This window comes from Hymenobacter coalescens, from assembly GCF_054783195.1.
This window is the reverse complement of the sequence record NZ_BAAGRA010000011.1, coordinates 57,150-114,820: the sequence shown is the minus strand read 5'-3', so window position 1 is coordinate 114,820 and position 57,671 is coordinate 57,150. Positions and strand designations below refer to the sequence as shown.

Sequence of the window (57,671 nt, the reverse complement as noted above, 5' to 3'; positions counted from 1 at the left end):
CTGTAGGCGTTGTGCGCGTCGTACCAGCCGGCGAAGCCCAGCATCCACTGCGCCAGCCGGGCCGTGTTCAGCAACAGCAGCAGCGCCAGCCACCCGTCGGCGGGGGAGCTTTGCTGGCGGCGGCGCAGCAGCAGCACCGCGCTGACGACCACGCCCTGCACGAAGAAGGGCAACAACAGCCCGCTATAGGCGCTGAACGTGAAAGGCATGGTGCGAAGGACGGTGCTGCGCAGCCGCGGTGCAACTACGAACGGCCCCAAATACCGACGCACCGCCTGCCGGGGCCGGCAGGCGGTGCGTCGGGTTGCCTCTGGTTAGGGCCGGGCCTTACACCAGTTCCAGTTCGGCCAGTTCCTGGCGCAGGGCGTAGGTGCGGCGCAGCGCCTCCACCAGCCGGGCCGATTCGGCGAAGTCCAAAGTCTGCTGGCCATCGGAGGCGGCGCGTTCGGGCACGGGGGCCGTTTCGTAGAGGATGCCGTCGGCGCCGGCCATTACGCCGGCCAGTGCCAGCGGGGCCACATGGTCGCGGATGCCGATGCCGTGCGAGGGGTCGACGAACACCGGCAGGTGGGTCTTCTCCTTCAGAATGGGCACCGCGTTCAGATCCAGGGTATTGCGCGAGGCTGTTTCGAAGGTGCGGATGCCCCGCTCGCAGAGGATGATGTGCTCGTTGCCGCCCGAAAAAATGTACTCGGCCGAGTGCAGCAGCTCCTCGATGGTGCCCGACACGCCGCGCTTGAGCAGCACCGGCTTGTCGACCTGACCCAGCGCGTCGAGCAGGTTGAAGTTCTGGGTGTTGCGCGCGCCCACCTGGAACACGTCCACGAAGTCGTACATCTCCTCCACCTGCGACACCTGCATCACCTCCGTCACGATGCGCAGGCCGTGGGCCCGCGCCAGCCGGTAAAAGTCGCGCAGCCCGTTCAGGCCCAGGCCGCGGAAGGAGTACGGCGACGAGCGGGGCTTGAACACGCCGCCGCGCATCAGGCGCACCCCATTCTGCACCAGGTGCTGCATCACAGCTTCCATCTGCGCCTCGTTTTCGATGCTGCAGGGCCCGGCCACGATGCTCATCGTGCCCTCGCCCAGCCGGATTCCGTCGCCGAGGTCGAGCACGGTGGGGTGCACGCGCCACTTGCGCGACACCAGCTTGTAGTCGTCGGACACGCGGTGCACGTCGCGCACGCCGGGCAGCGCGCCGATGCGGCGGATGTCCACGTCTTGGGGGCCGAGGGCCACGAGGTAGGCGGCACGCTGGGTGCGCACGGGCGTGACTTTAAAGCGCAGCTCGCGCAGCTGGGCCACGAGGGCGTCTTGCCCGGCGGGCGACAAATGAGGTTCGAGGTGAATAATCATGGCGGAAGTCGGAATTGGGAAGAAAAAAGGCGCCGGGCACTACGGGCGGATGCCGCGCACAAATTGCCGGGCGGCTTCGTGCGGGTCGGCAGCGCCATCGAGGGCGCGCAGCAGCGCCGAGCCGATGATGGCCCCGTTGGCGTGCTGGCAGGCCTGCTCAAACGAAGCCCGGTCGGCAATACCGAAGCCGACGAGACGCGGGTTGCGCAGGTTCAACGCTTCGATGCGCTGTAGGTACGCCTGTTGCGCACCTTGGTCGGCCGTCTGGTTGCCGCCGGTCAGGCCCGGGCCGGACACCAGGTACAGGAAAGCATCGGTGAGCTCATCGAGGCGGCGAATGCGCGCTTCCGAGGTGTAGGGCGTGATGAGAAACACCGGGCGCAGGTTGTAGCGGCGGAAGGTTTCCTGGTAGAACTCGGCGTACTCCTCGGCCGGCAGGTCGGGCAGAATCACGCCGTCGATGCCGGCCGCGGCGGCCTGCTGGCAGAACTCCTCCATGCCCAGCTGCAGCACCGGGTTGAGGTAGCCCATGAGCAGCAGCGGCGTATCGGGCAGCACGGCGCGCACGCCCTGCAACTCCTGCAGCAAGTGGCGCAGCGTCATGCCGTTGCGCAGGGCCACGGTGCTCGTTTGCTGAATCACCGGGCCGTCGGCCAGCGGGTCGGAGAAAGGCACCCCGATTTCGAGGATGTCGGCGCCGGCGGCGGCCAGCGTCTGCAGCAGCGGCACGGTGTCGTGGCGGCCAGGGTAACCGGCGGTGATGTAGAGATTGAGCAGGCCCTGGGGCTTGCGCGCCAGCAGGTCGGCGAAGCGGTTGGGCTGCCCGGCCGGAGCCGTCAGCGGCTGCCCAGCGGCAGAAAAAGTAGCCATATCGTATGTATCAGCCCGCATCAAGCCAGGTGCAGCTCGCGCAGGTAGGTTTCCAGGTCTTTGTCGCCGCGGCCGGAGAGGTTCAGCACCACCACGTCCTCGGGCTTGAGGTCGAGCTGATCGAGGGCAGCAAAGGCATGGGCCGTTTCCAGGGCCGGAATGATGCCTTCCAGGCGGCTGCACTCCTGAGCAGCCTGCAGGGCTTCGGCATCGGTGATGCTGATAAACCGGGCCCGGCCCGAATCGGCCAGGAAGGCGTGTAGCGGGCCGATGCCGGGGTAATCGAGGCCGGCTGAAATGGAGTGGGGCTCCGTAATCTGGCCGTGCTCGTCCTGCATCAGCAGGGTGCGGCTGCCGTGGATGATGCCCGGCCGGCCCAGCACCGAAGTGGCGGCCGATTTGTCGGTTTCTACCCCGTGGCCGGCGGCTTCCACGGCCACCAGCTGCACGGCGGGCTCGTCGAGGAAGTGGTAGAAAGCCCCGGCGGCGTTGGAGCCGCCGCCCACGCAGGCCACCACGTAGTCGGGCAGCTCGCGGCCGGTGTGCTCACGCAGCTGCCGGCGGATTTCCTCGCTGATGACGGCCTGCAGCCGCGCTACCAGGTCGGGGTACGGGTGCGGGCCCACTACCGAGCCGATGATGTAGTGCGTGTCGGTGGGGTTCGAAATCCAGTCGCGGATGGCTTCGTTGGTGGCGTCCTTCAGGGTCTGCGAGCCGCTGACGGCCGGCCGCACCTCGGCCCCGAGCATGCGCATGCGGGCCACGTTGGGCTTCTGGCGCTCCATGTCCACGGCGCCCATGTACACCACGCATTCCAGCCCGCGCAGGGCGCACACGGTGGCCGTGGCCACGCCGTGCTGCCCGGCCCCGGTTTCGGCGATGATGCGCTTCTTGCCCAGCCGCTCAGCCAGCAAGATCTGCCCCACGGTGTTGTTCACCTTGTGGGCGCCGGTGTGGCAGAGGTCCTCGCGCTTCAGGTAGATGGTGGCCCCGTAGCGCTGCGAGAGGCGGTCGGCCCGGAACAGGGGCGTGGGCCGGCCCACGTAGTCGCGCAGCAGGCGCTGGTACTCCTGCTGAAACGCCGGGTCGGCGAGAATGGTCAGGTATTGCTCCCGCAGCTCCTCCACGTTGGGGTAGAGCATTTCGGGGATGAAGGCGCCGCCGAATTGGCCGTAGTAGCCGCGGGCGGAAGGTTGGTATTGGCTCATGGGATGGTGCTGGTGGTGGGGCTCATGCGCGAGGCGCCGGACGAAGCAGCTACGCGCGCAATTCGGTGATAAATGACTGGATCCGGCCTGCGTCCTTCAGGCCCGGCGCCTGCTCCACGCGGCTGTTCACGTCGAAGCCGGCCAACCCGGGCAGGTGCAGCCCGCGCAGGACCGCGGCGTTGTCGGGCCCCAGGCCACCGGCCAGCAGGTAAGGCGTCGGCAGGTCGTAGCCGCGCAGCAGCTCCCAGTCGAACGCGGTGCCGTTGCCGCCCGCCGCCGGCCCGGCCGTGTCGAACACGAAGTAGGCGCAGTGCGGGGCGTAGGCGTCGAGGCGGCGCACATCGAGCTGCTCTCCCACCCCGATGGCCTTGAGCACGGGCAGGCCCGCGGCGGCCAGCTCGGCGCACTCGGCGGGTGTTTCGCGGCCGTGCAGCTGCACGGCCGTCAGCCCGAAATGCAGCGCCGTACGCCGAATCACGGCCGGCTTTTCGTCCACGAACACGCCCACCTTGGCCACCGGCAAGGCCCGCAGCTGTTCCGCGTCCAGCGCGTGGAGGGCGTAGCGCGGCGACTTCGGGGCGAAGATGAACCCGAGCATATCCACAGGCAAAGCGGCCACGGCGGCCACGTTATCGGAGTATTTCAAACCGCACACCTTCAGCAGCGGCCGGTCGGCACGAGGCGTAGGCAGGGGCGGCACGCGCAACGAAGCGGGTAAGAGCATGAGAAGAAAAGCCTATCGTGCGCCGGATAGTTCGCGCAGCTGCTGCACCAGGGTGGCGCAGGCGCGCTCCGGGCGGCTGTGGCGCATGAACGTTTCGCCGATCAGAAAGCCGTCGTAGCCGGCGCGCCGCAGCACCTGCAGGTCCTGGGCGGTGCGCAGGCCGCTTTCGGCTACCCGGCCCAGCGCGGCGGGCAGCTGCTCCACCAGGCGCAGGCTGCGGTCGAGGCTCACGCTGAAGTCGCGCAGGTCGCGGTTGTTCACGCCCACCAGATCCACCGCGTCCAGGGCCACGTCGAGGGTGCGGTTCAGCTCGTCCTCGTCGTGCACTTCCAGCAGCACTTCCAGGCCCAGGGCCCGGGCTTGCTGGCCCAGGTGACGCACTTCCGTCGGTTCCAGCACGCTGGCAATCAGCAGCACGGCGTCGGCCCCGATGCTGCGGGCTTCGAGCAGCTGGTATTCATCTACTACGAAGTCCTTGCGCAGTATCGGGCAGAGGTTGAAGCGCCGAGCCGTGGTCAGGTCCTCGTTGCGCCCCCCGAAAAACTCGGTATCGGTGAGCACCGACAGGGCCGAGGCCCCGGCCTGCATGTAGCCGAGCGTGGTGCGCTCCACCGGCGCAAACTCGTTGATCCAGCCCTTGGAGGGCGAGCGGCGCTTGAACTCGGCAATGATGCCGCTCAGCTCGGGCCGGCGCAGGTAGCCGCGTAGCGAAAGCGTGGGCGCGTTGAGGTACTGGCTACGCTCGAGCAGCTTTTCCGGCACCAGGGCACGGCGCTCGGCCACTTCTTGGCGCTTGTGGGCCACGATGCGGGCCAGTACGTCGGGGGTGTTCAGGGTCGTATTCATATGCCTTACCTCCCGTCCTTTTTCAATCTGGCGACTACGGAGGTGTTGGGGTTGGTGTGCGTGGGAAATAGCGGGCGGCCAGCTGGGCCGTCGGCAGGCTTACGTGTTCAGCAGCGTGGTAAAGGCGCGCCGGGCGCGGCCCGAGTCGAGCGAGTCGTAGGCGGCTTCCAGGGCGTCGGACAGGGTGCTGGCGGGGTTGACGCAGCAGATGCCCAGGGCAGCGTTGGCGGCCACCACGTCGCACTGGGCGCGGGTGCCCTTGCCGTCGAGCACGTCGCGAAAGATGCGCGCCGAGCCCTCCACCGAGCGGCCCCCGGCCAGCTCCGCCGCGTGGCACACGGGCAGGCCCAGGGCCGAGGCCGTGAGCAGCCGCTCCCCGCCTTCGGAGGTGGCAATCTTAGCCTCGCCGGTCAGGCTCAGCTCGTCGTAGCCGTCGAGGGCGTGCACCACCGCGTAGCGCGTGCCCGTTTCCTGCAGCAAATACTGGTACAGGCGCAGCAGCTCCAGGCTGTACACGCCCAGCAGCTGGGCCGTGGGCCGGGCCGGGTTGATCAGCGGCCCGAGCATGTTGAAGAAGGTGCGCACGCCCAGCGCCCGGCGCACCGGGGCTACGTGGCGCATGGCCGGGTGAAAGGCGGGCGCGTGCAGAAAGCAGATGCTGGCCGCGTCGAGCTGGCGGCGCAGCCGGTCGATGGGCGCGTCGAAATCGTAGCCGAAGTAAGCCAGAATGTTGGACGCCCCCACCGACGAGGAAACGCCGAAGTTGCCGTGCTTGGCCACTTTGTAGCCCGCGCCGGCCACCACGAAGCTGGCCAGCGTGCTGATGTTGAGCGTTTCCTTGCCGTCGCCGCCGGTGCCCACGATGTCGAGCACCTCGTGGGTCCCCAGCTCCGGGTCGCGGCACAGCTCGAGCAGCGCGTCGCGGAAGCCGGCCAGCTCGGGCACGGTGATGGGGCGCATGCGGTAGACCGTCAGCAAAGCGGCGGCTTCCGCGTCGGTCACTTCGCCCTGGCCCCAGCGCAACATCAGCGCGTGGGCCTCGCCCCGACTGAGGGTGTGGTGTTCGAACAGGGCAGTGAGCAGGTCTTTCATTACAACGGTGTGTTTGTGAGGAAGCGAACGAGGGCGTGTTGCGGGAGGCGAATACCGGTAGGTGCAGGTACCGTATTTTCTAGGCTTTACTCGGCACCGATTCAGCCCTCCAGCCAGTTTTTGATCAGCTGGTGCCCGTGTTCCGTCAGCACCGACTCGGGGTGAAACTGCACGCCCCGCACGTCGTAGGTGCGGTGGCGCAGCGCCATGATTTCGCCTTCGTTGTCGTAGGCCGTGGCTTCCAGGCAGGCGGGCAAGGAATCGGGGCGCACGGCCCAGGAGTGGTAGCGGCCCACCTGAAAGCGCGCGGGCAGGCCGCGGAACAACCGGTCGTCAGCACTAGTCACCTGCGCTTCACTGGCCACGCCGTGGTGCACGTCGGTGAGGTTTACAAGCGCCGCACCGAAGCTTTCGGCAATGCCCTGGTGGCCCAGGCACACGCCCAGCATGCGCTTGGTGGGGGCGTAGCGCCGGATCAGCTCGGGCATGTGCCCCGCCTCGGACGGTACGCCGGGGCCGGGCGAGAGGAGCACCGCATCGAAGGCGTCGACCTCCTCCAGGCTGATCTGATCGTTGCGGCGCACGGTCAGCTGCTCGCCGTGGCCCAGCTCGCGCAGCACCTGCACGAGGTTGTAGGTGAAGGAATCGTAGTTGTCGAAGACGAGAATGTTCATCGAAATGCCGGGTTAGAACGAGTGGGTACTCCGCTGAAAGTCAGGCGGAAAGCTGCGACGGACGCCTCAGAAAGCCGCTGTGGAAAGCGGGGCGCGGGCCCCGATTTCGGTGGCCACTACCTCTTCCCCGGCATGGGCGGCCTGGCGCATGGCCTGCCGCAGGGCGCCGAGCTTGTGGTGCACCTCGTTCAGCTCCGACTCGATGTCGGACTTGGCCACCACGCCCGCGCCGGCCTGGTAGTAGAGCGTGTTGCCGGTGCTCACGAAGGAGCGAATGAAAATGGCGTGGTTGAAGTCGCCGTTCAGGCCGAGGTGGCCCAGGCAGCCGCCGTACGCACCGCGGGCCGAGGGCTCCAGCTCGTCGATGAGCTGCATGGCCCGCACCTTGGGTGCGCCCGAGAGCGTACCAGCCGGGAACGTATCGGCGGCCACCTGCAAAGAGTCGGTGCCTTCGGCCAGAGTGGCAGCCACGTGGCTGACGAGGTGAATCACGTGCGAGTAGTATTGTACCTCGCGGAAGCGGCGTACCTCCACTTTGCGGCCGTGGCGCGCCAGGTCGTTGCGGGCCAGGTCCACCAGCATCACGTGCTCGGCGTTTTCCTTGGGGTCCTGCACCAGCTTCTCGGCCAGGGCGGCGTCCTCGGCATCGTGGCCGGTGCGGCGGAAGGTGCCGGCAATGGGGAAGATGCTGGCTTCGCCCTTCTCCACGCGCAGCTGCGGCTCGGGCGAGGAGCCCAGCAGGCGGTAGCTGCCGTAGTCGAAGTAAAAGAGGTAGGGCGAGGGGTTGATGGCCCGCAGGGCGCGGTACACCTGAAACTCGTCGCCGCGGAAGCGCTGCTGAAAGCGCCGCGACACTACCAGCTGAAACACGTCGCCGCGCAGGCAGTGCTGCTGCCCCCGGCTGAGGATGGAGCGAAACTCGTCGTCGGTTTGGTTGGTCTGCTCCGCCCCTTCCAGCGAAAAGCTGAAGGTGGGCCGCACGGGGCTGCGCACCACGCTCAGCAGGCGCTGCAGGGCAGCTTCGTCGGGCTCCTGCCCGGCGGGCGTGTGCTCGAAGATGTGCAGCTCCTGCCGGTAATGATTCAGGGCCAGCACGTAGCGGTACAGCCCGTAGCGCGCATCGGGCAGCTGATAGGGCGCGGGCTTGTCGGTGCGGAAGGTCACGTCTTCGCAGTACGGCGCGGCCCCGTAACCCATGAAGCCAAACAACCCGCCGGTGATAAACGGCTGCTCGCAGTCGGGTGCCTCGAAACGGCCGGCAAACGCGCGCAGCCGCGGCAGGGCCTCGTGGCGCGGGTCGGCCAGCGTGGTGCGTTGCTCGGGGGCGCCGGGCAGGCGCTCCAGCAGCTCGGCGCCGCGCAACTCAAATCGGGCCAGCTCGTCGAGGGCCAGGTAGGAAAAGGCGTTTTGCTGGGCGTGGTAGTCGGAGCTTTCCAGCAGCAGGCAGCCAGGGTACTGGTCGCGCAGGCGCAGGTACAGCCCCACGGGCGTAACGGTGTCGGCGGGCAGGCGCAGGTGGCGGGTACGGAGCGGAATGGCGGCGGGCATGGCAACAGGGGATAAAAAAGGATCGGATACCTGGGCCGGTAAAAGCAACAAGCCCGGCTGGCGGGCCGGGCTTGCACTGCTAGGTATCTGAGGGTAGCAGGGTCAACTGCTCGAACAACTCAACAAACGCAGGCTATCGGTCCCGACCGTGAACACGGCTGGGCCACCACCAAAGCTGCTGAGAAGTCGTCGCGTAAGTCATGGTGAGTGAATGGTTGACGCTGCAAAAGTACAGCTGCTGTGCCGCAAGCGCCAAGCACAAATCAAATCATTTCAAACAATGAGCGAATATTTTAACAATTATTAAAAATACAGGCCAAAACGCGACGAAACTCTAAAACAGCTTCGATGTAGAGGTCCGGTATTGCGGAATTGCTAATCCTAGTAACCCTATTCTTTCACGAATTGTTGGGTGACGGTCTGCTTTTCGCCCTTCAGCCGCACGAAATAGCTTCCCCGGGGCAGCTCGGCCACGCGCACAGCCGCGTCGCCCGTGCGCAGCGTGCGCCGCCGCAGCACCCGCCCCGCCGAATCCACAATTTCGAGGCGGGCCGAGCGCCAGCCGGCGGGCAGCGGCACGTGCAGCACCTCGCTGGCCGGGTTCGGGTACAGCGCCAAGACCGGTAGCTGCCCCGGGCCGCGCGTGTCGGTCACGCCGGCGGGGCGAAACAGCCACTGGTAAGCGGCCGGGAACTCGCGGCGCCAGAACCACTCGGCGTGCTGCCCGTCGGCGCGGGTCTGGTAGCTCAGGTCGGTGGCGGCGTACCCGGCGCGCTGCAGCGAATCGCGCACGGCGCTCATCAGCGGCACCATGGTTTGGCTTTCCTGGGTGCCCGCCACGAAGTAGAAGCGCGTGGGCTGACCGGCCGCGGCGCGGTGCTGGTGGAGGTAATTCTTCAGCTCGGTTTCGGCAAACCAGAACGCGGGCGAGAAGATGGCGGCGCGGCCGAACACGGCGGGGTACTCCAACGCCGCGTACAACGATATAAGCCCGCCCATGGACGAGCCGCCGATACCGGTGTTGAGCCGGTCTGGCAGGGTGCGGTAGTTTTGGTCGATGTAGGGCTTGAGCGTCTGCACCAGGAAATCCACGTACTGGTTGCCCTGCCCGCCGCCGTACTGCGCGTTGGTCCACGGCGAGTACTCGTTGAGGCGTTGCGCCCCGTCGTTGTCGATGGCCACCACCACGCAGCCGGCCGGGTCCAGGCCCTGCTGCTGCAGCTGCGCCAGCGCCTCGTCGACGCCCCACTCGCCCGAGAAGCTGGTGCATTGGTCGAATACGTTCTGGCCGTCGTGCAGGTAAAGCACGGGGTAGCGGCGGGTGCTGGTGGCGTAGTCGGCGGGCAGGTATACCCACACCCGGCGGGTGCGCCCGAGTTGGGGCATTTGAAACGCGGTGCTCATCACCCGCACCTGCGGCTGGAGCGCAGTAGACTGGCACGGCGCAGGCCCGCCGCCGAGGTCTTTCCAGTTCAACACCTGCAAATCCACCGTAACGGGGCTGCCCGTGGCGGTGTAGCGCCGGTTGCTGATGTCCTGGTTTTGCGCGTCGGACTCCACCGAGCTCCACGCGCCGCGGGTAAACTTAAACTCCAAGGCCCCCGTGACCGTGGCGGGCAGCGTCACGGTATAGGTGCCGTCGGGCTGCCGGGTGAGGGCGTGCGCGGCGCTGCCGGGGTTCCAGTTGTTGAAGGAGCCAGCCATGTACAGGGTGGCGCCGGCCGGCGTAGCGGCGGGCACGCTGGTCAGACGGAAGGTGGTCTGAGCACGGGCACTGGCTCCGGCGAGCAGGAGCAAGACAAAAAAAAGACGCATATAATCCAGTTGGGTACAGCGCAAAAGTGCTAGAAACAAGCGAAATTTGCCTACTGGTTGCCCACCGGTGATTGAATGCTCACTCACGTTTCCTGCGCAATTGCCCTTATTACAAGCAATACGGCCCTTCTTGGCCCGGTGTAAAACACGGCACCCGCGTACAGGTGCGCGCCTAGCAGGCTCAGCAACGACTTCGTTCGGAACAAAAATCATGTTCCTGTACTGCCGTGCATCGTTGCGTTTGCGCCTACCAAAACTTTATCTTGCGCAGTTTATTAATGGGTCACTCACTCCAGGCTTTTCCCCAAAAGCTGGAACAATGCCTCTAAACGGCTTTTTTAGGGCCATCCTGCCGCAACTCACCAATCCCTGCAATTTTCCCACAACCCATTTCATGTCATCATGAAGCACACGTACCTGCCGAAACTCTGGTTTCTGCTATTTTTTCTTGTCTGTTGCAGCCTGAGCGCCGCCGCCCAAACCGGGGCAGTGAGCGGGCGCATTCTGGACGAAAAGCAACAAGCCCTGCCGGGCGTGACGGTCATCATCGAAGGCACCCAGCTGGGCAGTTCTACCAACGCTGAAGGGCAATACCTGATTCAGAACGTGCCGGCGGGTCCGCGCACGGTGGTGGCCTCGTTCGTGGGCTACTCCACGCAGCGCATCCCCGTGACGGTAACGGCCGGCCAGACGGCCACGGTCAACGCCCTCACGCTCGGCGAAAACACCACCCTGCTGAACGAAGCCGTGGTGGTGGGCTACGGCACCACGCGCCGCCAAGACCTGACCGGCGCCGTGGAGCAAATCTCGGAAAAGCAGTTTGTGAAGGGCCAGGTAACGAACCCTGAGCAGCTGATCCAGGGCAAAGTAGCCGGCGTACAAATCAACACCAACAGCGGCCAGCCGGGTGCTGCGTCGCAGATCCGCATCCGCGGGGGCTCGTCGCTGTCGGCTTCGAACGACCCGCTCATCGTCATCGACGGGGTGCCGATTGACAACGGCACGCTGCGCGGCGCCGCCAACCCCCTCTCCCTCATCAACCCGAACGACATCGAGAGCGTGACGGTGCTGAAGGACGCTTCGGCCACGGCCATTTACGGCTCGCGCGCTTCGAACGGCGTACTACTGGTCACCACCAAGCGTGGCATTGCCGGCGAGAAGACCCGCGTCAACGTCTCGACGCAGCACTCCATTGCCACCCCCAACAAGTATGTGGACGTACTCAGCGGCGACGAGTTCCGCGCGCTGGTCAACGCCCGCGGCACCGAGCGGCAGAAATCCCTGCTGGGCTCGGCCAACACCGACTGGCAGAAGGAAATCTTCCGCTCGGCCTACACCACCGACAACGCGGCCAGCGTCACTGGCTCGCTGGGCAGCAAAGTGCCGTACCGCGTATCGGCCGGCTACCTGGGCCAACAAGGCCTGCTGCGCAACAACGACCTGAAGCGCTACACCGGCTCCATCGGCCTGACGCCGGTGCTGCTCGACGGCACGCTACGCATCGACCTGAACGTGAAAGGCTCGTGGATCGACAACAACTTCTCCGATCAGGGCGCGGTAGGCGGTGCCGTATTCTTCGACCCCACGCAACCGGTGCGCTCCACCGAAGCCCAGTTTGCCCCCTACGGCGGCTACTTCCAGTTCCTGCAGCCCAACGGTAACCTCTCGGCCCTGGCCGCACGCAACCCCGTGGCCCTGATCGAACAGCGCCGCGACCGAAGCACCGTAAAGCGGAGCATCGGCAACGCCCAGATCGACTACCAACTGCCCTTCCTGCGCGGCCTGAGCGCCAACGTCAACGCGGGCTATGACATCCAGCGGGGCCGCGGCACCGTGTTTACGCCCACCAACGCCGCCGCCGACTTCAACCGCCGCGGCCGCAACAACAACTCCGGCCAGGACCGCGACAACCTGCTGCTGGAAACCTTCGCCAAGTACAACCGCGAGTTCGGCGCCAATCGCCTCGAACTGCTGGCTGGTTACTCCTGGCAGCAGTTTAAGAACACGGAGTACAACTTTCCGGAGCTGCGCGCCGACCGCACCCTGTTCCAGCGCGCTACCGCGGCTTACAACGGCGACTCCACCATCGTGCAGCAGCTGAACCTGCTCTCGTTCTACGGCCGCGCCAACTTTAACCTGAACGGCAAGTACCTCTTCACCGCTACGATGCGCGCCGACGGTTCGTCGCGTTTCCCCGAGGACAACCGCTTCGGCTACTTCCCCTCGGCAGCCGTGGCCTGGCGCATCAAGGACGAAGGATTCCTGAAAGACAACACGGTGGTATCGGACCTGAAGCTGCGTGTGGGCGTGGGCCAGACCGGCCAGCAGGACATCGGCGGCTTCTACGATTACCTTGCCCGCTACCAGCTGAGCACCTCCACGGCCCAGTACCAGCTCGGCGACCAGTTCATCCGCACGCTGCGCTCTTCGGGCTACAACCCCCGCCTGAAGTGGGAAACCACCACGACGTACAACGCGGGTCTGGACTTCGGCTTCTTCGGCGGCCGCCTCTACGGCTCCGTGGACGTGTACCAGCGCGACACCAAAGACCTGCTGAACTTCACGCAGGTATCGGCCCTGGCCAACCTGACCAACGAACTGAACCTGAACGTGGGTGAGCTGCAGAACCGCGGCCTCGAAATTCAGGCCAACGTGGACGCTGTGCAAAGCGAGCGGTTCAACATCTCGGTGAATGCCAACGCGGCCTTCAACCGTAACGAAATCAAGCGACTCACGACCAACGAAGCGCCCGGCGCCGTTGGCAACCTGACGGGTGGCATTGCGGGCGGTACCGGCAACACCATACAGGTGAACACGGTGGGCTTCCCGGCGCAGTCGTTCTACGTGTACCAGCAGGTATACGGCCAGGATGGTCGCCCGCTGCAAGGGGTGGCAGTCGACCGTAACGGCGACGGCGTCATCAACGGCTCCGACCGCTACCGCTACAAGTCGCCGCGTCCGCAAGCCACGCTGGGCTTCGGCTCGAACATGAGCTACGGCAAGGCTTCGCTGGCCTTCACCTTCCGCTCGCAGATCGGCAATTACGTGTACAACAACGTGCGCTCGGGCTCGAACTTCGTGCCCAGCTCGCTGGACTTCCTCTACAACGTAACCCCGGAGGCCAACTACTCGCAGTTCAACAACACGCCCAACACGGTGCTGCAGTCGGACTACTACATCGAGAACGGCTCGTTCCTGCGCCTGGAGAACCTGACGCTGGGTTACAATTTTGGGGCGCTGGCCGGTGAAAACACGAACTTCGGGGTGTCCTTCGCTGTTCAGAATGCGTTCCTGCTCACCAACTATGACGGCCTCGATCCGGAAGCTACCCGCGACGGAAACATCGGCATCGACAACGTCATTTACCCGCGCGCCCGCACCTTCACCCTCGGCCTGAACCTCGGCTTCTAATTCCCACACTGATGAAAAATAAATTCACGCGGACTTTGGGAGCCCTTGCCCTGGCCGCCTTGCTGCTTCCCGGTGCTACATCCTGTATCGGTGACTTGGAGCAGACGCCCGAGTTCGACGCGGTGCCCGACGTGGTGTACCGCGACCCGGCGCAAATCAAACAAGTACTGGCCCGTCTGTATGCCACCCTGGCCATCAGCGGCCAGAATGGTCCCTCCGGCCAACCCGACATCACCGGCATCGACGAAGGTTTTTCGAACTACCTGCGGCAGTACTGGATGGCCCAGGAACTGACCACCGACGAGGCCATCATCGCCTGGAACGACGGCAACCTGCCCGACTACAACCGCCTGACCTGGAACGCCAACAACGAGTTTGTGCGGGCCATGTACGACCGCATTTTCTACCAGGTAGCCCTCTGCAACGAATTCCTGCGCCAGACGACCGAGCAACGTATGTCGGAGCGCGGCATCGCCGATGGGGATAAGGCCACCATCCGCACCTACCGTGCTGAGGCCCGCTTCCTGCGTGCCCTGAGCTACTACCACGCCATCGATATGTTCGGCAACGTGCCCTTCGCCGACGAAACGTCGGAAGTGGGGGCTGCTCAGCCGCAGCAGCGCAGCCGCGCCGATGTGTTTGCCTTCGTGGAAAGCGAGCTGAGAGCCATCGAAAACGAGCTGATTGCCCCGCGCACTGAGTACGCCCGGGCCGACAAGGCCGCGGCCTGGACGCTGCTGACCAAACTGTACCTGAACGCGCAGGTGTACACCGGCACGCCCCGCTACACCGATGCCCTCACCTACGCTAACAAGGTGCTGACCTCGGGCGGCTACTCCCTCGCCCCGCGCTACCGCGACTTGTTCCGCACCGACAACAGCCGGTCGACGGCGCGCAACGAGATTATCTTCCCTATTACCTCCGACGGGCGCTTCACCAAGACCTACGGCGGCATGACTTTCCTGGTGCACGCGCCAGTGGGTGGGGCTCTCGATGCCTTCGCGGCCGACTCCTTCGGCATCAACGGAGGCTGGGGTGGCATTCGCACCAAGCGTAACCTGGTGGATCTGTTCGATGGCGGTGCAACCAGCACTGACAAGCGCGCCATGTTCTTCACCACCGGCCAGTCGCGCGACATCAGTGACATTTTCACCTTTAGCCAGGGCTACCTGCTCACGAAGTTCCGCAACATCTCCTCGACGGGGGCCCCGGGCTCGGATGCTCAAGCCAACGGCGGCGAAGGCAACTTCATTGACACCGACTTCCCGATGTTCCGCCTCGCCGACGTGCAGCTGATGTACGCGGAAGCGGTGCTGCGCGGGGGCCAGGGCGGCTCGCCTAGCCAAGCCTTGACGTATGTCAACGGTCTGCGTGTCCGTTCGGGTGCTTCGCCGCTTTCCGCTGCGCAGCTCACCTTGCAGGAAGTGCTCAACGAGCGGGGCCGCGAGTTGTACTGGGAAGGACACCGCCGCACGGACCTGATCCGCTACGGCCTCTTCACCAGCGGTTCGTACGTATGGCCTTTTAAAGGTGGTACGGCGGCTGGCCAGGGTGTACCCGCGCGCTTCAACCTGTTCCCGATTCCGACGACTGACTTGGTGGCTAACCCCAACCTGAAGCAGAACGACCCGGGCTACTAATGCCATTTGGTGCCAAAGCCGACCGGACGAGTACCGGTACTTTCCGGTCGGCTTTGACCAGTTCCCTCCCACCTCAAACGAGTCCGCACTCATGAAAAAATGGTTTCTCAATGCAGCTGTGATCTGTGCCTTGGCGCTCGGGTTTACGGCTTGCGAAAAAGACGAGGACCGCGTAGTCCTCAATCCCGGCGCTACGCCGGTGCTTACGGCCTCGACCACCTCTCCCGGGACGTTGACGCGCGCCAATGCGGGCGACCCCGGCTTGGCCCTGACCTGGACTCCCGCCACGTTTGGCTACCAGGCAGCCGTCTCGTACACGCTGGAAATTGCCAAGGCTGGCACCAACTTCGCCAACGCCAAAACCTTTCCGTTGAGCGGTGCCCTGGCCAAGTCCTTCACCAAAGGGGAGCTGAACCAGGTGTACAATGATCTGGACTGCAACCTGCCCGCTGCCCCCCCGGCCACGCCGATCGAGATGCGCGTACGTGCTTCGGTGGACGACAATGTTGCGCCGCTGATGTCGCAGGTAATCACCCTTACCGCTACGCCCTTCCAGGCGCAGCAGGCCCCGGCTGACCGGTGGGGTATCATCGGTGACGCCACGCCCACGGGGTGGAACTCGGATTCGGATATGACCTACGACTTCTGCTCGGGCACGTACAAAATCAGCAACATCGCTCTGAACGGCACGGGCAAATTCAAATTCCGCGCGAACGATGACTGGGCTGTAAACTTCGGCGGTACCGCTGCGGCAACGCCCAACACGGCTTCGCCGGCGCTGGTCGCTGGTGGCCCGGACATTGCCGTGCCGAACGGTGCCGGCAACTACGACATTTCCCTGAACGTTTCGGCCAAAACGTTTACTTGGGTGAAGCGTCCCTAGTTCATAGGCACCCCTTCCCAAAAAGCCCCGACCTCACGGCCGGGGCTTTTTTTGTGCACGGCGCTGGATTTCAGCACGCGTACGTTGGGTAGTTTCCCGCGCCAGCTATTTCGCCTTTGGCCTGCGCGGTGTAGCAGGCGTTTGTTTACACCACCCGCCGCGACCTGTTTCACTCAGGCGCGGCCCGCTTCCACAAGCGGGTAGCAGTACCGTTTGCACAGCCAGACGGCAGGCTAGCGGCACCGGCCTGCTTTCGCTCAGGGCTGCCGCAGCCCGGGCACAGCACGTGGCCAGCCCTGCTCCGCCTCGGTGCCCCGGCGGCATCTACTTAATCCACTCGCCGATTAGCCCGGCGTAATCCACACGCGGCTTGGTGCTGCCCACGAGGCCACTGCGGATAACGAAAAAAGCGCCGGCCCCTGGGCCGGCGCTTTTCATTTTGCGGAGCCCTGTCGCTCCGTCTGATTGCAATCAGGCTTACAGCAGGCTCACCTTGTGGGTGGCTACTTGCTCACCCACCTGTACTTTCACCAAGTAGGTACCGGCGGCCACGCCATCAGCCTGCAGCTTCCGCGTCTGCACGCCCACGCCCTGCTGGCCCTCAAACAGGGTGCGTACGCGGCGACCCATCAGGTCGGTCAGCTCGATGTTGACGTGCTGCTGCGCGCTCTGCACACGGTAGGCCACGGTCGACTCGCCCAGTACCGGGTTGGGGTACACGTTCAGCGCCATTTCGTTGGCGGTACGGCGGTTGCTGAGCACGGTCACGCCGGAAGCGGTAATGTTGAGCGTAGCGGCCTGCCGGCCGGGGAAAGCAGCACTCGTGAAGTCGGGGTTGGTGCCGGGGTTGGTAGTGGAGGGGGTCACGCCGCCCATCGGAATAAAGTCGGAAGACAGAAAGCCGCCGTCCTGGTTGTTCTGCACGACAAAAAGCTGCATCTGGCCGCCGGCGGCGGGGATGCCCATTGCGGCGCGGCTGACGCGGATTTCCAGACCGTTGCCCGGAGCGTTGCCAATGGTGGTTGCATTGCCGGCGTTGTAGCCGGGGTTGCTCGAGAGGTTGGCGCTGGTGCGGTAGGCCACGGACGCGTTGGCAAAGCCCTGGAAGGGGCTGGGCAGCGTAGCCGGCGTGTTAAGCGCGGCGCCGGTGGTTACGTTGAGCGGCGTGGTCCCGCTGGCCACGGTAGCAGTGGCCGTGTTCGGCGTGCCGGCCGTGTAGACGATGGCATCCACTTTCAACTGGTTGGCCACATCGTTGCGCGATACAGCAATGCCGAGGTCAGCCGGCATATCCAGCTTGGCGCCCATGTTTTGAAAAGAAGTATTCACGGCCGGAGCCGTAGCGGGAGCGGGCAGCGGCAGCGCCGTGCCGACGGGAATACCGGTCACACCCGGGCGGGTCACGAACATCTGAATGGAGTTTTGCAACACATTCGACCCGTTCGTTTCCAGCGTGCCAACTACAAAAAAGTAGAGGTTTGTCGCATCAGCGGCGGCATACACAGCCAGCAGGCCCGCGTCGCCAAACCCACGGGTTGCGGGAGAAAGACCGGGCCGACGCCCCACCAGCTGGTAGCCGTTGGTAGCAACCTCCGTAGCCGTCAGCTGACCGTCAACGGTGATGGGCGCTTGGGCTTGGGCATCCAGGCCGAGGGTAGCCAGGGCGCCGGCAACAAGCAGAGTAGATGTGTACTTCATGAGGGTTTGGAAAGGAAAGTGGGAATGAGTTAAGGAAGCCTTAAGCTTTCGGAAAGAATGTTAAATATTACGCAAATACCAAGCTCGTTAGTTGCGTTATTTTTTTGATTTATTCGGTATTATTCCTAGAGCGTTGGTTCTTATGGGTAAAGACTCACTTACAGCGCACAAAAACCGACTCAACGCGGGCTGCCGCACGCGGCATCTTTCCGGTAGCCTCTTAACTTAGCCCCTTCGCACTGGGCGCTTTCCCACCGTGCGGCATATTTTTCCGCAACCCTTCCCCCGTTTCTCCATGATTCTAATTGCCGACGGAGGCTCGACCAAAACCAGCTGGTGCCAGCTCGATCTGGCCGACCCGCAGCAACGCGTCCACTTCAATACCGAAGGGTACAACCCCTACTTCATCGACACGGCGGGTATCGTGGCCTCGCTCGACGGGAGCCTGCCCGATACGCTCAACCGCCAAGCCGTGCGGGAAGTGTATTACTACGGAGCCGGCTGCTCCACGCCGCACAACGTAGCCACCGTGGAAGCAGCCATGCGGCAGGTATTCCCGCTGGCCAACGTGTTTGTGGGCCACGACCTGCTGGCCTCGGCCCGGGCGCTGCTGGGCAGCAAGCCGGGGTTTGCGGCCATCCTCGGCACGGGCACCAACTCCTGCATTTACGACGGCAAAGACGTCACGCACAACATCGATTCGCTGGGCTACTTCCTCGGCGACGAGGGCTCGGGTTCATGGATCGGCAAGCGCCTGCTGCGCGACTACATGCGCGGGCTGCTGCCCGACGGCTTGCAAGAGGCGTTTCGGGAGCAGTACGGACTGGAAAACGAGCAGATCTTCGACCGGCTCTACAACCAGCCGCTGCCCAACCGCTTCCTGGCTTCGTTCAGCAAGTTTGCCTACGACCACAACAACGTGAGCTACTGCCGCGACATCGTGGTGGACGGCTTCGAAGCCTTCTTTCAGAACCTGGTGACGCGCTACCCCGGCTACCGCAATTACTCCTTCAACTGCGTGGGCTCGGTGGGCTATAACTTCCGCGACGCGCTAGCCCAGGTGGCCCGCGCCCACGGCATGGAAGTCGGCAAGATCATCCGCTCCCCTATCGATTCGTTGGTGGACTACCACGTGGAAATGGCCGCCGCCGAGTAGGTCGCCGGCGCCCAGCACTTTTGCCAACCGTTGGGGCCAGCTGCCCGCATAAAACCAAAACGCCCGCCCCGATTGCTCGGCGCGGGCGTTTTGGTATGTGGAGCGGTTTAGGGCTGCACTACCAGGCGGGTGGTAGCGGAGCTGGCGCCGACCTGCACGTTCAGCAGGTACACCCCAGCGGCCAGCCCATCGAGCGACACGGGCACCGCCAGCGCGCCGGCGGCCTGGCGGCCCGGCAGCACCACCTGCCGTACCTCGCGGCCAACCAGGTTGCGGACGCTCACCGTCACGGGCGCGGCCGTGGGCAGCGTCAGGCGAACGGTGGCGCGGGCCGCCGCCGGGTTCGGGGCTACGCTCAGGCCGAGGACGGCCACCTGCTGGGCAGCTTTGGTGGTCAGCACCGTAGCGGGACGACGCACGCGCTGGCTGGTGTACACGCGGTACTCGCCCGGCTGCAGCGTGAGCAGGCTGTTCACGTTGGTCACGCTGATGCTGTCGCCGGAGAAGTAGTTGTACCACTTACCGGCCTGCTGGAAGGCCGGATCCACGGCGGTCGTCGTCACGTCGAAGTTGCCCACCACGGTGACCTTCTGAGTGGCGTCGCTCAAGTGGATGGTTTTGCCGGCCCCGCTCAGCTGCTGGGAGTACGAGGTCGGGTTATCGAATACCGGCTGGGTTTTCTTCAGTTCGATGAGCGAGCGGTACACGTCGTAGAGCTTGCGGCGGGCAGGCTGGTCGTAGTAATTCCACAGAATGGGCTTGTTGCCCACGCGGCCATTGAAGTCAATGCTCACGTCGTACCCCAGTTCGCCGAACTGCCAGATCATCTTCGGGCCGGGCACGGTGAAAAAGAAAGCAGCGGCCGCCTCGTTGCGGGCCAAGGCCACGGGCAGGCTCCGCACGTCGTGGGCGGGGTTGGCCTGATTGCCGTAGGTGATGTTCTTGAACATCAGGCGTTCCTCGTCGTGGCTTTCCATGTACGCTACCAAATTGGGTTGCGTCCAGCCGCGGCCGCCGTTACCGCTGCCGTAATAGCCCCAGCTGAAATTGGAACCGGGCAGGTAGCCCATCGTGGCCTCGTTGTAGGAATGCGTCAGATTGCCCCACAGCAGCATGCCAGCGTTTGACAGCACCAGTTCCTCCGAGTTGTCGGCAAAATGCTCCAGAATGACGTAAGCATTCGGGTCCACCGTGCGCATGTAGCTGTTGTAGTCCAGCCAGATGTTGACGCGCGACTGGTCGTAGCGGCCCCAGGCCCCCACGTCGTTCGGATTGTTGGTTTGCGTGAAGCCCTTGGAGAGGTCAAAGCGGTAGCCGTCCATGCGGTACTCGCGCAGCCAGTGCTCCATCACGCGCTTGCTGTAGCTGCGGGTAAAGGGGCTTTCGTGGTTGAAATCGTACCCCACGTTGAAGGGGTGGGTCGCATCCGAGTTGAACCAGGGCGAGTTGGCCGCGGGCTTGCCGTTGGCGAAATACAGCTGCACCATCGGATTCTGGCCGAAGGCGTGGTTGAGCACCATGTCCAGAATCACGGCCATGCCGCGGCGGTGGGCCTCGTCCACGAACCGCTTCAGCTCGTTTTTCGGACCGTAGTACTTGTCCGGGGCGAAGTGGAACGAGGGGTTGTAGCCCCACGACTCGTTGCCTTCGAACTCGTTGACGGGCATCAGCTCAATGGCGTTGATGCCCAAGCGCTGCAGGTAGCCCAGCGTGTCGATGAGCGTTTGGTAATCGTGGCGGGCAATGAAGTCGCGCAGGTGCAACTCGTATATCACCAGCTTGCTGACGGCCGGCTTGCGGAAATTGCTAACCTGCCAAGCGTAGGCCGGCTCGTTGGTCTGGAGCACCGACACGATGCCCGTGGTCCGTCCTGCGGGGTAGGCTTTCAGGTTCGGATAGGTGACAGCCGGGATGAATGAGTCGTTGCTCGGATCAAGGATTTTCTCGGCGAAGGGGTCGGCCACGCGCAGTTCGCCGTCCACCAGGTACTGGTAGGCGTACTCGCGGCCAGGGGTCAGGCCGTTGAGCTGCACCCACCACTGGTTGCCGTCGGGGGTTTTGTACATGTGGGCCGACTGCTCGGGCTGCCAGTTGTTAAACTCGCCGAGGACGTACACGAACTGCTTGCTGGGAGCCGTGAGCACCAGCACGGCGGAGGTGCCGCCGGGCAGGTAATTGATGCCGTCGCGCACGCCGGCGGGCAGCGCGGCCGTAGCCACGGCCGCGCGCACGTACACAATCACGGAGTCCGAGGCCGTGGTCGAGCCCATGGTGGCCGTCAGGCGCACCACGTTGCGGCCCGCCTGGGTAGGCGTCACGTTGCCGGTCAGGGTGGTGGCATTGGCTTGCTGCGCTACCTGCGTGCCGTTTAGGCTCAGGGTGAGCGTGGCAGCCTGCGAAGCCACGCCCGTCACGCTCACGGCCCCGCCGCTGCTCACGAACAGCGGGTTCGGGCCGGGGGCCGGGCTGGTGATGCGCACCGAGAGGTTAGCGCTCTGGGCTACGTCCACGAAGATGTCGCCGCCGCCGGTGGCGCGGCCGACCTGCGTGCCCGTGGCGTTGCGAAACACCATGGCCAGCTTCAGGATCTGCTCATTGGCCGGCACGTTGAACCACGTCCGCACGTTGGGCGTGATGCTCAGCGTGTAGCGGTTCGGGCCCACGCGCGTCAGCTGCACGGACGGATCAGGGGCGTTGAAGTTGGTAAACTTCACGTATTTCCAATCCGAGGGCGTGGTGCTCAGGTTGGTGATGACGCCGATGTGGGCGTACACGTCGCCGGTGAAGTTGTTCAGCCCGCCGTTGCCCTGGGAGGCGTCAAAGGTGAGGGTGACCGGGTCGGCGGCTGTAAAGAAGGCCGGGTTGGTGGTCACCACCTGCGCCCGCGCCGCTCCGGTCAGCGCCAGCAGCAACACGGCCAGGAGTCGAAGTGTCTTCATGAAGTGTGGGAATGGATGAGAAATAAAATCGAAGTCCGGCACGTTCGCCAGCGGCAGAACCCGCGTCCTACGTGCGCTCGAAATGACCGCACTGCGCTTTTCTGCGTACTTTTCGGGCTATGCCGCCACTAAGTTACTTCCGATTTTATTTGTGTGTTTTATTAATGTTTTTTAATGGACTGAGTACTCGCTCAGCCGAGGCGCAAATCAATGTACCCGAGCGCCTGCCGCCCCGGTCAGCCGCTCCGGATTCGACCCCGTTGAGCCGCTCTCCCCGGGCACTTACGCGGGCGCTGAACCCGTCCAACCCGCACCTTTCCCGTCCGATCTGGCCCGCTCGCCTGCCGGTGCGGCCGCTTGATTCCTTGCCGCAGCCGGCGGCCGTCGTGCCGCGCCACCGCCTGCCGCTCGTAGTGGGCACCTTCGCGGTGGGCTACGCCGGCACGTACTACGCCCTGGCCAGCGGCTGGTACACGGGCCCGCGCAGCTCGTTTCATTGGTTTAACGACCTGCCCGAGTGGAAGCAGCTCGACAAAGCGGGTCACTTCTGGGGCGCCTTCCACGAAAGCCGGGGCGCGGTGGACCTGCTGCGCTGGGCCGGCCTCTCCCCCCAAAAAGCCTTGTGGTACGGCGGCTTCGTGGGCTTTCTGTTGCAGACGCCCATCGAGTACTTCGATGGGCGCGACCCGGCCTACGGCGCCTCGGCCACGGACCTGGCAGCCAACTTTCTGGGGTCGGCTGGCCTTATCGGGCAGCAGCTGACCTGGGGCGAAGTGCGGCTCATGCCCAAAGTGTCGTTTCGGGGCACCCGCTACGCGGCAATGCGACCGAATGTGCTCGGCCAGAGCCGCGCCGAGCGGCTGCTCAAGGATTACAACGGCCAGACTTATTGGCTGTGCGCCGACGTCGGCGCCTTCCTGCCCGAGGGCAGCCGCTGGCCGCGCTGGCTGCAGCCAGCCCTGGGTTACGGAGCCCAGCAGATGGTGTACAACGACGCGGCCACCAACCGCGCCGCCGGCCTCGACAGCTACCGCCAGTACTACCTCAGCTTCGACCTCGACCTGCGCCATATACCTACGCGCAGCAAGGCCCTGCGCACGGTATTCTACGTGGCCAGCATTTTTCACCTGCCCGCCCCCGCCCTGGAGCTGAACCGCAAGCGCGGGCTGGTGCTGCACGGACTCTACCACTAAAGCCGTGCAGCCGCAGTCCGTCGGAGGCTGGTTCGGGCGCGCTGCACGGGCTTGGGACGCCGCACTACGCGACGACGCGCTCCACGAAATGCTTTTTCACAAACTCCCGGGCATTGCCGATGCTGATTGCTTGCACCAACTCCTCCACGCTGAGGCCCGCCAGTAGCTGGGCCCGGGAGTAGCCGCCGCGGTCCTGGGTGTCGTTGTGCCAGCGGTTGAGGCGCGTGCCCAGGTGTTCGGCAAACGCGCTGAATTCCATGACCGTCGGGTACGGATCAACGGGGTCGATGAAGCCGTCGAAGTCGGTGCCGATGGTGAGCGTTTGCCAGATGCGCTGCGGATTCGGCAAGTGCCGTACGAAAGGTACCCGCACCACCCGCTCCAGCATGCGCTCGAAGGCCATAATGCTGTTCCGCTCCCGGTCTGCCACGCGAATCAGGCCGAGGAACGTGCGGTCAACGCCCAGTACGCGCTGATCGAAGGACATGCCCAGCAACCCCTCGCTGGCGTGGATTTCGGCCACATCATCGTCGCAAAGGTTGATGTTCCAGCGCAGGAACTCGTCCTGCGCGGTGTTGTCCTGTTCGCTGCCGCTGTCGTGCACCAGTTCTGTCAGCGTGGCACAGCCGGAGTAGCCCACGTGGCTGGCCACGACGGGGATTTTGCGCGCCGGATTCGCCGCGTTGTAGGGCCGCACAATCTGCTCGTAATATTGCTGCCGGCTCTGAGCGCTCATGTGTTTGACGTCCAGCAGAATGCGACGCGTGCCGTTGTCACGCCCCTGTTCGTCGAGGCCCAGCAGCTCCCGGGCTATCAGCAGCCCGTCGTTGACGAAACCGGCGTTCATATCGCGGGATTGGTCCATGATCAGGCGGGCGCTGCTGGGCAGGCTGTGGGCGTGCCCGCAAAGGCCGTTGCTGAAATGGTGGGCAAACGTGATGAATAACACCGGGTACTCCCATACCCCGGGCTGCTGCCCTTTGAGTATGCCGATGCGCCGCTTGAGTTCTTCGGTAGAAACGTCCTCGCCCATACCGGGCGGGTTGCCCACACCCAGGGCGTGCATGCCTTCCACCGTCAGCACCACGGCAATGTCCTGACTGGCCGCATCGGCGAGCAGCTCATCGGCTTCGCGGCCGTTGTGCACCAGCCGGTAGCGCCCGTTTACGTCGCCTGTCGACTCGGCATTAAAAGGAAAGTTTTTCAGGGCGATGCTCACGTTATGCCTGAGCGTATGAAAGCGGTATTCCAGCAGCAGCTCCTCGAAATAATCGTAGCCGCTGCTTTGCAGGAAGTTGATGCGGGCTGGCGTCATGCGCATCTTGCGTGCCTGCAGCAAGTCACGCAGGCTCCGCCGGGCAGCCTTGTTGTTGATACGCCGGGCCAGGATCCGCTCCCGCTCGTCGTCATCGTCCACCCCGGCCAGTCGCCGCCACAATTGTTTCTCTTTCAGGAAAAATCCTTTTTCCAGGGGATACAGCGAAGCAAACACTAGGCGTACGCCGCCTTTGGTAAGGCGGGCCAAGTCGCACTGCGAGTAAGCGTAAGCCCGGCGCCCGCGCGCCAATTTGCGGAGGTCAGATTGGGGAATGTTCCACCCGTGGTAGTCCGCGTTGCCCGCTACGTCGCTAGCGGAGTTGCGCAGGTAATTGAAGGAGCGCCCCAGGGGATGACTGTGTAAATCGGCGAACATAACCGGATTCAACATGTGAGAAACCAGCGAAGTCTTGGCTTCGCGCCTTGATGCCTGCCCAGCGGGGCGGCGTCTCCCCGGCAGCTGCCGCTGACGTTGCTCAGGCCGGCTTTTGCGCAGCAGGGCGTTGCAGTCAGCAGTTGTTAGTAATACCGCAGCCCCGTCGGCAAGCGGCCAGCCCCTGGATGCCCCGGGGCGGAACTACCTGGCCACCGGCCTTCCAGCCGTTGATGAACGGAGTGTGGCTAGACGCCAGGGTCCGGTGCAGGTTACGCTCGGTTAAATCAGCAGCGCTGGCTTCGGTATTACAGTCATTGCCACGGCAAATGCGCACAGGCTCAGCCCGCTGTTCCAAGCTGAAATGCCGCGGTGGTAAACTGGAGCATCCCTAAACCGAAGTTCACCTGCTCAACACATGACTTATATTATAGTTATTTTTACATAAATGCAATAACCATAAAACATTAAGTTTTGCCTTTTCCCAGGCATCAGTCCTTACCAACAATGGCAGCCAAGGGGAACAAGATAAGTCCAGGCAAGTCACAGCACGAGCTAGAAGCGTGCTGGCCGTGGCTTCGCTGCTTCGCCAAAGCTTAGCCGCAACTTTTCCCGATTCTCTACCGACCTTTACCCCCTTGCCCACGCCGATCCGGCACTTTTTTGGCCGGCTCATGCGTAATCCTCATCCACCCGAATTGCCACAACTATGAATATTGGAGACCGAGTGCGCCTGATGTCGGGCCGCGAAGAAGGCATTGTTACGCGCATCCTCGACCAGAACCTGGTGGAAGTTACCATCGACGACTTCCCGGTGCCGGTGCTCCGCTCGGAGCTGGTGCTGGTGGCCGCCGAGGAGTTCAAGGCCTTCGGGGGCAGCGAGCTGGCCCCTTCGCAGGTAGCTCCGGCGCGCCCGCTCAAGCCTAACAAGCCCGGGGCCAAAGCCGCCGCGGCTGCTTCCACCACCACGACCACGCCCGCGGGCAGCACCACCACGCCCGCCAAGGCTGCGCCGGCCCCGCCCGCCCCCAAGGGCCTGTACCTGGCGCTGGTACAGCAGACCTCGGAATTGCTGGTGGCCCACCTGATCAACAACACCGACGCCGACGTGCTCTTCACATTCGGGGAGGAGCGCAACGGGCAGTACCGGGCCCTGGCCGCCGACAAGCTCGCGCCCAAGACCACCAGCCAGCCGCTGGGCCACCGCCACCTCAAGGACTTCGACCAGTGGGCCACGGCCGTGGTACAGCTGCTGCCCGCGCAGCTGAACGCGCCCACGCTCTACGACACGCTGCTCAAGCGCGTCTCGTTCAAAGCCAGCTCCTTCTACTCCTCGCGCCGCGAGGCGCCGGTGATTAAGCGCGAGGCCTACCTCTTCCAGCTCGACGAGAAGCCGGTGGCGCCCATCGCCGTTCCCACCACCGACGAGCCGGCCGCCAAGCCTGCTCCCGCCGTGGATCCGGTGAAGCTGCGTGACCAGCTGGCCGACAAGCTGCGCGGTGACGCGAAATCGGTGGTGCCCGCGCCCAAGCAGGAGCCGGTGAAGGACATCGTGCCCCCGCCCCACGAAGTGGACCTGCACCTGGAGGCCCTCAAGCCCGAGGGCGGCACCGAAGGACTCACGAATACCGCTATCCTGGAGCTGCAGACGGCGGCCTTCGAGGACGCGCTTAGCCGCGCCCTGGCCACCAACATGCACGAAATCATCTTCATCCACGGCGCCGGCAACGGCACCTTGCGCAAGGAGCTGCACAAGCGCCTGAGCCGCAACCGCGACATTAAGTTCTTTGAGGAAGCGCGCAAGGAGAAGTTCGGCTACGGCGCCACGCTAGTGCGGCTGAAGTAAGCGGGGCCGTTGTTTACACCCCATCGTCTCGCACAGCCCTGAAAACCGCGGCCAGCAACAGACGTTTGCTGGCCGCTATTTTTGTTACCGCTTGCTTTACTTCGAGGAGCACCAGAGCAGCCTCGGTGCTATTGCCCGCGAGAAAGAGCCGAAAGGCTGAACGCGAGCCAAGAAAGAGGCATTGATTGACTCACTGAATCCAACCCGAGATTTTTGACTGCCTGAACGACTGCGGCCTGGTCACTGTGCAAACGTGATAAGGTCCTTCGCTTTGCTCAGGCTGACAGTACCACTTCCACCTCCCCTATGAACCTCCCCGGCCTGCTCGCCGCTTCCCTTCTCGCCCTCAGCACCCTGCCCAGCCTTGCCCAGCAAGCGGCCGCGCCCGCGCTGCCCGTGCCGCGCAACCTGCAAGCCACCTATACCAAGGGCACCCGCAGTCTTGACGGCCAGCCCGGCCCGAACTACTGGCAGAACACGGCCGACTACGCGCTGAAAATCAACTTTGACCCCGCCACGCGGCGCGTGGCGGGCACGGTGGACATCAAGTACCAGAACAACAGCCCCGACGAGTTGCCGCGGCTGCTCTTCAAGCTCTACCCCAACCTCTACCAGCAGGGCGCCCCGCGCGCCAGCCGCATGGCGCCGGAGGACATTGGCGAAGGTGTCAAAATCGAGAAGCTGACAGTGAACGGGCAGCCGGTGGATGCGCAGAAGCTGCGCCAGCAGGCGACGAATATGTCGGTGCCGCTGCCGCAGGCGCTGGGCTCAAAGCAGAGCGCGCAGATTTCCGTCACGTACTCCTACACCCTGAACAAAGGCTCGCACACGCGCACCGGCGAGGTGGAGCCGGGGGCGGCTTTCGTGGCTTACTTTTTCCCGCGCGTGGCCGTGTACGACGACTTGGAGGGCTGGAACGACTTTCCCTACAACGGCCAGCAGGAGTTCTACAACGACTTCAGCAACTTCTCGGCCGACATCACCGTGCCCAAGGACTTTGTGGTGTGGGCCACGGGCGACCTGCTCAACGCCGAGCAGGTGCTCACCAAAACCTACCTGAAGCGCCTGCGCGACGCGGAGAAAAAGGACGGCTACACCACCGTCATCAGCGCCGCGGACGCCCAGCGCCGCGGCATCACCGCGCCCGCCGCCCAGAATACCTGGCGCTTCGAGGCCCGCAACGTGACGGACTTCGCCTTCGCGACTTCCGACCACTACGTGTGGCAGGCCACCAGCCTCGTTGTCGACCCCACCACCAGGCGCCGCACCCGCGTGGATGCCGTGTACAACCCCCGGCACAAGGATTTTGAGGAAGTGGTGCAGTTCGGGCGCAAGACGGTGGAAGCCATGAGCTACACCTTCCCCAAGTGGCCCTTCCCCTACCCGCACATCACCGTGTTCGACGGCCTCGACCAGATGGAATACCCGATGATGGTGAACGACAACCCGGTGGAAACCCGCGCCGACGCCATTACGCTGACCGACCACGAGATATTCCACACCATGTTCCCGTTTTACATGGGCACGAACGAGACCAAGTACGGCTGGATGGACGAGGGCTGGGCCACCATCGGCGAGTGGCTGATTTCCAAGATTATCGACCCGAAGCTGGACGACGACTACGGCGTGGCGCCCTACGCCGCTAATGCCGCTACCGAGGTCGATGTACCCATCACCACGCTCAGCACCCAGCAGAGCGGCACGGCCTTTTTCCTCAACTCTTACCCCAAGCCCGGCCTGGGCTACCTCTACGTGAAGGATATGCTCGGCGACGAGCTGTTTACCAAGGCCCTGCACCACTACATCCGCACGTGGCAGGGCAAGCACCCGATGCCCTACGACTTCTTCAACTCGATGAACGCCGGGGCCGGTCGCAACCTGAACTGGTTCTGGCAGCGCTGGTTTTTCGACGGCGGATACCCCGACCTGGCCATTCAGAATGTGACCAAGCAGGGCATCGGCTACGACGTGCTGGTGGAAGCCAAAGGCACGAAGCCCGTGCCCGTCGACCTGACCATCACTTACGCTGACGGCACTACTCAGCAGGCCCACCGCTCGGTGGCCGTGTGGGAAACCGGCGCCCGCAGCGTCACGGTGAATATCCCCGGCGACAAACCCGTGAAGCAGGTGAAGCTGGGCAGCACTTGGGTGCCCGACAGCTACCCGCAGGACAACGTGTGGACGGGGAAGTAAAACACATTGCACGATAATGCCCAACCAAGCACGCCGCATCTGCCTTGGGCTGTTTATCGTGACTCTGCTGCTCGGGCTCTGGGCACTGGAGTCCACCTGGGGCGACGATAGTGACCAGGCACCAAGCTACCGGATAGCTGCAGCGGCGGTGGCCCGGACTCTTGCCGTAAAGGCTCGTTGCGGGGCCGGGGTTACGGTTGAGAAATATTCCAGCCACCGCGTCTATCTGGATTCGGCGGTGTATTTGATGAAAGCCGTCGGCCCGCAAGGCGCTTGTTCGGTGGAGTGCAAAGTGGTCAAAGACCGTCGCGACGAATGGCGCGTGGCTTTCGTCAGGCTTTACCGCACGAACCTTGAGCAGCTGCAGGATTGGGCTTGGCCAACGGCCACGCCGAATAAATAGGCCGCCGCAGGAAAGCGCACGGGCCGCAATGCGTACCTTTGCCCGCAAGTGATGCGCCGCCCCACCGCTGCGTCCTTCGGGACGGAGAGGAAAGTCCGGGCAACGCAGAGCGCCCTGCTTCCTAACGGGAAGGACGGCGGCTGGGAACGGCCGCCGGACAGCTAGTGCCACAGAAAACTACCGCCAAGCCGCTTTCGGGTGGCCGGTAAGGGTGAAAAGGTGCGGTAAGAGCGCACCAGCGGGCGGGTGACCGTCCGGCTGGGTAAACCTCAGGGGTTGAAAGGCCAAATAGGCCGGCAGGCAACGCCGCAAGGCGCTGCAACGGGCGGCTCGTCCGGTCGGCGGGTAGGCTGATGGAGCCCGCGCGCGAGTTCGGGCCTAGATAAATGGTGGGGCCGCGGCCGCAAGGCAGCGGACAGAACCCGGCTTACAGGCGCATCACCTCTCTTCAGAACCGGCCGTCGTTGCAACAGAGCAGCGGCGGCCGGTTTGTTTGTCGGCGCAGAGACGCATATTTGCGTCTCGTCGTTGAACGTACTTGGTCGAACGGCCTGCGTTAAAAGAGCTGCTTTTCACCCCCTTCAGCAACGAATGAGGCGTTCGTACGCGCCGCTACCTTCCACCTACCTCGTTTCCATGCCCCGCATCCTCATCATCGACGACGAAAAAGCCATTCGCTACACGCTCAAGGAAATCCTGGAGTTTGAAAGCTACACCGTCGACCAGGCCGAAGACGGCCCCGCCGGCCTCGACATGCTCATCAAGGACAAGTACGACGTGGTGCTCTGCGACGTGAAGATGCCCAAGATGGACGGCCTTGAAGTGCTGGAGCGCGCCCAGAAGATTTCGCCCGACACGGCCTTCATCATGGTGTCGGCCCACGGCAACATCGAAATGGCGGTGGACGCCACCAAGAAGGGCGCTTTCGACTTCATCCCCAAACCCCCGGACCTGAACCGTCTGCTGGTAACCGTGCGCAACGCCCTGGACCGCACCAAGCTCGTCACCGAAACCAAGACGCTCAAGAAGAAGATTGCCAAGAGCTCGGAAATGGTGGGCTCCTCGGCTGCCCTCGGCGCCGTGCGCACCGCTATTGAGAAAGTAGCCCCCACCGACGCGCGCGTGCTCATCACCGGCCCCAACGGCGCCGGCAAGGAGATGGTAGCCCGCCAGATTCACGAGCTGAGCAACCGCGCCAACGGGCCGATGGTGGAGGTCAACTGCGCCGCCATTCCCTCGGAGCTGATCGAGTCCGAGCTGTTCGGCCACGAAAAAGGCTCGTTCACCTCGGCCGTGAAGCAGCGCATCGGCAAGTTTGAGCAGGCCGACGGCGGCACGCTCTTCCTCGACGAAATCGGCGACATGAGCCTCTCGGCCCAGGCCAAGGTGCTGCGCGCCCTGCAGGAAAACAAGATTACCCGCGTGGGCGGCGAAAAGGAAATCAGCGTGAACGTGCGCGTGGTGGCCGCCACCAACAAAAACCTGCTGCAGGAAATTGCTGACCGCAACTTCCGCGAGGACCTGTACCACCGCCTTTCCGTCATCCTGATTCAGGTGCCCGCCCTGAACGACCGCCGCGACGACATTCCGGCGCTGGTCGATAAGTTCCTGGCCGACATCGGGGGCGACTACGGCACCAAGCCCAAGAAAATGAGCCCCGAGGGCATGCAGTACCTGCAAAGCCTGGACTGGCGCGGCAACATCCGCGAGCTGCGCAACGTGGTGGAGCGCCTCGTCATCATGGGCGGCGACCCGATCAGCGCCGAAGACGCGAAATCCTACGCCGGCAAGTAAGCTCTATCCGGCCTCCGTGGGCCACGAAAAAAGCCAGCCTGATCCAGGCTGGCTTTTTTCGTGCCGGCCGGCTGCTTACTCCGCAATGGAGCGAGCCTGCCGGGCCTGCTTTTTCTGGTCGCGCATCCGGCTTTTTTCCTCGCTAAGCTGCACCTGCGCGGCTTTTTCCTGCTGACGGGTTTGCCTAGCCAGCAGCTCCTGCTCCCTGATTTGCTGCTTCTGCAGCTGCATGGCCCGGCGCTGCTCCCGCAGCTGCGATTCGCTTTCGTCGACGGCTTTGCGGCTGGCCGCGCTCTGCCGCTGCTGATCGGCCACGGCATCCTTGGCTACCTGCGTGCGCAGCTTTTGTTGCTCCAGCTGCTGCCGGGCGGAGTCGGCTACTGTTTGCGCAGCGGCTGATGTGGCGCCGCCCGCAGAGGCGGCTGCTACCAGGCAGAGAAGTAATAAGTGTCTCATGATTTCGGGGGTTAGAGGCTTTGGCTCCTCAACACAACCCGTACTAAAATAATTGATAATCAATAAAATAAACCCAAATAATACCCTAACCCGCCAGCTGGCTGCAGCCGCGGATATCGGAGTTGTCGAGCCGGCCGAGCACCTCGAAGGAGCCGTCGGGGTGGCGGCGACCCAGGTCGCGGGTCTCCAGGAAGGCGCAGCTGTCCACGTTGGCCAAGTCCACCAGGTTGAGGGCACCGCTTTCACGCCCGAAGCTGGCGCTGAACGGGTCGGTGGGCTCGCGCAGCAGCACCTGCAGCGCCGCCGGGGCCCAGAAACGGCCGTGGCCGGGGCTGTAGGCCTGCGAGAGCAGCTCCGTCATGCCGTACTCGGAGTGAATGACGGTTTGCCCGAAGCCCGCCATCAGCTCGGCGTGCAGCTCCTCGCGGATCATCTCGCGCCGCCGCCCCTTCATGCCGCCGGTTTCCAGCACCGCGTCGGGTAGGCGCAGCGCCGGGTGGCCGGGGAAGGCTGCCAGCAGGTCGAGCAGCGCGTAGGTCACGCCGATGAGCATGAGCCGGCGCTTTGGCTGCTCGCGCCTGGCTTGCTGCAAGGCTTCGAGCAGGGCGGCGTGGTCGTGGAGAAAAAACGCCGCCTGCTGCGGCTGCCCCGAGGCCCGCACGAAGTACTCCACCATGTCGACGAGCGACGATTCGCCCTGCTCCAGGTACGAAGGCAGCAGGGCCAGAAACGTCCATTCCCGCAAGGGGCCGTACTGCTGTTCGAAAAGGCGGGCGGCGTGCTGCCGGTACAGCTGCGGGTCGCGCACGAGGTGGCGGCTGCGCTGCTGCAGGGTGGTGCCGCTGCTGCGAAACGTCAGCGCGGGCTGCCACGCGTCGGCGGGCTCCACGGTAACTACCTCCCGGGTTTTGAAGAACTCAATGGGCAGGAACGGCACCTGCTCCAGGCGCTGCACCTGCTCCACCGGGCAGCCCAGCAGCTGCAGCCACGCGCGGTACGGGGCGCAGTGCTCGGCCTGGTGGCGGAAGAGGCGCAGGGCCAGCGCCTCGGCCGTGGCGGGCGTCACGCGGGCCAGGTCGGGCAAGTAATCGGCGCGGAAACTCATTGGGAACAAACCGGGTTTCGGAAGAGCATAACAAATGCGCTGGTCGCGCGTTCAGCGTATATTACATGCGTACTTGTTGCCGCCGGATTTGGTCTGAACCACCTTTGCTTTTCCTCTATGCTGCGCATACGTTTACTTTCGACTTTGCTGACCGCAGCTTCGCTGTGGCTGGCCACGGCCTGCGAACCGGCTCCTGATTACCCGGACGAACCGTCCGTTGAGTTCAACAGCATCCGGGCCCAGCGCGAAACGCCCACCGACGGCAACACGGCCTTCAACCGCATCTTCGTCACCATCAACTACAAAGACGGCGACGGCGACCTGGGCCTGTCGGACTTCGACCGCAGCCAGGCGCCGTTCAATACGGCGCCCTACCAGTTCAACTACTACGTGACGATGTTTGTGTACAACAACAGCACGCGCCAGTTTGAACAGCATCTGTCTTTCAATTCGTTTTTCCGCCGCCTGCTGGCCGACGACCAGAAGCCGCAGCCCATTCGTGGTGAGCTGACTTTTGAAGTCAATAAGGAAAACGGCTTTACCGTCACTTACCCCGAGTACCGTCCCGGCAACCGGGTGAAGTTCGAGATTTACATCTACGACCGCGCCCTGCACAAGAGCAACACCATCACCACTGAAGAGCTGGTGCTTCCTTAGTTCGCCTTCTTATGACTTCCCGAACTTAAACCGCCCCGCTGCCGGCAATGCCGACGGCGGGGCGGTTTGGCTTAAGGGGCCGCGGACGCGCTAGTAGATGTTGGGGAACCGCTCGGGCGCGGTTTCCTGCAGCAGCTCGTACACCACGTCGAACACGTCCTCCGCGTTGGGCTTGGAGAAGTAGTCGCCGTCGGAGCCGTAGGGCGGACGGTGCGCGTGCGCCGAAAGGCAGCGCGGCTGCGAGTCGAGGTAGCGGTAGCCACCCTGCTCGTCGAGTACCTGCTGCATCATGTAGGCCGTGGCGCCGCCCGGCACGTCTTCGTCGGCGAAGAGCACGCGCGCGGTTTTCTTGATGGAGTCCAGGATGACGCCTTCGCGGTCAAAGGGCAGCAGCGTCTGCACGTCCACCACTTCCACCGAAATGCCCACCTGCTCCAGCTGCTTGGCTGCGTCGAGCACGATGCGGCACATGGAGCCGTAGGTGACGATGGTCAGGTCCGTGCCTTCGCGCAGCACCTCGGGCACGCCCAGCGGCACCGTGAACTCGCCCACGTTGGCGGGCAGGCGCTCCTTGAGGCGGTAGCCGTTCAGGCACTCGATAACGATGGCCGGCTCGTCGCTCTTCAGCAGCGTGTTGTACATGCCGGCGGCCTGCGTCATGTCGCGGGGCACGCACAAGTGCATGCCGCGGATGGCGCCCAGAATCATCTGAATGGGCGAACCGCTGTGCCAGATGCCCTCCAGGCGGTGCCCACGGGTGCGCACGATGAGCGGGGCCTTCTGCCCGCCCTTGGTGCGGTACTGCAGGCAGGCCACGTCGTCGGACAGGATCTGAATGGCGTAGAGCAGGTAATCCAGGTACTGGATTTCGGTGATGGGCCGCAGCCCGCGCAGCGCCGCCCCGATGCCCTGCCCCACGATGGTGCACTCGCGGATGCCGGTGTCGGTGATGCGCAGCTCGCCGTACTTTTCCTGCAGGCCGGCAAAGGCCTGGTTTACGTCGCCGATGCGGCCCACGTCTTCGCCGATGGCAAACACGCGCGGGTCGCGGCTGAACATCGCGTCGAAGCAGGCCTGCAGCACTTCGCGGCCGTCCACCTGCGGGGCGTCGGCGGCGTACTCGGCCTTGATTTCCTCCACCTGCAGGGCCGATTCCTCGCTCTGGCTATAGAGGTGCGAGTTGTAGCGGTCGGCGTTTTCGGCCACGGCCTGCTCGTGCCAGCGGCGCAGCTCGGCGCGGGCGCCGCTGCGCTTCACGTCGCGCACCAGGCGCAGAGCCCGGCGCACGGCGCGCATGATGTCGGCGCGCACGGGCGTCGCGTTGTGCTCCAACTGGTGAATCAGCTCGTGCAGCTCGTTTTCGCGGCCGGTTTCGGTAGCCAGGTGGTTGAGCAGCTGCACGGCTTCGTCGCGCTCCTGCTTGATGGGGTTGAAGAAGGCTTCCCAGGCGGCGGCGCGGGCCTGGCGCACGGCGTCCTTGGCCTCGTTCTCGATCTGGTCGAGCTCCGCTTCCGAGGCATGGCCTTCCTGCAGCAGCCACTGGCGCATCTGGCGCAGGCAGTCGTGCTCCTGCTCCCAGCTGAGGCGGTCCTTGCTCTTGTACCGCTCGTGCGAGCCGGAGGTGCTATGGCCCTGCGGCTGCGTCACCTCGGTCACGTGGATGAGCACCGGCACGTGTTCCCGGCGGCAGACGTCGGCGGCGCGCTGGTACGTGTCGACGAGGGCGGCGTAGTCCCAGCCTTTCACCACGAAGATTTCGAAGCCCTGCTCGCCCGGCGCGTTGCGCTGGAAGCCCATCAGGATTTCGGAAATGCTTTGCTTGGTGGTCTGGTACTCGGCCGGCACCGAAATGCCGTAGTGGTCGTCCCACACGCTCATCAGCATCGGAATCTGGAGCACGCCGGCGGCGTTGATAGCCTCGAAGAACATGCCCTCGGAGGTGCTGGCGTTGCCGATGGTGCCGAAGGCCACCTCGTCGCCGTTGCGCGAGAACTGCGTGAGCTGGTGCAGCTCGGGGTTCTGGCGGTAGAGCTTGGAGGCGTAAGCCAGGCCCACGAGGCGGGGCATCTGCCCGCCGGTGGGCGAAATGTCGGCGGAGGAATTTTTGCTGTCGGCCAGGTTCTTGAACTGCCCGTCCTCGTCGAGCAGGCGGGTGCCGAAGTGGCCGTTCATGGCGCGGCCGGCGGTGGCGGGCTCGGCCTCCACGTCGGGGTGGGCGTAGAGCTGGGCGAAGTACTGCTGCAGCGTCAGCTCGCCGATGGCGAACATGAACGTCTGGTCGCGGTAGTAACCCGAGCGGAAGTCGCCGGGGCGGAAGGCGCGGGCCATGGCCAGCTGCGGCAGCTCTTTGCCGTCGCCGAAGATGCCAAACTTGGCCTTGCCCATGAATACTTCCTTGCGGCCGGTGAGCGAGGCCTGGCGGCTTTCCCAGCCCAGGCGGTAGTCGCGCAGCAGTTCTTCCTTGCTAAGCGTGGCGGCGGCCGAAGCGACGGCCGAGTCGGCGGTGGACATGCAGTGGATGGTCGGGGAAATGAATACGGATGGGGAGCGGTGCGCCCGGTGGCGCGGACGGCCAGCCCGCACGGGCAGGCCCACAAAAGTACGCAAAACGGTCGTTAGGGTACGGGCCCGGCCGGTGCTTGTGCAGGGCCGCCGCGTTATGGTTATATTTGCTCAGGCTGGCGGAGTGCCGCTTGGCCGTCCGGCGCTGTTTTTGCGGGCCGGCTTTCCTCTGACACTCAACCTTTCCGCTACGATGCGCAACATCTTTACTTCTCTGCTGAGCCTGGCCCTGGTGCTGCTCCTGGCTTTGGGCGCTTCGGCGCAGGGCGTACTGCAGTTTACCGAAATGCAGCACGACTTCAACCAGGTGGCCGAAGGCAGCCTGGCCACCCACGAGTTCAAGTTCAAGAACACTGGCAACCAGCCCGTGGTCATTGCCAACGTGCAGGCCTCCTGCGGCTGCACCACGCCGGACTGGACCAAAACGCCGGTGCTGCCGGGCAAAACGGGCTTCATCCGCGCCGCCTACAACAGCGCCGGCCGCCCGGGGCAGTTCAACAAAACCGTCACCGTAACCAGCAACGCCAAGGAGCCCTCCATGACGCTGACCATCAAGGGCACGGTAGTAGATAAGGCCGAAATGGCCAAGACCTACACCCCGGCCGAAATAGCCAAGTCGCCCAAGCTGGTGCTGGACCGCGCCGCCCAGGATTTCGGCAAGATGGAATCGGGCCAGCAGCCGGTGGCCAAGTTTACGGTGAAAAACACCGGCAAAAGCCCGCTGGAAATCGGCTCCATCACCTCCAGCTGCTACTGCGTAACGGCCAAGAGCCTGCCCAAAACGCTGCAGCCAGGCCAGTCGGGCACGCTGGAGCTGCAGTACGCGCAGCGCCAGGTGGGCCAGATGACCGACGTGGTGACGCTGCACTCCAACGACATCAGCGGCCCCGACGCCAAGATTACCCTCAAGGCCACCATCGTGCAGAGCCTCACCCAGCAGAGCATGCTGAAGGAAGGCGGCGCGGCCGTGCCGTTTAAGTAGCCAGCCGGCGGTCCGCCTCATTCTTTTTTGCCCTGAGCCTGACCGCGCTTCGTCATTTTTGCCAAGCTTTGATGCCACGGCCGCCGGTCGTGGCATCATTTTTTTAGGCCGCTGCCCATTCCTCTTCTCTCAACCGGCTTTCTATGCGTCTTTCCCTACCCTCCCTGCTTTTCTCCTGCACCGCCGTCCTGCTGCTGGCGGGCTGCGGGCGTCACATCCGCGTGCCCCGCACCACCCCGCAGTACGGCTTGCAGGTGCGCGTGAGCCTGCCCGCCATTGCGCCCGGCGCCGAGCTGGAAAACGTGCGCGCCACCGTGGAGCTGATCAACGACAACGACCTGCCCTACACCGTGTCGGACCCGGCCCAGACGCAGGCCTGCCTACCGGTGGTGTGGGTGGATGGCCAAGCCCGGCCTTGGGAGCTGCACATGCGCCGCGTGAAAGATGCGCGCGTAACGGTGCCGGCCCACGGCCGCATCACGCGCACCTACGAGCTACCGCTGAGCCGCTACGCCGGGGCCACGCGTCCCAATAGCGCGGCCGACTACCAGCTGCAGCTGTTTTACCACCCGCGCATCTATTCACCCGCGGGCAGTTTTGCGCGCACCATCGAAATTCCGAGCAACAAGCACCGCTTCTAGCAACAACGCCCGGCGAAGTCCGCTCCTATTGCGCCATCCGGCAGACGCGGCCGTGGGCCGGGTGGCGTGGGGTCTGGGCTGCCCCGGCCACCATTTCCCCGGTGCGCCGCCTGCTCGCGCGTAAACCTTGCCTATATTTGCGGCCGTTTTCCCCGTCAACCCATCCCAGCACTTTTCCCATGATCATCGGCGTACCGAAGGAGATTAAAAATAACGAGAACCGCGTGGGCGTAACCCCTGCCGGCGTGGCCGAATTCCGCAAAGCGGGCCATACGGTGTACGTACAAGCCAGCGCCGGCATCGGCAGCGGCTTCTCGGACGCCGAGTACGAGCAAGCCGGCGCCCTGCTGCTGCCCACCATCGAGGAGGTATACAGCCAGGCCGAGATGATCGTGAAGGTGAAAGAGCCGATTGCGGAGGAATACGCCCTGATCAAGGAAGGCCAGCTGCTCTTCACTTACTTCCACTTCGCTTCGTCGGAGGAGCTGACGCACGCCATGATCGAGCGGAAGGCGACCTGCCTGGCCTACGAGACCGTGGAGCTGCCCAACCGCTCGCTGCCCCTGCTGGTGCCGATGAGCGAAGTGGCCGGCCGCATGGCCCCGCAGGAAGGCGCCAAGTACCTGGAGAAGCCGCTGAAAGGCCGCGGCATCCTGCTGGGCGGCGTGCCCGGCGTGCGCCCCGCCGAAGTGCTCATCCTGGGCGGTGGCGTGGTAGGCACCAACGCCGCGAAAGTGGCCGCCGGCCTCGGCGCGCAGGTGACCATCATGGACATCAGCCTGAACCGCCTGCGCGAGCTGGACGACATCATGCCCAAAAACGTGGTGACCCAGTACTCGAACGACTACAACATCCGCGAAGCCATCAAGACGGCTGACCTCGTGATTGGCGCTGTGCTGATTCCCGGTGCCAAGGCCCCGCACCTGGTGACGCGCGACATGCTCAAGGACATGAAAGCCGGCGCCGTGGTGGTGGACGTGGCCGTGGACCAGGGCGGCTGCATCGAAACCTGCACCCCCACGACCCACGAAAACCCGACCTTCATCATCGAGGACGTGGTGCACTACTGCGTGGCCAACATGCCCGGCGCGGTGCCCTATACCTCCACGCTGGCCCTCACCAACGCCACGCTGCCCTACGCCATCAAGCTGGCCAACCTGGGCTGGCGCGAGGCCTGCACCCGCGACCAGGCGCTGCGCCTGGGCCTGAACGTGGTGAACGGTGAGGTGGTCTACAAAGGCGTGGCCGAAGCCTGGGGCTTGCCCCTCACCAACGTTACGAAGGTGCTGGACGCGGCTTATGTCAATTAATAATTGATAATGAAGAATTAATAATGCGCGGCCAGACGCTGGAGCAATCATTATTAATTCTTCATTCTTAATTCCCAAAAGCCTCCCCGGCCGTGCCCGGGGAGGCTTTTTTCCTAACTCGTTTCTTACCTGACTGATGCAAGACATCACCTACATCGGGGAGCCGGTATCGGACTCGGCGACCTTTAAGCTATTGCCGTTTGACATGCAGGCCTTTATGCTGCAGAACAACGGCCTGATTGCCTATTTCGGTGGCATTCACATCCGGGGCTGCTGCCAGGAACCGGCTTGGCACTCCATCAAGGAAGCCTGGCAGGGCGAAAACGCTTTCTGGCGCACTTACCGCAACATGAAGCACTCGGACCTGCCTTTCGGGCAGGATGCGGTGGGCAACCAGTTCTTTCTGCGCCGCGGGCAGGTGTGGTTTATGGACACTGAAACCGGCGAAGTACAGAGCCTGAACGTGGATTTCCGCCGCTTCATCGAGGGGGTGGAGCGCTTCCCCCAGCAGGCGCTGGACCTCTCGGTGGTAGGTACCTTCCTGCAGCTGACCAACGGCGGCCACCTCGAGCCCGGCGAGCTGCTGGCCGTGTACCCGCCCAGCTGCATCAAAACCGAAGGCGAAGAGTTCAACCTGACCCGCATGCCGACGGAGACGCGCCTGCACTCCCTGGCCAACCTCTACGAGCAGATCATCCGCCTCAAGCCGGGCCAGAAAATCCGCCTCCGCAAGGACTACTAGCAGTGAAATGGTGAGGTGGTGAGATGGAGAGTATCGTGCTGCTTGCGCATGCTGCGCGGCAGCGGCCTCCTGAACATCAAACTCACCATTTCACTATTTCACCATTTCACCTCTGATGCCCTCCCTCCTGCTCCGCCTGCTTCTGCGCCGCTTTGCGCTGCTGCTGGCCGCGTACCTGCTGCTGCGCATCGGGTTTTTCGCGGCCAACTACAGCGTGTTTGCGGAGGCCTCAGCGGGGCAGACGCTCTGGGCCTTCTGGCACGGCTTCCGGTTCGACTTGGCGGCCCTGCTGGTGCTGAACGTGCCGTTCATCCTGCTCTCCTTCGTGCCGCGGTACGACCGGGGCTGGCAGCGGGCCCTGCGCGGCGCGTACCTCACGCTGAACGCGCCGGGGCTGGCCCTGAACATTATCGACAGCCAGTACTTCAAGTTTATCGGGCGGCGCACCTCCGACGAGCTGTTCACCATCACCGACGACATCGGGCGTCAGGCCGGGCAGCTGGTGTGGCACTACGCCTTCCTGTTGCTGCCCTTTGCCCTGCTGTTCGGGCTGCTGTGGTACTTCTACCCCGTGCCCGCGGCGGCCACGCCGCCCGCGCCGCGTACGGTGCGCCACCTGACGCAGACCATGCTGGAAATAGCCCTGGTAGCGGCGCTGGCCGTGCTCGGCATTCGCGGCGGGCTGCAGCTCAAGCCGCTGCGCCCGGGCCACGCCTTCGTGCAGACGCCGCCCTCGCTCGGGCACCTGGCCCTGAACAGCACCTTTACGTTCCTGAAAAGCACGCTGGCCTGGATCGGCAACGACGGCAAGCCCACGCTGGAACGGGCGCGCTACTTTGCCACGGAAGAGGCCCTGCGCAACGCCTTGGCCGCCCGCTACCCCGCGCCGCGCGCCGCCGCCCCGCCCGACAACGTGGTGATTCTGCTGGTGGAAAGCTTTGCGTCGGAGTACAACGGCGTCGAGAACCCCGGCCGGCGCAGTTACACGCCGTTTTTCGATTCGCTGGCAACCAGCCCCGGAGCCCGGCTTATGCGCGAGCATTACGCCAACGGCCGCCGTTCCATTGAATCGTTGCCGGCGGTGCTGGCGGGCCTGCCGGCGCTGATGGAATCGGCCTACATCACCTCGAACTTTCAGACCAACGAGCTGCACGGCCTGGGCGAGCTGCTGGGCCGCCGCGGCTACGCCACCTCGGTGTTTCACGGCGCCGAAAACGGCACGATGGGCTTCAACGTGTTTGCCGGCAAGGCGGGCATACAGCAGTACTACGGCCTGGAAGACTACCCCGGCGGCGTCAAAAGCCCCGACTACGACGGGCACTGGGGCATTTTCGACGAGCCGTACCTGCAGTACTTTGCCCGGCAGCTGGGCCGGCAGCGCCAGCCGTTTTTCTCCACGGTGTTCACGCTGACCTCGCACGAGCCGTTTCCGGTGCCGCCGCAGTACCGGGGCCGCTTTGCACCCGGCAAGCTGCCCATCCACGGCTCCATCAAGTACACGGACTTCGCGCTGCGGCGGTTTTTCCAGACGGCCAGCCGGCAGCCCTGGTACCGCAACACGCTGTTTGTGCTGCTGGCCGACCACACCTCGCAGAGCCTTGCGCCCGATTACCAGAACATTCTCGGCTGGTACAAAACCCCGCTGCTGCTTTTCCACCCCGGCCGGGCGCTGCCCGCTACCGACGCGCACCGCATCACCCAGCAGGCCGACGTGCCCGCTTCCGTGCTCGACTACCTCGGGTTCGGGGCCGACGCGCGGCAGCTGCTGCCCTTCGGCTATTCCGTGTTCGACGCGCAGGCCCCGGGCCGGGCGCTGTTTCTCTCGGGCGGGGCGCATTACCTCGTGCACCGCGACTACATCGCGGAGCTGACCACCGACAACCAGGTGCGCCTTTACGCCTACCGCACCCACGAGTTTCCGGCCGAGCCCGTGCCCAACCCGCCCGCCGACAAGGTGCGCCGGTACGGCGACGAGCTGCGGGCGGCGGTGCAGTTTTTCACCAACGGGCTGCTCGACAACTCGCTCTACCCGCGCTGAGCGCGGTTACCAAGCTACTCGCGCCTGACACGCCGGGCAGAGCAACACCCGTGCCCGGTCCACGACGGCACCGCGCCCGTGCGCATCGTTCATCAGGCAGGCGGGCGTGCCGGAGCGGCAGTGGGGCAGGTTCATCAGGTGCCCGATTTCGTGCAGGCTAACTTTGCGCAATCGGTCTGAACGTCCCGCGAGGCGAAACGTGGACACCACGCACGCTTCGCCGCCGATGGCGTTGGCTAGTCCCATCACGCCCCAGTGCGGCTGGGGGCGGCTCTCGATTTCCACGTCTTGCACGGTCAGCGCGAGAGTTCTCGCGTCGACGGTATCGGGCAGCAAAGAGGTCAACTGCTCCAGCACCAGGGCAGCCCGCGGCCGCTGCCGCACCGGGCAGTAGGTAGTGGCCGCGAGCTTCTGCGGCGGCAGCAGCCGTACCGGTACGTGGTAAAAGGCGCTGATGGCCTCGCGCACCATGCGCACCTGCGCGGCCGGCAATCCGCCGAAGGACGTGAGGTAAATCACCCGGGGCCGCGCCTGGCACCCCAGCAGGCCCAGGCTGAGCAGCAGGCAGCTTAGCCAAGCTCCCCAGTAGCAGCGTTTCGGCATGGCCAGTTATTGGGGCCGGGCCACCGCCAGCAGCTCCAGCGCTTCGGCGTAGGTGGGAATAAACGTGAGGGCCTGGGTGGTACGCTCCAGCGAATGCACGCGCCAGCAGAAGTGCTGCACGCCGTTGGTGGCCAGCAGCAGCGGCGCGCCGACGGTTTGGTTGTACGTGGCAATCTGCATGGCCACGGCGCTGGTGAGCGGTACCGAAGCGGCCTTGCACTCCACCAGCAGCAGGGGCTGGCCGTCGGGCCCGAGGGCGTGCAGATCGGTGCGCTTGCGGCGCTGGTTGTAGGTGTGGCCGCGCTCCAGGCTGAGCAGGCCGCGCGGGTAGCCCAGGTGCTCCACGAGGTAATGAACCACGTGCTGGCGCACCCATTCCTCGGGGGTGCACACCACCTGACGGCGGCGCAGCCTGTCCCAAATCAGCAGATTCGGTCCGGATTGCGTAAGTTTGTGGGCGAAAGGCGGCAGGTTCAACGCTTGCATCACCTCCAAAGGTACGGCTACCCTGGCTTCTGCACCCGCTTTTCGCTCCGCAGAGCCGTCGTTCAGTTTATGTGCGACGGTTTTTTTGTACCCGCCTCGCAACAAAATAGCCGCCGGGCTATACCCGGCTATCTTCTATCCTCTTAGCCCCGCCTTACGTAGTCCTTTCCCCTCACTTCCCATACTACATGAAAACCAAAACGGACATTGTCAACAACTGGCTGCCCCGCTATACCGGGGTGCCGTTGGAAGATTTTGGCCAGTACATTCTGCTGACCAACTTCATTAACTACGTTACCATGTTCGCCGAGCAGTTCGGCGTGGAAATCCGCGGGCTCGACAAGCCCATGCAGACGGCCACCGCCAACGGCATCACCATCATCAACTTCGGCATGGGCTCCCCCATGGCGGCCACGGTGATGGATCTGCTTGGCGCCATCAAGCCCAAGGCGGCCCTGTTTCTGGGCAAGTGCGGCGGCCTGAAAAACAAAACCAAGCTCGGGGACCTGATCCTGCCCATCGCGGCCATCCGCGGCGAGGGTACCTCGGACGACTACCTGCCGCCCGAAATTCCGGCCCTGCCCTCCTTCCGCCTGCAGCGCGCCGTTTCGTCGATGATCAAGAAGCACGAGAAGGATTACTGGACGGGTACGGTGTACACCACCAACCGCCGCGTGTGGGAGCACGACGAGAACTTCAAGGAGTACCTGCGCCAGATCCGGGCCATGGCCGTGGACATGGAAACGGCCACCATTTTCACCGTGGGCTTCGTCAACGAAATTCCCCACGGCGCCCTGCTGCTCGTGTCGGACAACCCCATGACCCCGGAAGGCGTGAAAACCTCGGAAAGCGACAAGAAGGTGACGGCGGACTTCGTCACCTCGCACCTGCAGATTGGCATCGACGCGCTGCTGGAGCTGAAAAACTCGGGCGAGTCGGTGAAACACATGCGTTTCGAGTAAGCCGCCGGGGCTGCCCCCCGTGCGCCGGGCCCGAGGGGCCGGTTGCACTGGGCTGGGTTCGCGTTGACGGATTTTATTTTCAGGGCCCCGGCTGATGCAGTCGGGGCCCTGCTATTTTTACCCTCTCCTTCAGCTGGCTCTGCCCTATGCCCACCCCTACTCCGCACTACCTTACCATCGACTACGACGCCGAGGCAGGCCTGCTCATCGGCCGGTGGCGGCGCCTGGTCATGCCCTTCGAGCTGCACCGCGGCTACGCGGCCCTGCTCGACGCGGCCGCCGCGCACGACTGCCGCTACTGGCTGATCGACACCAGCCAGCGCACCTCGGGCGTGGATGCCAGCGACGTGCAGTGGATGATGGACCGGTTTTTTCCGCAGCTGCAGCCGCGCCTGGGGCGAACCACCTACCTAGCCTACCTCATGGCCCCGCACCAGCTGGCCAGCATCATCACCGATTCAGACATTCCCAACCTGACGTACTTCGACGAGCGGCCCTACCGCCTGGCCCGCTTCACCGACGAGGTACAGGCACGCAGCTGGCTGCGCCGCTGCGCCTCGCAGGACGCGCAAGTGGCCTGATGCCGGGCCGGAGCCGCTGCGTACCTTCGCCGCATGATTCCCCTGCTCCGCCCTCTTCGGCCGCACCGCTCCTGGCTGCCGGCTGCCCTGCTGCCCCTGGTGCTGGCCTTTGCCGGCTGCTCCGGCACCCAAACGCCCGCCGACCTGCTGGTGTACAATGCCACCGTTTACCCCGTTGACTCGGCCTTCACCAAGGCGCAGGCCCTGGCCGTGCAGGACGGCCGCGTCGTGTTCGTGGGCTCCACCGACGAGGCGCGCCGCCGCTTCAAAGCGGGCCGGGAAGTGGATGCCGGCGGCAAGTTCATCTACCCGGGCTTCTACGATGCGCACTGCCACTTTTACCGCTACGCCCTGGGCCTGCGCGACGCCAACCTGGTGGGCACCGGCTCGTGGAATGAGGTCCTGAAGGGCCTGCGCGCGCAGCGGCGCCGGTACCCGCAAGCGGCCTGGCTGACCGGCCGCGGCTGGGACCAGAACGACTGGCCCGGCAAGCAGTTTCCGACGAAAGACTCCCTGGACCGGCAGTTTCCCGACGTGCCGGTGTTCATCATCCGGGTCGACGGACACGCGGCCCTGGTCAACCAGAAAGCCCTGGATCTGGCCGGCGTCACGGCCCGCACGCCCATCAGCGGCGGGGTGATTGAGCGCGACGCGCAGGGCCGCCTGACCGGGCTGCTCGTCGACAACGCGGTGGACCTGGTATCAGCCAAGATTCCGGAGCCTACCCCCGCCGAAGCCGCCAAGCTGCTGCTGCAGGCCCAGCAAGAGTGTGTGGAGCTGGGCCTGACCAGCCTGGCCGACGCGGGCCTGGAGCCCGCCCAGATCGAGCGCATCGACTCCCTGCAGCAGGCCCGCCAGCTCAAGGTGCGCCTCGACGCCATGATCAGCGCCTCGCCGGCCAACGTGACCTACTACCTCAAAAAAGGCCCGTACCGCACCGACCGCCTCACCGTCAACTCCTTCAAGGTGTACGCCGACGGGGCGCTCGGTTCGCGCGGCGCCTGCCTGCTCCACCCCTACGCCGACCGACCCAAGCAGACGGGCTTCCTGCTCAGCTCGGTGCAGGAGTACCGGCAGCTGGCCCAGCGCCTGGCGGCCAGCCCCTTCCAGATGAACACCCACGCCATCGGCGACTCGGCCAACCGCCTGCTGCTCGACATCTACGGGGAGGTGCTGCGTGGCCAGACCGACCGCCGCTGGCGCATCGAGCACGCGCAGGTGGTCAGCGCGGCCGACGTGGCGAAGTTTGGGCGTTACGGCATCGTGCCCTCGGTGCAGCCCACCCACGCCACCTCCGATATGTACTGGGCCGGTGAGCGGCTGGGCGCCGAGCGGCTCAAAATGGCCTACGCCTACCAGGACCTGCTACGCGCTACCGGCCGCGTAGCCCTGGGCTCCGACTTCCCGGTGGAGTACCTGAATCCGCTGTTCGGCTTCCACGCCGCCGTGGCCCGGCAAGACGCCAAGAACTACCCGCAGGGTGGCTTCCAGCCCGAAAACGCCCTCAGCCGCGAAGCCGCCCTGCGCGGCATGACCGAGTGGGCCGCCTGGGCCGCCTTCGAGGACGACCAGAAAGGCACGCTGACCCCCGGCAAGTGGGCCGATTTCGTGATTCTGGACCGCGACATCATGACCGCCCCGGCCGCGCAATTGCGCGAAGCGAAGGTGCTGAGCACGTACATCAGCGGCGAGCGGGTGTACGGCCGCAAGTAGCCGGTGTACGCAGCCGCCCCCGAGGCAAAAAGCCGCCCCGCTAGCTTAGCGGGGCGGCTTTTTTTCAGCAGGCAACAGCCATCAGTCAGCAACTTAGCGCAGCACGACGCGCCGCACGGCCCGCCTGCCATCCGGCCATTCGACGTGCAGCTGGTAGCTGCCGGCGGGCAGGTCGGCCACGGGCAGGGTCAGCTCAGGGGTGACGGGCCGGGGGTAGTTGCGCACCACCCGGCCCAGGGCGTCGAGCAGCTGCACCTGTTGGGCGCGGGCGCCGCTTTCCAGGCGCAGATGCAGCACCTCGCGGGCCGGCTGCGGCCAAGCGGTCAGTTGCCCGCCAGCGGCTCGGGGTTTCACGGCCAGCACGTGGGCATCGAGCAGGCGCACCAGGTTTACCGGCCCGCTCACGCCGGCTTGAGTGAACTGGCCGGCTACCACGATGGCGCCGTCGGGCTGGACCAGCAGCTGGCTCAGACCGTTGATGGCGGTGCTCTGCGGCGCGTTGGCCGCAACAAAGCCGGCGTCCGGCGCGCCGTCGGGCTGCAGCCGCTCGATAAACGAGTTGGCGGTGAGCACGCGGCCGTTGGGCTGCACGGCGACGTTTTTCAGGTCGGTTATGGTGCCGCGGTGGCGGAACGTGGCGTCGTTGCGGCCATCGGGCAACAGGCGGCGCAGGGTTTCCCCGTTGAAGCCCCCGCCGGGGGCACTGTTGAACAAGCCCCCGGCGTACACATTGCCCGCCCCATCCGCGACGAGAGCCCATACGTGCGAGGCGTAGGTGTTGACCAAAGGCGGGTAGAACAGGTCCGGCGTGCCATTGGCGTTCAGCCGTTGGAGCAGCGTGCCCGGCTGGTAGGCGTTGACGGGGGCGCCCACCAGGATTTTGCCATCGGGCAGCAGCAGGTGCTTCAGCCAGTTGCCGCGAAAGGGCTGGAAGCCGGGGTCGGGCTGGCCGGTGCGCCCGCTGACGCGGATGATCCGCTGGGAGCTGGCCCCAAAGCCGAGCAGGTTGATTACACCGCCCACCAGCACCTGCCCGTCGGGCAGCAGATCGAGCTGGTTTACCCACGGGTTCTGCACGCCCGGCACGTCGTTGAGAAAGCCCGACGGCGGATCGAACGCCGGGTCGAGGGTGCCGTTGGGCAGCAGCCGGCCCAGGCACAGGCGCGGGCTGCCGGCCAGGGTGCTGAACGCGCCGCCTACCAGGATGCTGCCGTCGGGCTGCAGGACCAGGGCCCTGACTTCTCCATCGGTCCCAGTCGGGGCAAAGCCCGGGTCCACGCGTCCATCGGGCAGCAGCCGCGCCACGTTGCTAGCCATTACGCCGTTGAGCTGGTTGAAGAGCCCGCCCACCAGGTACTTGCCATCGGGCTGCCGGACCACGGTGCGGATGATGCCGGCGACGCTCGGGCTGCCCGGCCAGGCCTCCACCGCGCGTACGGGCTGAAACGTAGGATCGAGCGCCGGGCCCTGGGCGCGAGCGGCGAGGCTGAGCAGCAGGGCGGCGCCGGCCAGCAGGGCGCGGTATCGTGAAGCGGGAAGCCGTGGCAGCATAGCGTGACCTTGATGCGTTAAAAAAAATCCAGCGGAAGGTAACTCTCCCACTGGATATTACGACATCGGCTTGCGGCTATATCTGCCGGTGCCTACTGCTCGTCGGCGGAGGGGCCGTAGATGCTGGGCACCGGAACGTCGAGCAGGCGCAGGTACACGGAAAGCTGGCCGCGGTGGTGAATGAGGTGGTTGAGCACCAGGGTGCGGAGCACGCGGGTGCGCGGCATGGTGCCCACCACCCGCTCGCCCACACGCATGGTCCAGGAGCCGTGCAGTTGCTCGTCCTCGATGCTGGCCACGGCTTGCTGCACGCTAGCCGCGGTAACATCGAAGCGTTGGAGCACTTCGTCGGTGCTGGTGGCCGTGGCGGGCCACTGCACGGTGGTCATGTCGGTTTCGGCGCCCTGCTGCGAGAGTTCCAGGAAGGCTGTCAGGTTGGCCATGTGCCAGGCCAGCTTGCCGATGGGCATGGACTTGGGGTGCGGGCGCCAGCCGAACTGCGCGGTGGGCACGCGCTCCAGTAGGCGGCGCGTGAGGTACAGTTCCTGCTTCAGCTCGTTGCTGAAAGCGGACTGCAGGGTAGGAAGTTGGGTGGGGCTGGCCATGGAGAAGCGGAAACGACGTGAAAAAACGGGTGCAAGTAAGGCCCAATAACGACAAAAGCCCCGCGGCTTCGGACCGCGGGGCTTTGGACTGGCCCGTGCTGGCTTAGCGCGAGGCGGGCATGCCGATGTTGGGCGTGGCGGGCGGCGGGGCTACGGCCTCGCCCCCGGCGGTGGCTTCGTCGCGCAGCTTCTTGCCGCGCAGGGTAAGCAGGAACAGCAGCCCGAGGATAAAGAACACAATCAGCGAAAGGATGCTGTTGCGCATGGAGCCGGTAATCTGGGCGATGCCGCCGAACACGGCCGTGCCAATCACGATGCTGAGCTTCTCGGTGACGTCGAAAAAGCTGAAGAAGGCGGCCGTGTTGGGCGTGTGCTCGGGAATAATCTTGGAATAAGTGCTGCGCGAAAGGCTCTGGATGGCCCCCATGGTGAGGCCGATAACGGCGGCCAGGGCGTAAAACGACCACCCGGCCTGCACGAAGTAGCCGGCTACGCAGATCAGCATCCAGATAAACACCGACCAGCTCAGGGCTCGAGTGTTGCCGATGCGCTCGGAGAGCTTGGCGAACAGGTAAGCGCCCAGGATGCCCACCAGCTGCAGCAGCAGAATGGTTGTAATCAGTGCCGTGCTTTCCAGATGCAGCTCCTTGTCACCGAAGATGGTGGCCACGTACATCACCGTCTGCACGCCCATGTTGTAGGTGAAGTACGCGAGCAGGAAACGCTTCAGGTTGGGCAGGTGCTCGAGCTGCTTCACCACCTTGCCCAGCTCGTGAAAGCCGTTGAGCAGCCAGCCCGATTCGGCCGCCGCGGCGCCGGCGGGGCGGCCGGGGTCCTTGGGCAGGGCAGCGAAGGGTATTTGGGCAAAGCCGGCCCACCAGATGCCGGTCAGCAGGAAGCCCAGGCGCGTGGCGTGGCCTTCCTCCAGCCCCAGGGTTTCGTGGCCCATGATGAGCCCCAGGCAGATGACCAGCAGGATAACCGAGCCGATGTAGCCCATGGAGAAGCCCCGAGCCGAGAGCGAGTCGTACTTCTCTTCGCTGCTGATGACGGGCAAGTAGCTGTTGTAAAACACGATGGAGCCCGAAAAGCCCACCGTGGCGGCAATGAAGATGAAGGTGGACAGCTCCAGCGTGTTCTTATCGAAGAAGTACAGCGCCGCGCACGAGGCCGCGCCGAGGTAGCAGAAGATCTGCATGAACAGCTTCTTGCGACCCGAGAAGTCGGCCAGCGCCGTCAGGAACGGGCTGACGAGGGCAATGAGCAGGAAGGCGGCTGAAATGGCGTAGGTCAGCAGCGAGGAGCCCGGCACCTGAAAACCGAAGAAGTTCACCACGTCGGTTTCGGGCGCGAGCTGCTTGGTCACGGCGCCCCAATAAATCGGGAAGATGCTGCTGGTAATGACCAGCGGGTACACGGAGTTGGCCCAGTCGTAGAACGTCCAGCCGCGGGTGATGCGCTTGTCGTCCTTGGGTACGTTATCAAAGCCCGCGTCGGCGGAGGCGACGGGGGCTGCGGCGGTGGTCATATAGCTCGGAGAAGTAAAGAGAGTGTGGCAACGCCCAAACTACGCAGAAATAGCAACTGCGGCCGTTAAACCGGCCGAATGCTGGCCTGCGCGGCCCCGTTCAGCAGCTGCTGGTACTGCGCGGGCGTGTCCACGTCGGTGGCGGCGGGCGGGAAGGGCACCACGGCCAGCTCGTCGCCGAGGCGCTGCAGCAGGGGCTTGGCCCCGGCGGCGGCGGGCAGCGCCAGCAGCTGCGGCCACACCGGCCGCCCGAACACGGCCGGCACGCCCACCGAATCGGCGTAGGCCGTGGCCACGGGCAGCCCGCTTTGCTGCCAGCCCCGCATCAGCTGGCGCAGCAGCTCGGGCGTGACCAGGGGCTGGTCGCTGAGCAGTACCAGCACCGCCGCCGCCTCGGGCGCCGCTTCCTCCACGGCCTGCACCCCCACCCCGATGGAGGTGCCCAGGCCCGCTTCCCACACATCGTTGTGCACCAGCTGCACGGGCAGGCCCCGCACATCGGCGGCCAACTCGGCGTGCAGGGCCCCGGTGACGATGATGACCGGGGTGCAGCCGGCCTGCAGGGCCGTTTCGGCGGCGCGGCGCAGCAGGCTGCGGCCCTCGTAGGGCAACAGCTGCTTAGGCTGCCCCATGCGGGTGGAGGCCCCGGCGGCCAGCAGCACGGCGGCAATGGGTGCGTAAGTAGAAGTAGTCATGGGCGGAAGGGTAACGGGTGGAAATGCCAGCTTGGGCTTAACGAAACGTACGGTGGCGCGTACAGACAAAGTTTGCGCGCAATGGCTGCCCCGGAGTTTTTGGCTGCTGCAGCCAAACCCGTCGTCCATCCGCCTGTTGGTTTCAGCCATCATTCTACGTCGAACTACCCAAACACCGCCATGGAAAACGAACAGCCGCCGCAACCGGCCCCCGCGGGCTGCGACCACAACGAGGCCCGCCGCACCTTCCTGAAGCAGTCGTCCTTGCTGACGGCCCTGGCCCTGGCGCCGGGCGCCATCGTGAAAGCCGCCGAAGCCGAGTTCGACGAAAAAGTGGCCGCCGCCTTTGAAAAAATGCCGCTGCGCCTCGACGTGAACGGCAAGAAATACAAGCTTTCGGTGGAGCCGCGCACAACCCTGCTCGACCTGCTGCGCGAAGAATTGCACCTGACCGGCACCAAGAAGGGCTGCGACTACGGGCAGTGCGGCGCCTGCACCGTGCACGTAGACGGGCAGCGCGTGAACAGTTGCCTGACGCTGGCCATCATGCAGGAAGGCAAGAAGATAACGACCATCGAGGGCCTGGCCCCGGGCGGCGACCGGCTGCACCCCATGCAGGAAGCGTTTTTGAAGCACGACGGCTTCCAGTGCGGTTACTGCACGCCCGGCCAGATCATGTCAGCCGTGGCCTGCATCCGCGAGGGACACGCCGGCTCGGAAGGGGAAATCAAGGAGTACATGAGCGGCAACATCTGCCGCTGCGGCGCCTACCCCAACATCGTGGCGGCCATTCAGGAAGTGAAAAACGGCGGGCAGAAGGTTTAAAGCGCAGCGAGGATGAACCAGTTTCAGTACGTACGGCCCACGAAGCCGAAAGCCGCCATCGAGGCCCGCGCCAAGGATGCCGACGCCCAGTTCATTGCCGGCGGCACCAACCTGCTCGACCTGATGAAGCGCGGCGTGATGACGCCGCAGAAGCTCATCGACATCAACCGGCTGCCGCTCGACCGGATCGAGCAGGACAACGGCCACCTGCGCGTGGGGGCGCTGGCCCTGAACAGCACCGTGGCCGAAGACAAGCTGGTGCTGGAGCGCCACCCGCTGCTGGCCCAGGCCCTGAACGCGGGCGCCTCGGCGCAGCTGCGCAACATGGCCACCGTGGGCGGCAACATGCTGCAGCGCACCCGCTGCCCCTACTTCTACGACACGGCCCTGCCCTGCAACAAGCGGGAGCCCGGCTCCGGCTGCAGCGCCCTGGAGGGCTTCAACCGCATGCACGCCATCTTCGGCTTCTCGGATAAGTGCATCGCCGTGCACCCCTCCGACATGAGCGTGGCCCTGGCCGCGCTGGACGCCACCGTGCTGGTGAGCGGGCCCCGGGGCGAGCGGCGCCTCGCCTTCACCGACCTGCACCGCCTGCCCGGCGACACCCCGCAGCGCGATACCAACCTGGAGCCCGGCGACCTGATTACGGCCGTGGACATCCCCGACGGGCCCTTTACCCGGCACGTGCACTACCTGAAGGTGCGCGAGCGGGCTTCCTACGCCTTCGCGCTGGTGTCGGTGGCGGCCGCGCTGAGCCTGGACGGCACCACCATCAAGGACGCGCGCCTGGCCATGGGCGGCGTGGCCCACAAGCCCTGGCGCCTCGCCGAGGCCGAGAAAAGCCTGATCGGCAAGCCGGCCACCGAGGCCACGTTCCGGCAGGCGGCCGAGGTGGCCATGCAGGGCGCCAAAGCCTTCCGCCACAACGCCTACAAGCTCAAGCTGGGCCCGAACGCCATCGTGCAGGCCCTGAAAAATGCCGCATCCGCAGCCTAAGCCCCTGACCCGCTGATGAAAGACCAACTGAAGAAAGACGGGCCGATCGGCGAGCGGCTCAACCGCGTGGACGGTCGCCTGAAAGTAACGGGCGCGGCCAAGTACTCGGCCGAGTACGAGCTGCCGGGCCTGGTGCACGGCGTGCTGGTGGGCAGCACCATTGCCAAGGGCCGCATCACCAGCCTCGACACGCGCGAGGCCGAGCGGGCCCCGGGCGTGCTGGCCGTCATCACCCACCTGAACTCGCCCAAAGTGCCCGGCCACGCCGCCCGCACCAACCCCGACGAGCCGCCGGCCATCGGGCAGCCCCTGCGCGTGTTCTACGACGAGCGCATCTACTTCAACGACCAACCCATTGCCGTGGTGGTGGCCGACACGCTGGAACGAGCCCGCTACGCCGCCCGGCTGGTAAAGGCGCAGTACGCGGCCGAGGAGCACCGCACCGACTTCGAGGCCAACAAAACGCGTGGCTTTCTGCCTACGCAGGCCAAGCGCAACCCCAAGTCGCCGCAAAACGACAAGGACCGCGGCCAGAAGGACGGCTACCGTAATGCCCCGGTGAAGCTGGAAGCCGAGTACGTGCACCCCTCCGAGATGCACAACCCAATGGAGCTGCAGAGCATCATCGCGCACTGGGAAGCTGCTGATAAGCTCACGGTGTACGACAAGGTGCAGGCCGTAAAGGGTACGCAGCGCGCCTTCGCCAAGGACTGGGGCCTGCCCGAGGAAAACGTGAAGGTCATTGCCACCTTCGTGGGCGGGGCCTTCGGCAACGGGCTGCACAACTGGCCCCACGAAACGGCGGCCATCATCGCGGCCAAAAAGCTGAACCGGCCGGTGAAGCTGGTGCTCACGCGCGAGCAGATGTTCACTATGGTGGGCTACCGGCCCTACACCTGGCAGCGCGTGGGCATCGGGGCCACACCCGACGGCAAGCTGGTGGGCATCACGCACGAATCGGTGGGCCAGACCTCTACCTACGAGGAGTTTACCGAGTCGACCCTGCAGCAGTCGCGCATGATGTACGCCTGCCCGAACGTGTCGACGCGCTACCGCATCCTGGGGTTGGACATCAGCACGCCCATCTGGATGCGGGGCCCCGGCGAGGCCACCGGCGCCTTCGCCCTGGAATCGGCCATGGACGAGCTGGCCCACCTGCTGAACCTAGACCCCATCGAGTTCCGCCTGCGCAACTACGCCGACCAGGACCCGGACAACGGCAAGCCCTGGTCGACGAAGTACCTGAAGGAGTGCTACCAGCTGGGCGCCGAGCGCATCGGCTGGAACAAGCGGCAGATGAAGCCCGGCGCCGTGCGCGACGGTGACTGGTACGTGGGCTACGGCATGGGCGTGGGCACCTTCGGGGCCAACCGCGGCGCGGCCAAGGCCCGGGCCGTGCTGCGCGCCGACGGCACGGTGCTGCTGCAAAGCGCCACCACCGACATCGGGCCGGGCACGGGCACGGCCATGGTGCAGATTGCGGCCGAGGCGCTGGGCCTGCCCACCGAGCAGGTGCGCTTCGAGTTGGGCAACTCCACCTTCCCCACGGCGCCTTCGCAGGGCGGCTCGGCCACCGTCAACACGGTGGGCTCGGCCGTGCTGGCCGCTTGCATGGAGCTGAAAAAGAAGCTGCAGCAGCTCGGCGGCGCGTCCTTTGCCGACGTGCAGCCCGAGCAGCTGACGCTGGCCGGCGGGCAGCTGGCCCTGAAAGCCAACGGCGGCCCGAAAGCGTCCTTCGCCGACCTGCGCCAGCGCAACAACGGGCAGGACATCGAGGTGACCACCGAGGCCCGGCCCGGCAACGAGCGGCAGAATTACTCCATGTATTCCTTCTCGGTGCACTTTGCGGAAGTGCGCGTACATGCCCTGACCAGCGAGGTGCGCGTGTCGAAGATGGTGTCGTGCGCCGACGCGGGGACCATCATCAACCACAAGACCGCCGGCAGCCAGATGATCGGCGGCGCGGTGGGCGGCATCGGCATGACGCTCCACGAGGGCGCGGTGATGGACCACCGCTACGGCCGCTACGTGACCAAGGACCTGGCCGACTACCACGTGCCCGTGCACGCCGACGCGCCCCACGTGGAGGTGGCTTTCGTCGACAAGCCCGATACCATTGTGGACCCGCTGGGCACCAAGGGCATCGGCGAAATTGCCATTATCGGCGTGGCCCCGGCCATTACCAACGCCATCTTCAACGCCACCGGCAAGCGCATCCGCGAGCTGCCCATCACGCCCGATAAGCTGATCTGAAGCTATTAACCTGTCGTTTTTGGTTCGTCATGCTGCCTGCAGCATGACGTTCTTTTTTCCCGCCCGCGCCGCCCGCCGAGCCGGCGGGGGCAGGTCGTACTTTTGCAGCTCGCCTTTACTGCTTCTGCATTGCCCGCCACTCCTCCCCCACGTCCCTTTTCCTGGCCCGAGCCGCTGCCGCAAGCACTCTTCGTGCTGCGCTGGCTGCTGCTCTGCGCCGTCATCAGCGCGCTGGTGGGCACGGCTTCGGCGGGTTTTCTGGTGGCGCTGGATTGGGTGACCAGCACGCGCGAGGCGCATCCGTGGCTGGTGCTGCTGCTGCCGGCGGGTGGCTTGCTGGTGGGCCTGCTCTACCACTACCTAGGGCAGCGCGTGGCCCGCGGCAACAACCAGCTCATCGAGGAAATCCATCAGCCGCGCGACGTGATACCGCTGCGCATGGCCCCGGTGGTGCTGCTGGGCACGCTGCTGACGCACTTGGTGGGCGGCTCGGCGGGCCGCGAGGGCACGGCCGTGCAGATGGGCGGCGCCCTGGCCGATCAACTGACGCGCTGGCTGCCCGGGCCCCTGCGCCTGCGGCCGCGGGAGCGGCGCCTGCTGCTCATTGCCGGCATCAGCGCGGGCTTCGCGTCGGTGTTCGGCACGCCGCTGGCCGGGGCCGTGTTTGGGCTGGAGGTGTTTCTGATCGGCCGGCTGCGCTACGGGGCGCTGCTGCCCAGCGTGCTGGCCGCTTTCGGCGCCGACTGGGTGACGCGGGCCTGGGGCGTGGGCCACACGCCCTACGCGGTGCCGCTGGTGCCCGCGCTGACGGCGGCGGGCGTGGGCACGGCCCTGCTGCTGGGCCTGCTGAGCGGGCTAACGGCACGCGGCTTTGCGGCGGCCGTGCACGCCTGCCAGGGCTGGAGCGCCCGCCTGATCGGGTGGGCGCCGCTGCGGCCGGCGGCGGGCGGGGCGCTGCTGCTGGCCCTCGTGTGGCTGCTGAGCCTCGGCCCCGTGCCGGACGTTGCGCGCTACCTGGGGCTGGGCGTGCCCACCATCGTAGCGGCTTTTCAGGCGCCGCTGCCCTGGTACGCCTTCGGCCTGAAGCTGCTGCTAACCGCGCTGACCCTAGGCACGGGCTTCAAGGGCGGGGAGGTTACCCCGCTGTTTTTCATCGGAGCGGCATTGGGCTCGGCGCTGGCCCCGGTGCTGCCGCTGCCGGTGGCGCTGCTGGCCGGCATGGGCTTCGTGGCGGTGTTCAGCGGCGCGGCCAACACGCCCCTGGCCTGCACGCTGATGGGGCTGGAGCTGTTTGGGCTGCCGAGCGCGCCGTACCTGGCGCTGGCCTGCGTGGTGGCGTACCTGACCTCGGGGCACGGCGGCATCTACGGGGCGCAGGTCATCGGTGAGGCCAAGCACCCGCGCTACGGCCGCCACGTGGGGCGCACCCTGCAGCAGCTGCGCCGCCGCTAAGGGCCAGCTGCTGGCTGCGGCGTTGAGGCAATTCACCCGGCATAGCAGCCCCTGCCACCCCGCTCATACGACGCGGGCCGCGGGCGTGCATCACATACTCATGTGATGGCGCAGCCTACACCGAGCCCAATCATGTCATTGCTGAGTGCAACTAAGGCCAGTTCCTTTGTGGGTGCCTGCCCTTACTGACCAGCTTGCCTTTCCGGTTTTGGTCGAAGCGAAGTCGGGCAGCCAGTCCTGAACCATCCAACTGCTCCACGCATGACCAAATTCCTACCCCTGCTCGGGCTGCTGAGCAGCTGGGGAGCCTACTCGGCCCAGGCCCAGTGCCCGGCTCCTCCCGTTTCATCGGCCGGTGCGGCCTCGGTCTGCAACGGCCAGGTGAGCCTCAGCACGACGCTGGGCACCACCCCCTTACGCTACGCGTCCTCGGTGCTGCGCTTCAGCTCGCAGTACAACGACAACAGCTGGGCCGCCGCCCAGGTCCTGGGCACGCCCAATGTGTACCCCCGCCACGGCGACCTCAGCGGGGCCTGGGCCAGCAGCGACGCCGACGGCTCGCGCGAGTTCCTGGTGCTGCGCTTCGACAACCCGGCCCCGGCCAAGCGCATCCTCATCTGGGAAACCTATAACCCCGGCGCCATCGACACGGTGTTCGTGCGCAATCCAACCACCCAGGCCTGGGTGCCGGTGTACACGGCCACGGCCGCGGCGGCCGGCGCCAACTCGCGCATCCTGAACATCAACTTCCCGCTGACCAGCTTCCCCGTGCGCGATGTGCGCATCGCCCTGAATTCGGACGCGGTAGCGGGCTGGAACGAGCTGGACGCGGTAGCGCTGTCGGATGAGGCGGCCAGCTACCAATGGGCCCGCAACGGCGTGGACCTGCCCGCCACCACCACCGGCGCCACTGGGCCGGGCCTCGCGAACCTGACCACCAGCGGCGCCTACTCGGTGCGCGTGACCAACGACGCGGGCTGCACCGCCACCTCGGCCCCCTTCAACGTGATGGCCGACACGGCCCCGACCGTGACGGTGGCGCCGTCGGGCAGCACCACCATCTGCCAGGGCGGCTCCGCCACGCTCACCGCCACGGGTGCCAACGGCACCGCCTCGGTAGCGGGCCGCGGCCTGCGCTTCGACGGCACCGACGACCTGGCCAGCGTGGCGGCCAGCAGCAGCCTGCACAACCTCTCCACGGCCCTGACCGTCGAAGCCTGGATCAACCCTGTCGGCGCGGGCTCCGCCATTCAGAACGTGGCGAGCAAGTCGACGCAGGCCGTGAACACCGGCTATATCTTCCCGCGCACCGACAACCGCTGGGACGATTTGAGCGTGTGGCTGCACATCGGCGGCGCGTGGCGGGTATTCCCGGTGTCGTACACCGCTTACAAGGGCGGCTGGCACCACGTGGCGGCTACCTACGACGGGGCGGCCGTAAAGATTTTCATCGACGGCGCCAAGGTGCTCGACCAGCCGCAGACCGGCGCGGTAGCCACCAACGCCAACCCTCTCACGCTCGGCTCGCAGCCGGGCTGGGGCGAATACTACAACGGGCAGCTCGACGAGCTGCGCCTCTGGAGCGTGGCGCGCACGGAAGCCCAGATCCTGGCCGACTACAACAAAACTGTGCTGGCCACCCAGCCCGGCCTGGCCGCCTATTACCGCCTCGACGAAGGCTCGGGCACGGCCTTCGTGGATTACACCAGCCACGGCAACACCGGCACGCTGGGCGCGGGCAACACCACCCCCACCTGGATCAACAACCCGGCCCCAATTCGGCAGGGTCTGGCGTACAGCTGGACGCCGGTGGCGGGGCTGAGCAACGCCACCACGGCCGCGGTGCTGGCCACTCCCACCACCAGCACCACCTACCGTGTGCGGGCCACCAACGTGAACAGCGGCTGCTTCGACGAAGCCACCGTGACGGTAAACGTGGGCGCAGCCTT

The 57,671-nt window shown here is 65.1% G+C and carries 45 protein-coding genes and 1 other RNA gene (2 of these 46 cut by a window edge); 24 read left to right on the top strand and 22 right to left on the bottom strand.

What is annotated here, in order from left to right:
- The 10 genes from ACYVKQ_RS08230 to ACYVKQ_RS08185 all read right to left on the bottom strand — a co-directional run.
- Positions 1-209 carry the beginning of a helix-turn-helix domain-containing protein gene (locus ACYVKQ_RS08230; RefSeq protein WP_460577488.1) on the bottom strand. Its footprint begins 1,102 nt before the window's first position, so 209 of the gene's 1,311 nt are visible here — the first part of the coding sequence; its start codon is at positions 207-209; the stop codon falls past the left edge of the window.
- A gap of 118 nt (positions 210-327) precedes the next feature.
- A complete protein-coding gene (locus ACYVKQ_RS08225) occupies positions 328-1,356 on the bottom strand; it encodes a bifunctional 3-deoxy-7-phosphoheptulonate synthase/chorismate mutase (RefSeq protein WP_460577486.1) in 1,029 nt (342 codons plus the stop codon).
- Between the two features lie 39 nt (positions 1,357-1,395).
- Positions 1,396-2,226: a tryptophan synthase subunit alpha gene (trpA, locus tag ACYVKQ_RS08220; RefSeq protein ID WP_460577484.1), complete on the bottom strand. Its 831-nt coding sequence runs from the start codon at positions 2,224-2,226 to the stop codon at positions 1,396-1,398.
- Positions 2,227-2,246: 20 nt separating this feature from the next.
- On the bottom strand, positions 2,247-3,434 hold the full coding sequence (trpB, locus tag ACYVKQ_RS08215; RefSeq protein ID WP_460577482.1) for a tryptophan synthase subunit beta: 1,188 nt from the start codon (positions 3,432-3,434) through the stop codon (positions 2,247-2,249).
- 49 nt (positions 3,435-3,483) lie between these two features.
- Positions 3,484-4,158 carry a phosphoribosylanthranilate isomerase gene (locus ACYVKQ_RS08210; protein WP_460577480.1) on the bottom strand — a complete coding sequence of 225 codons (675 nt, stop codon included), beginning with the start codon at positions 4,156-4,158 and terminating at the stop codon, positions 3,484-3,486.
- A gap of 12 nt (positions 4,159-4,170) precedes the next feature.
- Positions 4,171-5,004 (bottom strand): indole-3-glycerol phosphate synthase TrpC, encoded by an 834-nt coding sequence (gene trpC / locus ACYVKQ_RS08205; RefSeq protein ID WP_460577478.1) that lies wholly within the window; start codon positions 5,002-5,004, stop codon positions 4,171-4,173.
- A gap of 99 nt (positions 5,005-5,103) precedes the next feature.
- Complete coding sequence (trpD, locus tag ACYVKQ_RS08200) at positions 5,104-6,096, bottom strand: anthranilate phosphoribosyltransferase (protein ID WP_460577476.1); 993 nt, start codon at positions 6,094-6,096, stop codon at positions 5,104-5,106.
- 101 nt (positions 6,097-6,197) lie between these two features.
- Positions 6,198-6,770 (bottom strand): anthranilate synthase component II, encoded by a 573-nt coding sequence (locus ACYVKQ_RS08195; RefSeq protein WP_460577474.1) that lies wholly within the window; start codon positions 6,768-6,770, stop codon positions 6,198-6,200.
- 66 nt (positions 6,771-6,836) lie between these two features.
- On the bottom strand, positions 6,837-8,318 hold the full coding sequence (locus ACYVKQ_RS08190; RefSeq protein ID WP_460577472.1) for an anthranilate synthase component I family protein: 1,482 nt from the start codon (positions 8,316-8,318) through the stop codon (positions 6,837-6,839).
- 390 nt (positions 8,319-8,708) lie between these two features.
- The gene (locus ACYVKQ_RS08185) at positions 8,709-10,133 is read right to left on the bottom strand and encodes an alpha/beta hydrolase-fold protein (protein ID WP_460577470.1); all 1,425 of its coding nucleotides are present in this window, start codon (positions 10,131-10,133) and stop codon (positions 8,709-8,711) included.
- Positions 10,134-10,535: 402 nt separating this feature from the next.
- Between ACYVKQ_RS08185 and ACYVKQ_RS08180 the strand changes: the two genes are divergently transcribed.
- From ACYVKQ_RS08180 to ACYVKQ_RS08170, 3 genes are all read left to right on the top strand, one after another.
- On the top strand, positions 10,536-13,544 hold the full coding sequence (locus tag ACYVKQ_RS08180; protein WP_460577468.1) for a SusC/RagA family TonB-linked outer membrane protein: 3,009 nt from the start codon (positions 10,536-10,538) through the stop codon (positions 13,542-13,544).
- Positions 13,545-13,555: 11 nt separating this feature from the next.
- Positions 13,556-15,184: a RagB/SusD family nutrient uptake outer membrane protein gene (locus tag ACYVKQ_RS08175; protein WP_460577466.1), complete on the top strand. Its 1,629-nt coding sequence runs from the start codon at positions 13,556-13,558 to the stop codon at positions 15,182-15,184.
- 91 nt (positions 15,185-15,275) lie between these two features.
- Entirely contained in the window at positions 15,276-16,067 is a 792-nt protein-coding gene (locus tag ACYVKQ_RS08170; RefSeq protein WP_460577463.1) for a SusE domain-containing protein, read from the top strand.
- Positions 16,068-16,544: 477 nt separating this feature from the next.
- Here the strand turns inward: ACYVKQ_RS08170 and ACYVKQ_RS08165 are convergent, their stop codons facing one another.
- Positions 16,545-17,765: a T9SS type A sorting domain-containing protein gene (locus tag ACYVKQ_RS08165; RefSeq protein ID WP_460577461.1), complete on the bottom strand. Its 1,221-nt coding sequence runs from the start codon at positions 17,763-17,765 to the stop codon at positions 16,545-16,547.
- Positions 17,766-18,060: 295 nt separating this feature from the next.
- Between ACYVKQ_RS08165 and ACYVKQ_RS08160 the strand changes: the two genes are divergently transcribed.
- Complete coding sequence (locus ACYVKQ_RS08160; protein ID WP_460577459.1) at positions 18,061-18,921, top strand: N-acetylglucosamine kinase; 861 nt, start codon at positions 18,061-18,063, stop codon at positions 18,919-18,921.
- A 107-nt stretch (positions 18,922-19,028) separates the two neighbouring features.
- On the opposite strand, the gene ACYVKQ_RS08155 is transcribed toward ACYVKQ_RS08160, so the two are convergent.
- Positions 19,029-21,860, bottom strand: a complete 2,832-nt coding sequence (locus ACYVKQ_RS08155) for a DUF4961 domain-containing protein (RefSeq protein WP_460577457.1) — start codon at positions 21,858-21,860, stop codon at positions 19,029-19,031.
- A gap of 260 nt (positions 21,861-22,120) precedes the next feature.
- On the opposite strand from ACYVKQ_RS08155, the gene ACYVKQ_RS08150 reads away from it, so the two are divergent.
- The gene (locus ACYVKQ_RS08150; RefSeq protein WP_460577456.1) at positions 22,121-23,053 is read left to right on the top strand and encodes a DUF2279 domain-containing protein; all 933 of its coding nucleotides are present in this window, start codon (positions 22,121-22,123) and stop codon (positions 23,051-23,053) included.
- 64 nt (positions 23,054-23,117) lie between these two features.
- Here the strand turns inward: ACYVKQ_RS08150 and ACYVKQ_RS08145 are convergent, their stop codons facing one another.
- Complete coding sequence (locus ACYVKQ_RS08145; RefSeq protein WP_460577454.1) at positions 23,118-24,746, bottom strand: hypothetical protein; 1,629 nt, start codon at positions 24,744-24,746, stop codon at positions 23,118-23,120.
- 706 nt (positions 24,747-25,452) lie between these two features.
- Here ACYVKQ_RS08145 and ACYVKQ_RS08140 point away from each other — a divergent pair.
- From ACYVKQ_RS08140 to ACYVKQ_RS08120, 5 genes are all read left to right on the top strand, one after another.
- Positions 25,453-26,589: a Smr/MutS family protein gene (locus ACYVKQ_RS08140; RefSeq protein WP_460577452.1), complete on the top strand. Its 1,137-nt coding sequence runs from the start codon at positions 25,453-25,455 to the stop codon at positions 26,587-26,589.
- A 306-nt stretch (positions 26,590-26,895) separates the two neighbouring features.
- The gene (locus ACYVKQ_RS08135; protein ID WP_460577450.1) at positions 26,896-28,782 is read left to right on the top strand and encodes a M1 family metallopeptidase; all 1,887 of its coding nucleotides are present in this window, start codon (positions 26,896-26,898) and stop codon (positions 28,780-28,782) included.
- Between the two features lie 16 nt (positions 28,783-28,798).
- Positions 28,799-29,185 (top strand): hypothetical protein, encoded by a 387-nt coding sequence (locus tag ACYVKQ_RS08130; protein WP_460577448.1) that lies wholly within the window; start codon positions 28,799-28,801, stop codon positions 29,183-29,185.
- 48 nt (positions 29,186-29,233) lie between these two features.
- Positions 29,234-29,631: RNase P RNA component class A (rnpB, locus tag ACYVKQ_RS08125), an RNA gene on the top strand.
- A 190-nt stretch (positions 29,632-29,821) separates the two neighbouring features.
- The gene (locus ACYVKQ_RS08120; protein WP_460577446.1) at positions 29,822-30,979 is read left to right on the top strand and encodes a sigma-54-dependent transcriptional regulator; all 1,158 of its coding nucleotides are present in this window, start codon (positions 29,822-29,824) and stop codon (positions 30,977-30,979) included.
- A 75-nt stretch (positions 30,980-31,054) separates the two neighbouring features.
- Here ACYVKQ_RS08120 and ACYVKQ_RS08115 read toward each other — a convergent pair whose 3' ends face one another.
- Positions 31,055-31,435, bottom strand: coding sequence for a hypothetical protein (locus ACYVKQ_RS08115; RefSeq protein WP_460577444.1), 381 nt, complete (start codon positions 31,433-31,435; stop codon positions 31,055-31,057).
- Positions 31,436-31,520: 85 nt separating this feature from the next.
- Positions 31,521-32,540, bottom strand: a complete 1,020-nt coding sequence (locus tag ACYVKQ_RS08110; protein WP_460577442.1) for an acyl-CoA synthetase family protein — start codon at positions 32,538-32,540, stop codon at positions 31,521-31,523.
- A 117-nt stretch (positions 32,541-32,657) separates the two neighbouring features.
- On the opposite strand from ACYVKQ_RS08110, the gene ACYVKQ_RS08105 reads away from it, so the two are divergent.
- A complete protein-coding gene (locus ACYVKQ_RS08105; RefSeq protein ID WP_460577440.1) occupies positions 32,658-33,197 on the top strand; it encodes a hypothetical protein in 540 nt (179 codons plus the stop codon).
- 90 nt (positions 33,198-33,287) lie between these two features.
- On the opposite strand, the gene ACYVKQ_RS08100 is transcribed toward ACYVKQ_RS08105, so the two are convergent.
- Positions 33,288-35,708, bottom strand: a complete 2,421-nt coding sequence (locus tag ACYVKQ_RS08100) for an alpha-ketoacid dehydrogenase subunit alpha/beta (RefSeq protein WP_460577438.1) — start codon at positions 35,706-35,708, stop codon at positions 33,288-33,290.
- Positions 35,709-35,952: 244 nt separating this feature from the next.
- On the opposite strand from ACYVKQ_RS08100, the gene ACYVKQ_RS08095 reads away from it, so the two are divergent.
- The 5 genes from ACYVKQ_RS08095 to ACYVKQ_RS08075 all read left to right on the top strand — a co-directional run bounded on the left by ACYVKQ_RS08095 (position 35,953) and on the right by ACYVKQ_RS08075 (position 41,472).
- A complete protein-coding gene (locus ACYVKQ_RS08095) occupies positions 35,953-36,741 on the top strand; it encodes a DUF1573 domain-containing protein (RefSeq protein ID WP_460577436.1) in 789 nt (262 codons plus the stop codon).
- Positions 36,742-36,884: 143 nt separating this feature from the next.
- Positions 36,885-37,382, top strand: a complete 498-nt coding sequence (locus ACYVKQ_RS08090; protein WP_460577434.1) for an LPS-assembly lipoprotein LptE — start codon at positions 36,885-36,887, stop codon at positions 37,380-37,382.
- Positions 37,383-37,561: 179 nt separating this feature from the next.
- Complete coding sequence (ald, locus tag ACYVKQ_RS08085) at positions 37,562-38,692, top strand: alanine dehydrogenase (protein ID WP_460577432.1); 1,131 nt, start codon at positions 37,562-37,564, stop codon at positions 38,690-38,692.
- 136 nt (positions 38,693-38,828) lie between these two features.
- Positions 38,829-39,434: an SMI1/KNR4 family protein gene (locus tag ACYVKQ_RS08080; protein ID WP_460577430.1), complete on the top strand. Its 606-nt coding sequence runs from the start codon at positions 38,829-38,831 to the stop codon at positions 39,432-39,434.
- A 115-nt stretch (positions 39,435-39,549) separates the two neighbouring features.
- Positions 39,550-41,472 (top strand): LTA synthase family protein, encoded by a 1,923-nt coding sequence (locus tag ACYVKQ_RS08075; RefSeq protein ID WP_460577428.1) that lies wholly within the window; start codon positions 39,550-39,552, stop codon positions 41,470-41,472.
- A 6-nt stretch (positions 41,473-41,478) separates the two neighbouring features.
- On the opposite strand, the gene ACYVKQ_RS08070 is transcribed toward ACYVKQ_RS08075, so the two are convergent.
- Together ACYVKQ_RS08070 and ACYVKQ_RS08065 are read right to left on the bottom strand one after the other, a co-directional pair.
- Positions 41,479-42,075, bottom strand: a complete 597-nt coding sequence (locus ACYVKQ_RS08070; protein WP_460577426.1) for a hypothetical protein — start codon at positions 42,073-42,075, stop codon at positions 41,479-41,481.
- 6 nt (positions 42,076-42,081) lie between these two features.
- Positions 42,082-42,561 (bottom strand): type I restriction enzyme HsdR N-terminal domain-containing protein, encoded by a 480-nt coding sequence (locus tag ACYVKQ_RS08065; protein ID WP_460577424.1) that lies wholly within the window; start codon positions 42,559-42,561, stop codon positions 42,082-42,084.
- Between the two features lie 188 nt (positions 42,562-42,749).
- Between ACYVKQ_RS08065 and ACYVKQ_RS08060 the strand changes: the two genes are divergently transcribed.
- From ACYVKQ_RS08060 to ACYVKQ_RS08050, 3 genes are all read left to right on the top strand, one after another.
- Positions 42,750-43,523, top strand: a complete 774-nt coding sequence (locus ACYVKQ_RS08060; RefSeq protein ID WP_460577422.1) for an AMP nucleosidase — start codon at positions 42,750-42,752, stop codon at positions 43,521-43,523.
- 146 nt (positions 43,524-43,669) lie between these two features.
- On the top strand, positions 43,670-44,104 hold the full coding sequence (locus tag ACYVKQ_RS08055) for a hypothetical protein (protein ID WP_460577420.1): 435 nt from the start codon (positions 43,670-43,672) through the stop codon (positions 44,102-44,104).
- Positions 44,105-44,137: 33 nt separating this feature from the next.
- The gene (locus ACYVKQ_RS08050; protein ID WP_460577418.1) at positions 44,138-45,817 is read left to right on the top strand and encodes an amidohydrolase; all 1,680 of its coding nucleotides are present in this window, start codon (positions 44,138-44,140) and stop codon (positions 45,815-45,817) included.
- Between the two features lie 93 nt (positions 45,818-45,910).
- On the opposite strand, the gene ACYVKQ_RS08045 is transcribed toward ACYVKQ_RS08050, so the two are convergent.
- From ACYVKQ_RS08045 to ACYVKQ_RS08030, 4 genes are all read right to left on the bottom strand, one after another.
- The gene (locus ACYVKQ_RS08045) at positions 45,911-47,368 is read right to left on the bottom strand and encodes a delta-60 repeat domain-containing protein (protein ID WP_460577416.1); all 1,458 of its coding nucleotides are present in this window, start codon (positions 47,366-47,368) and stop codon (positions 45,911-45,913) included.
- A 92-nt stretch (positions 47,369-47,460) separates the two neighbouring features.
- Positions 47,461-47,973, bottom strand: a complete 513-nt coding sequence (locus ACYVKQ_RS08040; protein WP_460577414.1) for a DinB family protein — start codon at positions 47,971-47,973, stop codon at positions 47,461-47,463.
- A gap of 103 nt (positions 47,974-48,076) precedes the next feature.
- A complete protein-coding gene (locus tag ACYVKQ_RS08035; RefSeq protein WP_460577412.1) occupies positions 48,077-49,501 on the bottom strand; it encodes an MFS transporter in 1,425 nt (474 codons plus the stop codon).
- A 65-nt stretch (positions 49,502-49,566) separates the two neighbouring features.
- Complete coding sequence (locus ACYVKQ_RS08030; RefSeq protein WP_460577410.1) at positions 49,567-50,196, bottom strand: nucleotidyltransferase family protein; 630 nt, start codon at positions 50,194-50,196, stop codon at positions 49,567-49,569.
- Positions 50,197-50,376: 180 nt separating this feature from the next.
- Between ACYVKQ_RS08030 and ACYVKQ_RS08025 the strand changes: the two genes are divergently transcribed.
- The 5 genes from ACYVKQ_RS08025 to ACYVKQ_RS08005 form a co-directional block, all read left to right on the top strand.
- Complete coding sequence (locus ACYVKQ_RS08025; protein ID WP_460577408.1) at positions 50,377-51,021, top strand: (2Fe-2S)-binding protein; 645 nt, start codon at positions 50,377-50,379, stop codon at positions 51,019-51,021.
- 12 nt (positions 51,022-51,033) lie between these two features.
- Positions 51,034-52,017, top strand: coding sequence for an FAD binding domain-containing protein (locus ACYVKQ_RS08020; RefSeq protein ID WP_460577406.1), 984 nt, complete (start codon positions 51,034-51,036; stop codon positions 52,015-52,017).
- A gap of 15 nt (positions 52,018-52,032) precedes the next feature.
- Positions 52,033-54,270, top strand: a complete 2,238-nt coding sequence (locus tag ACYVKQ_RS08015) for a xanthine dehydrogenase family protein molybdopterin-binding subunit (RefSeq protein ID WP_460577405.1) — start codon at positions 52,033-52,035, stop codon at positions 54,268-54,270.
- Positions 54,271-54,399: 129 nt separating this feature from the next.
- Entirely contained in the window at positions 54,400-55,722 is a 1,323-nt protein-coding gene (locus ACYVKQ_RS08010) for a chloride channel protein (protein WP_460577403.1), read from the top strand.
- Between the two features lie 261 nt (positions 55,723-55,983).
- Positions 55,984-57,671: the 5' end (the start) of a LamG-like jellyroll fold domain-containing protein gene (locus tag ACYVKQ_RS08005; RefSeq protein WP_460577401.1), read on the top strand. It continues 1,840 nt past the right edge of the window; the window shows 1,688 of its 3,528 coding nt (coding positions 1-1,688); it begins with the start codon at positions 55,984-55,986; its stop codon lies off the right edge, out of view.

Bases quoted from the DNA above. Each gene is read 5' to 3' on its own strand.
- ACYVKQ_RS08225 (WP_460577486.1), bottom strand. From the start codon at position 1,356: ATGATTATTCACCTCGAACCTCATTTGTCGCCCGCCGGGCAAGACGCC.
- trpA (WP_460577484.1), bottom strand. From the start codon at position 2,226: ATGGCTACTTTTTCTGCCGCTGGGCAGCCGCTGACGGCTCCGGCCGGG.
- trpB (WP_460577482.1), bottom strand. From the start codon at position 3,434: ATGAGCCAATACCAACCTTCCGCCCGCGGCTACTACGGCCAATTCGGC.
- ACYVKQ_RS08210 (WP_460577480.1), bottom strand. From the start codon at position 4,158: ATGCTCTTACCCGCTTCGTTGCGCGTGCCGCCCCTGCCTACGCCTCGT.
- trpC (WP_460577478.1), bottom strand. From the start codon at position 5,004: ATGAATACGACCCTGAACACCCCCGACGTACTGGCCCGCATCGTGGCC.
- trpD (WP_460577476.1), bottom strand. From the start codon at position 6,096: ATGAAAGACCTGCTCACTGCCCTGTTCGAACACCACACCCTCAGTCGG.
- ACYVKQ_RS08195 (WP_460577474.1), bottom strand. From the start codon at position 6,770: ATGAACATTCTCGTCTTCGACAACTACGATTCCTTCACCTACAACCTC.
- ACYVKQ_RS08190 (WP_460577472.1), bottom strand. From the start codon at position 8,318: ATGCCCGCCGCCATTCCGCTCCGTACCCGCCACCTGCGCCTGCCCGCC.
- ACYVKQ_RS08185 (WP_460577470.1), bottom strand. From the start codon at position 10,133: ATGCGTCTTTTTTTTGTCTTGCTCCTGCTCGCCGGAGCCAGTGCCCGT.
- ACYVKQ_RS08180 (WP_460577468.1), top strand. From the start codon at position 10,536: ATGAAGCACACGTACCTGCCGAAACTCTGGTTTCTGCTATTTTTTCTT.
- ACYVKQ_RS08175 (WP_460577466.1), top strand. From the start codon at position 13,556: ATGAAAAATAAATTCACGCGGACTTTGGGAGCCCTTGCCCTGGCCGCC.
- ACYVKQ_RS08170 (WP_460577463.1), top strand. From the start codon at position 15,276: ATGAAAAAATGGTTTCTCAATGCAGCTGTGATCTGTGCCTTGGCGCTC.
- ACYVKQ_RS08165 (WP_460577461.1), bottom strand. From the start codon at position 17,765: ATGAAGTACACATCTACTCTGCTTGTTGCCGGCGCCCTGGCTACCCTC.
- ACYVKQ_RS08160 (WP_460577459.1), top strand. From the start codon at position 18,061: ATGATTCTAATTGCCGACGGAGGCTCGACCAAAACCAGCTGGTGCCAG.
- ACYVKQ_RS08155 (WP_460577457.1), bottom strand. From the start codon at position 21,860: ATGAAGACACTTCGACTCCTGGCCGTGTTGCTGCTGGCGCTGACCGGA.
- ACYVKQ_RS08145 (WP_460577454.1), bottom strand. From the start codon at position 24,746: ATGTTCGCCGATTTACACAGTCATCCCCTGGGGCGCTCCTTCAATTAC.
- ACYVKQ_RS08140 (WP_460577452.1), top strand. From the start codon at position 25,453: ATGAATATTGGAGACCGAGTGCGCCTGATGTCGGGCCGCGAAGAAGGC.
- ACYVKQ_RS08135 (WP_460577450.1), top strand. From the start codon at position 26,896: ATGAACCTCCCCGGCCTGCTCGCCGCTTCCCTTCTCGCCCTCAGCACC.
- ACYVKQ_RS08130 (WP_460577448.1), top strand. From the start codon at position 28,799: ATGCCCAACCAAGCACGCCGCATCTGCCTTGGGCTGTTTATCGTGACT.
- ACYVKQ_RS08120 (WP_460577446.1), top strand. From the start codon at position 29,822: ATGCCCCGCATCCTCATCATCGACGACGAAAAAGCCATTCGCTACACG.
- ACYVKQ_RS08115 (WP_460577444.1), bottom strand. From the start codon at position 31,435: ATGAGACACTTATTACTTCTCTGCCTGGTAGCAGCCGCCTCTGCGGGC.
- ACYVKQ_RS08110 (WP_460577442.1), bottom strand. From the start codon at position 32,540: ATGAGTTTCCGCGCCGATTACTTGCCCGACCTGGCCCGCGTGACGCCC.
- ACYVKQ_RS08105 (WP_460577440.1), top strand. From the start codon at position 32,658: ATGCTGCGCATACGTTTACTTTCGACTTTGCTGACCGCAGCTTCGCTG.
- ACYVKQ_RS08100 (WP_460577438.1), bottom strand. From the start codon at position 35,708: ATGTCCACCGCCGACTCGGCCGTCGCTTCGGCCGCCGCCACGCTTAGC.
- ACYVKQ_RS08095 (WP_460577436.1), top strand. From the start codon at position 35,953: ATGCGCAACATCTTTACTTCTCTGCTGAGCCTGGCCCTGGTGCTGCTC.
- ACYVKQ_RS08090 (WP_460577434.1), top strand. From the start codon at position 36,885: ATGCGTCTTTCCCTACCCTCCCTGCTTTTCTCCTGCACCGCCGTCCTG.
- ald (WP_460577432.1), top strand. From the start codon at position 37,562: ATGATCATCGGCGTACCGAAGGAGATTAAAAATAACGAGAACCGCGTG.
- ACYVKQ_RS08080 (WP_460577430.1), top strand. From the start codon at position 38,829: ATGCAAGACATCACCTACATCGGGGAGCCGGTATCGGACTCGGCGACC.
- ACYVKQ_RS08075 (WP_460577428.1), top strand. From the start codon at position 39,550: ATGCCCTCCCTCCTGCTCCGCCTGCTTCTGCGCCGCTTTGCGCTGCTG.
- ACYVKQ_RS08070 (WP_460577426.1), bottom strand. From the start codon at position 42,075: ATGCCGAAACGCTGCTACTGGGGAGCTTGGCTAAGCTGCCTGCTGCTC.
- ACYVKQ_RS08065 (WP_460577424.1), bottom strand. From the start codon at position 42,561: ATGCAAGCGTTGAACCTGCCGCCTTTCGCCCACAAACTTACGCAATCC.
- ACYVKQ_RS08060 (WP_460577422.1), top strand. From the start codon at position 42,750: ATGAAAACCAAAACGGACATTGTCAACAACTGGCTGCCCCGCTATACC.
- ACYVKQ_RS08055 (WP_460577420.1), top strand. From the start codon at position 43,670: ATGCCCACCCCTACTCCGCACTACCTTACCATCGACTACGACGCCGAG.
- ACYVKQ_RS08050 (WP_460577418.1), top strand. From the start codon at position 44,138: ATGATTCCCCTGCTCCGCCCTCTTCGGCCGCACCGCTCCTGGCTGCCG.
- ACYVKQ_RS08045 (WP_460577416.1), bottom strand. From the start codon at position 47,368: ATGCTGCCACGGCTTCCCGCTTCACGATACCGCGCCCTGCTGGCCGGC.
- ACYVKQ_RS08040 (WP_460577414.1), bottom strand. From the start codon at position 47,973: ATGGCCAGCCCCACCCAACTTCCTACCCTGCAGTCCGCTTTCAGCAAC.
- ACYVKQ_RS08035 (WP_460577412.1), bottom strand. From the start codon at position 49,501: ATGACCACCGCCGCAGCCCCCGTCGCCTCCGCCGACGCGGGCTTTGAT.
- ACYVKQ_RS08030 (WP_460577410.1), bottom strand. From the start codon at position 50,196: ATGACTACTTCTACTTACGCACCCATTGCCGCCGTGCTGCTGGCCGCC.
- ACYVKQ_RS08025 (WP_460577408.1), top strand. From the start codon at position 50,377: ATGGAAAACGAACAGCCGCCGCAACCGGCCCCCGCGGGCTGCGACCAC.
- ACYVKQ_RS08020 (WP_460577406.1), top strand. From the start codon at position 51,034: ATGAACCAGTTTCAGTACGTACGGCCCACGAAGCCGAAAGCCGCCATC.
- ACYVKQ_RS08015 (WP_460577405.1), top strand. From the start codon at position 52,033: ATGAAAGACCAACTGAAGAAAGACGGGCCGATCGGCGAGCGGCTCAAC.